This is a genomic window from Brevibacillus agri (assembly GCF_004117055.1).
Classification (GTDB): domain Bacteria; phylum Bacillota; class Bacilli; order Brevibacillales; family Brevibacillaceae; genus Brevibacillus; species Brevibacillus agri.
This window is the reverse complement of the sequence record NZ_CP026363.1, coordinates 2,441,903-2,498,196: the sequence shown is the minus strand read 5'-3', so window position 1 is coordinate 2,498,196 and position 56,294 is coordinate 2,441,903. Positions and strand designations below refer to the sequence as shown.

At 55.6% G+C, this 56,294-nt stretch carries 55 protein-coding genes, 1 other RNA gene, 1 pseudogene and 3 riboswitches (1 of these 60 cut by a window edge); of the genes and pseudogenes, 14 read left to right on the top strand and 43 right to left on the bottom strand.

The genetic code is table 11. The annotated features are described in order from the left end of the window. Positions 1-75 precede the first annotated feature (75 nt). The 3 genes from BA6348_RS12520 to BA6348_RS12510 are packed head-to-tail and all read right to left on the bottom strand — an operon-like array spanning position 76 to position 2,331. Positions 76-798, bottom strand: a complete 723-nt coding sequence (locus BA6348_RS12520; RefSeq protein ID WP_005831025.1) for an amino acid ABC transporter ATP-binding protein — start codon at positions 796-798, stop codon at positions 76-78. After that, positions 791-1,450, bottom strand: a complete 660-nt coding sequence (locus tag BA6348_RS12515; protein ID WP_122952784.1) for an amino acid ABC transporter permease — start codon at positions 1,448-1,450, stop codon at positions 791-793. Before BA6348_RS12515 ends, BA6348_RS12520 begins: the two co-directional genes overlap by 8 nt. A gap of 56 nt (positions 1,451-1,506) precedes the next feature. Further along, a complete protein-coding gene (locus tag BA6348_RS12510) occupies positions 1,507-2,331 on the bottom strand; it encodes a transporter substrate-binding domain-containing protein (protein ID WP_005831027.1) in 825 nt (274 codons plus the stop codon). 329 nt (positions 2,332-2,660) lie between these two features. Here BA6348_RS12510 and BA6348_RS12505 point away from each other — a divergent pair, with 329 nt between their 5' ends. Then, complete coding sequence (locus BA6348_RS12505) at positions 2,661-3,791, top strand: M20 family metallopeptidase (protein ID WP_035316857.1); 1,131 nt, start codon at positions 2,661-2,663, stop codon at positions 3,789-3,791. A 114-nt stretch (positions 3,792-3,905) separates the two neighbouring features. After that, positions 3,906-4,331, top strand: a complete 426-nt coding sequence (locus tag BA6348_RS12500; RefSeq protein WP_005831029.1) for an RDD family protein — start codon at positions 3,906-3,908, stop codon at positions 4,329-4,331. Positions 4,332-4,561: 230 nt separating this feature from the next. Here BA6348_RS12500 and rpe read toward each other — a convergent pair whose 3' ends face one another. From rpe to BA6348_RS12430, 14 genes are all read right to left on the bottom strand, one after another. Further along, positions 4,562-5,209, bottom strand: coding sequence for a ribulose-phosphate 3-epimerase (gene rpe, locus BA6348_RS12495; RefSeq protein ID WP_122952785.1), 648 nt, complete (start codon positions 5,207-5,209; stop codon positions 4,562-4,564). Beyond that, entirely contained in the window at positions 5,203-6,093 is an 891-nt protein-coding gene (gene rsgA, locus BA6348_RS12490; protein ID WP_007779188.1) for a ribosome small subunit-dependent GTPase A, read from the bottom strand. The genes rpe and rsgA overlap by 7 nt, the downstream gene beginning before the upstream one ends. Positions 6,094-6,111: 18 nt before the next feature. Beyond that, positions 6,112-8,094 (bottom strand): Stk1 family PASTA domain-containing Ser/Thr kinase, encoded by a 1,983-nt coding sequence (pknB, locus tag BA6348_RS12485; protein ID WP_122952786.1) that lies wholly within the window; start codon positions 8,092-8,094, stop codon positions 6,112-6,114. Between the two features lie 5 nt (positions 8,095-8,099). Next, a complete protein-coding gene (locus tag BA6348_RS12480; protein WP_005831036.1) occupies positions 8,100-8,855 on the bottom strand; it encodes a Stp1/IreP family PP2C-type Ser/Thr phosphatase in 756 nt (251 codons plus the stop codon). 4 nt (positions 8,856-8,859) lie between these two features. Beyond that, positions 8,860-9,930 carry a dual-specificity RNA methyltransferase RlmN gene (gene rlmN / locus BA6348_RS12475; RefSeq protein WP_005831039.1) on the bottom strand — a complete coding sequence of 357 codons (1,071 nt, stop codon included), beginning with the start codon at positions 9,928-9,930 and terminating at the stop codon, positions 8,860-8,862. Between the two features lie 198 nt (positions 9,931-10,128). Beyond that, a complete protein-coding gene (rsmB, locus tag BA6348_RS12470) occupies positions 10,129-11,475 on the bottom strand; it encodes a 16S rRNA (cytosine(967)-C(5))-methyltransferase RsmB (protein ID WP_122952787.1) in 1,347 nt (448 codons plus the stop codon). Positions 11,476-11,478: 3 nt separating this feature from the next. Further along, positions 11,479-12,429, bottom strand: coding sequence for a methionyl-tRNA formyltransferase (fmt, locus tag BA6348_RS12465; RefSeq protein WP_025844636.1), 951 nt, complete (start codon positions 12,427-12,429; stop codon positions 11,479-11,481). 5 nt (positions 12,430-12,434) lie between these two features. Continuing rightward, positions 12,435-12,911, bottom strand: coding sequence for a peptide deformylase (gene def / locus BA6348_RS12460; protein ID WP_005831045.1), 477 nt, complete (start codon positions 12,909-12,911; stop codon positions 12,435-12,437). A 16-nt stretch (positions 12,912-12,927) separates the two neighbouring features. Further along, the gene (gene priA, locus BA6348_RS12455; protein WP_122952788.1) at positions 12,928-15,363 is read right to left on the bottom strand and encodes a primosomal protein N'; all 2,436 of its coding nucleotides are present in this window, start codon (positions 15,361-15,363) and stop codon (positions 12,928-12,930) included. Continuing rightward, entirely contained in the window at positions 15,360-16,613 is a 1,254-nt protein-coding gene (coaBC, locus tag BA6348_RS12450) for a bifunctional phosphopantothenoylcysteine decarboxylase/phosphopantothenate--cysteine ligase CoaBC (RefSeq protein WP_122952789.1), read from the bottom strand. The genes priA and coaBC overlap by 4 nt, the downstream gene beginning before the upstream one ends. A gap of 70 nt (positions 16,614-16,683) precedes the next feature. Then, positions 16,684-16,890: a DNA-directed RNA polymerase subunit omega gene (gene rpoZ / locus BA6348_RS12445; protein WP_005831051.1), complete on the bottom strand. Its 207-nt coding sequence runs from the start codon at positions 16,888-16,890 to the stop codon at positions 16,684-16,686. Positions 16,891-16,894: 4 nt separating this feature from the next. Then, positions 16,895-17,515, bottom strand: coding sequence for a guanylate kinase (gene gmk, locus BA6348_RS12440; protein WP_007779210.1), 621 nt, complete (start codon positions 17,513-17,515; stop codon positions 16,895-16,897). Between the two features lie 16 nt (positions 17,516-17,531). Continuing rightward, positions 17,532-17,792: an extracellular matrix/biofilm regulator RemA gene (remA, locus tag BA6348_RS12435; protein WP_005831055.1), complete on the bottom strand. Its 261-nt coding sequence runs from the start codon at positions 17,790-17,792 to the stop codon at positions 17,532-17,534. A 24-nt stretch (positions 17,793-17,816) separates the two neighbouring features. Continuing rightward, complete coding sequence (locus tag BA6348_RS12430) at positions 17,817-18,701, bottom strand: YicC/YloC family endoribonuclease (RefSeq protein WP_005831057.1); 885 nt, start codon at positions 18,699-18,701, stop codon at positions 17,817-17,819. 188 nt (positions 18,702-18,889) lie between these two features. Between BA6348_RS12430 and BA6348_RS12425 the strand changes: the two genes are divergently transcribed. Together BA6348_RS12425 and BA6348_RS12420 are read left to right on the top strand one after the other, a co-directional pair. Continuing rightward, positions 18,890-20,638: an Rqc2 family fibronectin-binding protein gene (locus tag BA6348_RS12425; RefSeq protein WP_005831058.1), complete on the top strand. Its 1,749-nt coding sequence runs from the start codon at positions 18,890-18,892 to the stop codon at positions 20,636-20,638. Between the two features lie 390 nt (positions 20,639-21,028). Next, on the top strand, positions 21,029-21,496 hold the full coding sequence (locus tag BA6348_RS12420; protein ID WP_025844644.1) for a hypothetical protein: 468 nt from the start codon (positions 21,029-21,031) through the stop codon (positions 21,494-21,496). A gap of 115 nt (positions 21,497-21,611) precedes the next feature. On the opposite strand, the gene ssrS is transcribed toward BA6348_RS12420, so the two are convergent. Further along, positions 21,612-21,805: non-coding RNA, 6S RNA (ssrS, locus tag BA6348_RS12415), on the bottom strand. Positions 21,806-21,960: 155 nt separating this feature from the next. On the opposite strand from ssrS, the gene BA6348_RS12410 reads away from it, so the two are divergent. Further along, on the top strand, positions 21,961-22,383 hold the full coding sequence (locus BA6348_RS12410) for a Gmad2 immunoglobulin-like domain-containing protein (protein ID WP_025844646.1): 423 nt from the start codon (positions 21,961-21,963) through the stop codon (positions 22,381-22,383). A gap of 13 nt (positions 22,384-22,396) precedes the next feature. Here the strand turns inward: BA6348_RS12410 and BA6348_RS12405 are convergent, their stop codons facing one another. The 4 genes from BA6348_RS12405 to BA6348_RS12385 all read right to left on the bottom strand — a co-directional run bounded on the left by BA6348_RS12405 (position 22,397) and on the right by BA6348_RS12385 (position 26,385). Further along, positions 22,397-23,170, bottom strand: a complete 774-nt coding sequence (locus BA6348_RS12405; protein WP_005829759.1) for an enoyl-CoA hydratase/isomerase family protein — start codon at positions 23,168-23,170, stop codon at positions 22,397-22,399. A gap of 18 nt (positions 23,171-23,188) precedes the next feature. Continuing rightward, a complete protein-coding gene (locus BA6348_RS12400; protein ID WP_122952790.1) occupies positions 23,189-24,364 on the bottom strand; it encodes a CaiB/BaiF CoA transferase family protein in 1,176 nt (391 codons plus the stop codon). Between the two features lie 136 nt (positions 24,365-24,500). After that, a complete protein-coding gene (locus BA6348_RS12395; protein ID WP_005829756.1) occupies positions 24,501-24,851 on the bottom strand; it encodes a DUF4870 domain-containing protein in 351 nt (116 codons plus the stop codon). Positions 24,852-25,440: 589 nt separating this feature from the next. Continuing rightward, positions 25,441-26,385: a GntR family transcriptional regulator gene (locus tag BA6348_RS12385; RefSeq protein ID WP_005829754.1), complete on the bottom strand. Its 945-nt coding sequence runs from the start codon at positions 26,383-26,385 to the stop codon at positions 25,441-25,443. Between the two features lie 137 nt (positions 26,386-26,522). Between BA6348_RS12385 and BA6348_RS12380 the strand changes: the two genes are divergently transcribed. Further along, the gene (locus BA6348_RS12380; protein ID WP_005829753.1) at positions 26,523-26,693 is read left to right on the top strand and encodes a YjzC family protein; all 171 of its coding nucleotides are present in this window, start codon (positions 26,523-26,525) and stop codon (positions 26,691-26,693) included. Positions 26,694-26,748: 55 nt separating this feature from the next. On the opposite strand, the gene BA6348_RS12375 is transcribed toward BA6348_RS12380, so the two are convergent. Next, positions 26,749-26,997, bottom strand: coding sequence for a hypothetical protein (locus tag BA6348_RS12375; protein WP_025844653.1), 249 nt, complete (start codon positions 26,995-26,997; stop codon positions 26,749-26,751). 171 nt (positions 26,998-27,168) lie between these two features. Here BA6348_RS12375 and BA6348_RS12370 point away from each other — a divergent pair, with 171 nt between their 5' ends. Further along, a complete protein-coding gene (locus BA6348_RS12370) occupies positions 27,169-27,711 on the top strand; it encodes a DUF309 domain-containing protein (RefSeq protein ID WP_005829750.1) in 543 nt (180 codons plus the stop codon). A 5-nt stretch (positions 27,712-27,716) separates the two neighbouring features. Here the strand turns inward: BA6348_RS12370 and BA6348_RS12365 are convergent, their stop codons facing one another. Together BA6348_RS12365 and BA6348_RS12360 are read right to left on the bottom strand one after the other, a co-directional pair. Beyond that, a complete protein-coding gene (locus BA6348_RS12365) occupies positions 27,717-28,259 on the bottom strand; it encodes an RNA 2'-phosphotransferase (RefSeq protein WP_005829748.1) in 543 nt (180 codons plus the stop codon). A 28-nt stretch (positions 28,260-28,287) separates the two neighbouring features. After that, on the bottom strand, positions 28,288-28,968 hold the full coding sequence (locus BA6348_RS12360) for a CPBP family intramembrane glutamic endopeptidase (protein ID WP_122952792.1): 681 nt from the start codon (positions 28,966-28,968) through the stop codon (positions 28,288-28,290). 195 nt (positions 28,969-29,163) lie between these two features. Here BA6348_RS12360 and BA6348_RS12355 point away from each other — a divergent pair, with 195 nt between their 5' ends. After that, complete coding sequence (locus BA6348_RS12355) at positions 29,164-30,363, top strand: MFS transporter (protein ID WP_005829744.1); 1,200 nt, start codon at positions 29,164-29,166, stop codon at positions 30,361-30,363. A 113-nt stretch (positions 30,364-30,476) separates the two neighbouring features. Next, positions 30,477-30,959 carry a CcdC family protein gene (locus BA6348_RS12350; RefSeq protein ID WP_005829742.1) on the top strand — a complete coding sequence of 161 codons (483 nt, stop codon included), beginning with the start codon at positions 30,477-30,479 and terminating at the stop codon, positions 30,957-30,959. A 179-nt stretch (positions 30,960-31,138) separates the two neighbouring features. Here the strand turns inward: BA6348_RS12350 and BA6348_RS12345 are convergent, their stop codons facing one another. From BA6348_RS12345 to BA6348_RS12330, 4 genes are all read right to left on the bottom strand, one after another. Further along, positions 31,139-31,975 carry an alpha/beta hydrolase gene (locus BA6348_RS12345; RefSeq protein WP_122952793.1) on the bottom strand — a complete coding sequence of 279 codons (837 nt, stop codon included), beginning with the start codon at positions 31,973-31,975 and terminating at the stop codon, positions 31,139-31,141. A gap of 1 nt (position 31,976) precedes the next feature. Beyond that, a complete protein-coding gene (locus tag BA6348_RS12340; RefSeq protein WP_122952794.1) occupies positions 31,977-33,053 on the bottom strand; it encodes a P-loop NTPase family protein in 1,077 nt (358 codons plus the stop codon). 239 nt (positions 33,054-33,292) lie between these two features. Then, positions 33,293-33,700, bottom strand: a complete 408-nt coding sequence (locus tag BA6348_RS12335; protein ID WP_025844961.1) for an NUDIX hydrolase — start codon at positions 33,698-33,700, stop codon at positions 33,293-33,295. Between the two features lie 42 nt (positions 33,701-33,742). Then, positions 33,743-34,549: a VOC family protein gene (locus BA6348_RS12330; protein WP_007786298.1), complete on the bottom strand. Its 807-nt coding sequence runs from the start codon at positions 34,547-34,549 to the stop codon at positions 33,743-33,745. Positions 34,550-34,626: 77 nt separating this feature from the next. On the opposite strand from BA6348_RS12330, the gene BA6348_RS12325 reads away from it, so the two are divergent. Continuing rightward, the gene (locus BA6348_RS12325; RefSeq protein WP_005829732.1) at positions 34,627-35,766 is read left to right on the top strand and encodes a CapA family protein; all 1,140 of its coding nucleotides are present in this window, start codon (positions 34,627-34,629) and stop codon (positions 35,764-35,766) included. A gap of 153 nt (positions 35,767-35,919) precedes the next feature. Beyond that, the gene (locus BA6348_RS26685) at positions 35,920-36,075 is read left to right on the top strand and encodes a hypothetical protein (RefSeq protein ID WP_007786301.1); all 156 of its coding nucleotides are present in this window, start codon (positions 35,920-35,922) and stop codon (positions 36,073-36,075) included. A gap of 66 nt (positions 36,076-36,141) precedes the next feature. On the opposite strand, the gene BA6348_RS12320 is transcribed toward BA6348_RS26685, so the two are convergent. The 5 genes from BA6348_RS12320 to zwf all read right to left on the bottom strand — a co-directional run bounded on the left by BA6348_RS12320 (position 36,142) and on the right by zwf (position 42,647). Beyond that, the gene (locus BA6348_RS12320) at positions 36,142-37,404 is read right to left on the bottom strand and encodes a homoserine dehydrogenase (protein ID WP_122952795.1); all 1,263 of its coding nucleotides are present in this window, start codon (positions 37,402-37,404) and stop codon (positions 36,142-36,144) included. An 83-nt stretch (positions 37,405-37,487) separates the two neighbouring features. Further along, positions 37,488-37,597, bottom strand: a riboswitch (SAM riboswitch). Between the two features lie 143 nt (positions 37,598-37,740). Further along, a riboswitch (SAM riboswitch) is annotated at positions 37,741-37,848 on the bottom strand. Between the two features lie 465 nt (positions 37,849-38,313). Next, positions 38,314-38,513: riboswitch (cobalamin riboswitch) on the bottom strand. A gap of 104 nt (positions 38,514-38,617) precedes the next feature. Continuing rightward, positions 38,618-39,133: a DinB family protein gene (locus BA6348_RS12315; RefSeq protein ID WP_005829727.1), complete on the bottom strand. Its 516-nt coding sequence runs from the start codon at positions 39,131-39,133 to the stop codon at positions 38,618-38,620. 216 nt (positions 39,134-39,349) lie between these two features. Continuing rightward, on the bottom strand, positions 39,350-39,970 hold the full coding sequence (locus BA6348_RS12310; RefSeq protein WP_005829724.1) for a cyclase family protein: 621 nt from the start codon (positions 39,968-39,970) through the stop codon (positions 39,350-39,352). Beyond that, complete coding sequence (locus BA6348_RS12305) at positions 39,957-41,009, bottom strand: Gfo/Idh/MocA family protein (RefSeq protein ID WP_122952796.1); 1,053 nt, start codon at positions 41,007-41,009, stop codon at positions 39,957-39,959. The genes BA6348_RS12310 and BA6348_RS12305 overlap by 14 nt, the downstream gene beginning before the upstream one ends. A 138-nt stretch (positions 41,010-41,147) precedes the next feature. Beyond that, positions 41,148-42,647: a glucose-6-phosphate dehydrogenase gene (zwf, locus tag BA6348_RS12300; protein ID WP_007786311.1), complete on the bottom strand. Its 1,500-nt coding sequence runs from the start codon at positions 42,645-42,647 to the stop codon at positions 41,148-41,150. A gap of 369 nt (positions 42,648-43,016) precedes the next feature. Between zwf and BA6348_RS12295 the strand changes: the two genes are divergently transcribed. Beyond that, a complete protein-coding gene (locus BA6348_RS12295) occupies positions 43,017-44,219 on the top strand; it encodes a saccharopine dehydrogenase family protein (protein ID WP_007786312.1) in 1,203 nt (400 codons plus the stop codon). A gap of 78 nt (positions 44,220-44,297) precedes the next feature. On the opposite strand, the gene kynB is transcribed toward BA6348_RS12295, so the two are convergent. The 4 genes from kynB to BA6348_RS27345 all read right to left on the bottom strand — a co-directional run bounded on the left by kynB (position 44,298) and on the right by BA6348_RS27345 (position 47,697). Further along, entirely contained in the window at positions 44,298-44,915 is a 618-nt protein-coding gene (gene kynB, locus BA6348_RS12290; RefSeq protein ID WP_122952797.1) for an arylformamidase, read from the bottom strand. 139 nt (positions 44,916-45,054) lie between these two features. Then, on the bottom strand, positions 45,055-46,236 hold the full coding sequence (locus BA6348_RS12285; protein WP_025844976.1) for an ATP-binding protein: 1,182 nt from the start codon (positions 46,234-46,236) through the stop codon (positions 45,055-45,057). A 308-nt stretch (positions 46,237-46,544) separates the two neighbouring features. Next, positions 46,545-47,495: a peptidoglycan-binding domain-containing protein gene (locus BA6348_RS12280; RefSeq protein WP_165328987.1), complete on the bottom strand. Its 951-nt coding sequence runs from the start codon at positions 47,493-47,495 to the stop codon at positions 46,545-46,547. Beyond that, complete coding sequence (locus tag BA6348_RS27345; protein ID WP_165328963.1) at positions 47,377-47,697, bottom strand: peptidoglycan-binding domain-containing protein; 321 nt, start codon at positions 47,695-47,697, stop codon at positions 47,377-47,379. Before BA6348_RS27345 ends, BA6348_RS12280 begins: the two co-directional genes overlap by 119 nt. Positions 47,698-47,887: 190 nt before the next feature. Between BA6348_RS27345 and BA6348_RS12275 the strand changes: the two genes are divergently transcribed. Beyond that, on the top strand, positions 47,888-48,202 hold the full coding sequence (locus BA6348_RS12275) for an ArsR/SmtB family transcription factor (RefSeq protein WP_007784302.1): 315 nt from the start codon (positions 47,888-47,890) through the stop codon (positions 48,200-48,202). Between the two features lie 426 nt (positions 48,203-48,628). Beyond that, positions 48,629-49,714: pseudogene (locus BA6348_RS28000) on the top strand (saccharopine dehydrogenase family protein). A 216-nt stretch (positions 49,715-49,930) separates the two neighbouring features. Here the strand turns inward: BA6348_RS28000 and pyrE are convergent. From pyrE to BA6348_RS12245, 5 genes are all read right to left on the bottom strand, one after another. Further along, complete coding sequence (gene pyrE, locus BA6348_RS12265) at positions 49,931-50,569, bottom strand: orotate phosphoribosyltransferase (protein ID WP_007784299.1); 639 nt, start codon at positions 50,567-50,569, stop codon at positions 49,931-49,933. Positions 50,570-50,600: 31 nt separating this feature from the next. Then, on the bottom strand, positions 50,601-51,338 hold the full coding sequence (gene pyrF / locus BA6348_RS12260; protein ID WP_122952801.1) for an orotidine-5'-phosphate decarboxylase: 738 nt from the start codon (positions 51,336-51,338) through the stop codon (positions 50,601-50,603). A 49-nt stretch (positions 51,339-51,387) separates the two neighbouring features. Next, entirely contained in the window at positions 51,388-54,603 is a 3,216-nt protein-coding gene (gene carB, locus BA6348_RS12255) for a carbamoyl-phosphate synthase large subunit (RefSeq protein WP_005833369.1), read from the bottom strand. Further along, positions 54,587-55,684, bottom strand: a complete 1,098-nt coding sequence (locus tag BA6348_RS12250; RefSeq protein WP_122952802.1) for a carbamoyl phosphate synthase small subunit — start codon at positions 55,682-55,684, stop codon at positions 54,587-54,589. Before BA6348_RS12250 ends, carB begins: the two co-directional genes overlap by 17 nt. Before the next feature lie 64 nt (positions 55,685-55,748). Continuing rightward, positions 55,749-56,294, bottom strand: the final stretch of a protein-coding gene (locus BA6348_RS12245) for a dihydroorotase (RefSeq protein ID WP_005833373.1). It continues 735 nt past the right edge of the window; only the last 546 of its 1,281 coding nucleotides appear in the window; its start codon lies beyond the right edge, outside the window; the stop codon is at positions 55,749-55,751.

Genomic DNA, 56,294 nt, shown 5'->3' with positions numbered 1-56,294 from the left:
CTCTGATTCTAGCCCAAGTCCCAACGCCTGTCAAAGAGAAAAGCCGCAGGCACAAGCTCCCGCGGCTTCCTTTGCTCAACGGACCTTTTCCAGAAACTGCTTGGCCCGTTCGCTTTTCGGATTTTGGAAAAACTCTTTTGGCGGCGCATCCTCCAACAGTCGGCCGTCGTCCAGAAACAGGATGCGGTCGGACACTTCTTCCGCAAAACGCATCTCATGCGTCACGATCGCCATGGTCATCCCGGTGTGGGCCAACCCTTTCATAACCTCCAGCACCTCTTTGACCATCTCCGGATCAAGCGCGGACGTCGGCTCGTCAAACAGCATGATTTGCGGCTCCATGACCAGCGAGCGGGCGATGGCGACGCGCTGCTTCTGCCCGCCGGACAATCGCGACGGGAAGACGTCGGCTTTGTCGGCCAAACCGACACGCGCAAGCAGCTCCCGCGCCTTTTTCTCCGCCTCGCTTTTCGCCATGCCTTTTACCTTGATTGGCGCGTAGGTCAGGTTGTTCAGCACGGTCATGTGCGGGAACAGGTGAAAATGCTGGAACACCATCCCGATCTGCTGGCGGATCGCCATGACGTTTGCCTTTGGGTCGGTAATTTCCTGACCGTTGATCGCGATTTTGCCGCTGGTAGGGACTTCCAGCAGGTTTATGCAGCGCAGCAGCGTCGATTTTCCCGATCCGGACGGCCCGATGATCGCCACGACCTCGCCTTTGCCGATTTCGGTGGAGATGCCTTTCAAGACGTTCAGTTGCCCGAACGACTTCGTAATGTTGTCGATTTTAATCACTGCGTCTCATCCTCCGTTCCACTACGCGCGCTACCCATGTCAGGATCATGACCATGACATAGTACAGGAAGCCGGCGATCAGGTATGGTTCAAAGTAGCGGAAGATGGCCCCTTTTACCACGTTCGCATTTTGCATGATGTCGGACAGACCGATCGTGGAAACGAGCGCCGACTCCTTCAGAAGCGCGATCGTCTCGTTCACGAGCGCAGGCAAAATGTTTTTCACGCCCTGCGGCAAAATGATGTCGAGCATCATGCGGCGATACGGGATGCCGAGCGCCTTGGCCGCTTCCCACTGTCCTTTGTCCACAGCCATAATTCCGCCGCGAATCGTCTCCGAAATGTACGCCCCCGAGTTCAGGGTAAACGTCAGGACGGCTGCTTCCAACTGCGAAATGTTGTAGCCGGTGAGCTGCGGAGTCGCGAAGTAGACGAACGTGAGCTGCAAAATCAGCGGCGTTCCGCGAAAGACGGACGTGTAGGCGACAGCGAGCCAATTCAGCGGCTCGAATTTAGAAATTTTGATGAGTGCGAGGATCGAGCCCCAGATGAAGCCTAAAACGACGGAAATCAATGTAACAAGCAGCGTGCCCTTTATCCCCTGCAAAATGAAAGGGATATAGGGCACGATTTGCGCAAAATCCAAATTCATGCCCTCTCTCACCTCTTGCTACGTTGCGTAGTTGTAAAAAGCTTTGCGTTCAGAGATTATTGAGCGAACCATTTTTGGATCAGCTTGTCCATTTCTCCGTTTTCCTGCATTTTTTTGATAACCTCGTTAAACTTCGCTACGTGTGGAGAGCCTTTTGGAAAAGCGATGGCAGAGCCGTTCGTTTCTTTCGATTCAATCGTGGTGAACTGCAAGCCAGGGTTGCTCTCTACGAAGCTTTTGGCCACGTGGTCCTCGATGATGGCAGCGTCGACGCGGCCGGTTTTTACTTCTTCCACGATCTCGCCCAGCTTGTTCAAGGAAGTCACTTGCAAGCCTTGTACGGTTTTCGCCAGCTCTTGCGCCGCCTCTTCCTGGATAGAGCCAAGCTGTACGGCGATCTTTTTACCCGCGAGCTGATCTGGCTTGGTGATGTTGCTATCCTTCTTGGAGACGATCGTATTTTTCGCTTCATAGTAAATCTCGGAGAAATCCGCATTTTTTTTGCGCTCATCCGTTGGCGTCATGCCCGCCATGACGAAATCGGCACGATTCGTTTGCAGCGCCGGAACCAGTCCGTCGAAGTTCATGTCGGTAATCTGGATTTCATAGCCCAGTTCTTTGCCGATGTATTTGGCGATGTCGATGTCAAACCCGACGATCTCGTCCTTGCCGCTGGTCAGGTCGTGGTATTCATACGGCTTGTAGTCCGCAGACGTCGCCATGATGAGCGTCTTTTTCTCGCCAGCTTGTCCTCCTTGGCCTGCCGGTTGCTCCTGGCCTGCGCCCGCTTGTGGCTGGTTGCCCGTGCCGCAGCCTGCGATCATCGCCGCAGCCAGCAGAGACGATAATGCAAGAGAAAGAATCGATGTCCGTTTTTTCATTGTGTACCCCCGGTTGAAATGATTTACTGCAAAAGCAGCCATGCTTGCCTAGAATATTTTGCACAACAACTTATATTTATGCAGGATAATGACTATTTTAATCAATAACTAAACAATTTCAATCATTTTTTCACCATCTGTTAATTATGCAAAATACAGAATTTTACACACAAATCACTTTCCTCCTTTTATTTGCCGTGCTTCCTGCTCTGCCTAGTATGCCCGACTTCTTAAGGATATCGTGACGGCCCATCGGATTTTTCTCTGGCGAAAAGGGGCGCGAAGCTTTATAGTGCATATGAAAAGCTCGTACATAAAGGAGGAAGACGATGATGACCAACTGGACGTCTTATTTTCGCGAGCAGCTCCCGGAAATCGTGGCCGAGCTGCGCACCTACGTGGAGATGGAAAGCCCGACCCACAACAAGCAGGCGGTCGATCGGCTCGGCCTGCTGATCGCCGAGCGTTTCCGCGAGCTGGGCTGCCGGATCGAGCGTCTGCCGCAGGAAACGTACGGCGACCAACTCCGCATCGAATACGGCGAGGGCGACGAGCAAATTCTCGTGCTGGGACATTTTGACACGGTGAAGGAGATCGGCACGCTTGCGAAGGAGCCGTGGCGGGAGGAAGACGGCCGCCTGTACGGACCGGGCACGTACGACATGAAAGCCGGGATCGTTTTCGCCTACTTCGCCCTGCGCGCGATCATCTCGCACAAGCTCCCGCTCCGCAAAAAGCTGGTCTTTTTCTGGAATACGGACGAGGAGATCGGCAGTGTCTCCTCCGAGCAACTGATTAGACAGGAAGCGGCGCGAAGCAAATACACGCTGGTGCTGGAACCGGCAGCCGGAGACGGTTCCTTGAAAACGAGCCGCAAAGGCGGCGGGGAATTTTTCCTGACCGCAACCGGACGCGCTGCTCATGCTGGCAACGATCACGCCCTTGGGGTGAATGCCATCGAGGAGTTGGCCCATCACGTCCTGGCGATTCAGTCGTTTACAGACTACGCCAAAGGAACGACCCTGTCTGTCGGCACGATCAAGGGAGGCAGCGTCTCCAACGTCGTTCCGGACTGGGCGACGGCGGACATCGACGTCCGCGTTCAAAGCCACGACGAAGCCGAGCGGATTACCCGGCTGATGAACGAGCTCTCCCCTGTGCTCGCTGGCGCAGAGCTAAAACTTGCGGGCGGCATTGCCAAGCCGCCGATGGAGCGGACCGACGGTACCGCGAAGCTGTTTTCGCTTGCCCAGGAGCAAGCGCGCCTGGAAGGCTTCGAGCTGACGGAGTGCGGTGTCGGCGGAACCAGTGACGGCAATTTTGCCGCAGATGCCGGATGTCCGACACTCGACGGACTCGGCCCTGTCGGTGACGGCGCCCACGCCTCCCACGAGCACGTCGTCGTCGATGCCATCCCCGGCCGCATGGCAGTTTTGCTCCGCCTGTTGACCACCCTGTAAAAAAGCTTTTCTCCCGCTTGATCGCCGAGGAATCGCTGGCGTTTTTTCATGAAATACTTTCAACTGACCAAACATATATATTCCCTAGCCTCGGAAAAGAAAGGAAGGGTACGTATGGAAAACGCTGCACCATTGCCAAGCAATCCCGTCGGGTTTTGGCGGCGTCTCGGAGCGTCCCTGCTGGACGGACTGATTATCGGTGTGCCTCTGGCTATCATCAGCTATTGGATTACAGGCCAAACGGAAGGAAATCTCGCGACCAATCTGATCTCCACGCTATACAGCCTGCTCGTTCCGGTATTTTGGTCCGGCTATACGGTAGGCAAAAGAATTGTCGGCGTGCGCATCGCCCGCGTGGACGGCGAGTCTGTCGGGATCGGCACGATGCTGCTGCGCGTGCTCGTCGGCATGATGCTCGTCTATGGCATTACGTTCGGGCTGGGAGCCCTAGTGAGCCTCATCATGGTCTGTGTGCGCAAAGACAAGCGCGCGATTCACGACCTGATCGCCGGTACGTATGTGACTTCTGATCGTCCCTAGCAGATGATTGCCTGTTTTCAGCAGAAAAGCGCCACTAGGATTGCGGAAAATTCCGCGACAGGCGACTGCTTGCCAGCCGAAAACCGGATGCCGGATGCTGTGTTTGCCGCATCGGCAAAAGCCTCGTTGCGGACACGGCGTTTTGCTCGGCCGCTCCATTTTTTTCGCACGCCAAAAAGCCATCTGCGCCGTTTTGTTGCAGATGGCTTTTTCCTGTTCACCGTTTTCGTTTATCCGCGAATCGCTGAAATCGCTTTTGCGCGATCAGGCTGGTTGAACACCGCGCTGCCTGCGACGAGTACAGTTGCTCCCGCCTCTTCGCACAGGCGCGCTGTTTCGGCATTGACGCCGCCGTCGATCTCGATCTCGACATGGTCCAGCCCGCGCTCGTTCAGCAGGTCGCGCAGCGCCTTGATTTTCGGCACGACGTTGTGGATGAATTTTTGCCCGCCAAAACCAGGGTTGACGGTCATCAAAAGCACTATGTCCAGATCAGGCAGCACAGGCTCGATAGTCGCAATCGGAGTGGCCGGATTGAGCACAACGCCAGCCTTCACGCCTTGTTCTTTAATCAGGTAGAGCGTTCTGTGCAGGTGGCGGCACGCTTCCTGATGAACCGTGATCCAGTCCGCACCGCTTTTGGCAAACTGCGGGATGTAGCGGTCCGGCTCTTCAATCATCAGATGCACGTCCAGCGGCAGCTTGGTCACGGGACGGATTGCCTCGACGATCAATGGCCCGATCGTGATGTTCGGCACAAAATGTCCATCCATCACATCCACGTGAATCCAGTCTGCTCCCCCGCGCTCAACATCGAGAATCTCCTCGCCCAGACGGGCAAAATCCGCTGACAGGATAGAAGGTGCGATTTTTACCATGGTTTGTTCCTCCGTTGATATTCTTTCAGCTCTTCGCGGAACTGTTTGTAGTGTTCGTAGCGATCCTCGCTCAGCTCGCCTGCCGCCAGCGCCGCCTGGACGGCACATGACGGCTCGCTTACGTGCAGACAGCCGCGGAATTTGCAATCCGCGCTGAGGGCAGCAAAGTCACGGAACGACTCGGCCAGATCCAGCTCGGTAAAGTCGATGAACTCCAGCGAACTGAAGCCTGGCGTGTCGGCCACATAGCCGCCGCCTGGAAGCGGGATCAGCTCGACGTGACGGGTTGTATGCTTGCCGCGTCCCAGCTTTTGGCTGACATCGCCTGTCTGCAGGCTGACGCCAGGGAACAGCGTGTTAATCAGCGATGATTTTCCCACTCCTGACTGCCCGGCGAAAACGGTAATCCGGTCGTGCAAAATGGAGCGCACTTCCTCTAGGCCGCGCTCGTCTACCGTCGAGGTCGGAATCACCTGATAGCCGATGGCCTCGTATTGGCGCACGATGGCGTCCACTTCTTCCTGCGACACCTGATCGGCTTTGGACAGCACAATGACGGAATCGATCCCGACGTGCTCGGTATGAGCCAAAAACTTGTCCAAAAGCAGCGAGCTAAACATCGGCTTGTACATGGAAAAGACGAGAACAGCCTGATCTACATTGGAAATGGGCGGGCGGACCAGCTCATTGGTCCTTTCGCCCACCTCCATGACATAGCCTTCTTCTTCATTGATCGCATCGTAGACGACCCAGTCGCCCACGAGCGGGTTCACCTTGGCGTCTTTTTTCTTGAACAGCCCTCTTGCACGGCAACTGTAGATGCGCCCCTCATCGGCTACATAGTAAAAGCCGCTCAGCGCTTTCACAATCCGTCCTTCTGGCATTCATGTCCCTCCACTATCCTACGGCAAGCTGTTATACGAGATCGGAATGGTTTGATAATCCCTGAATTCGGTGTCGTTCTGCCTTTTGACTGTTGCTCGGACAACTGCGTCTTTTTGCGGCGAGAGAACGACCGGCACGTCGTATTCTTTGTTTTCCGCGATTGTTTCTTGCTGGAATACTTTTGCTTCGCCGCGCGCGTCTGTCACTTCGATCTTGACTTCCACGGTCTCGCCCGGTACGACTTCCACGTACACCGTCGCTACAGCAGACTTGGCATCCTGCGGATACTGTCCGTTGCTGACGGTCAGCGGTACGGCTACGCCTTTTTGGACCTGCATGCCCGGGTCGTACGGATGCGTACTCAGCACTTCGCCCGCCTTGTCGGTGGTGTACGTTGGCACTTCCTTGATTTCTCCGACACCAAGCCCTTTTTTGAACAGTTCCACTTGGGCCGCTTCCACCGATTTTCCCCGCACATCCGGCATGCGGACAAACGCTTTGCCTTTGCTGATCGTCACCTTCACACTCGTCTTGCCCGGATACACCTTTTCATTCGCTTCCGGCGACTGCTTGATGACGGTTCCCACTTCGGCCTTGTCGTCCTCTTCCTCGACGAACGTGACCATTTCCAGCTTGAAGCCGTTCTTTTTCAACGTTTCCTCCGCTGTTGCCCGCGGCAGCGTGACCAGATTCGGCATGTCGATCTGCTCCTGGCCTTTGCTGACGTACAAGGTGACAACGGCCTTTTCCTTCAGCCTCATCGGCGGTGCCGGGTCCTGACGGATGACCATGCCTTTTTCGATCGTATCGCTTGCTTCTTCTACAATCTGCGGTACGAGATTTTTTTCCTTGATTTTGTCCTCGGCGAGTTCCACTTGGATTCCTTCCACATACGGAACAGGCACCTCAGGAATGGAAGGGAACACGTTCAACAGGAAGTTGAAACCGAAGAACGCGAGCACGAAAAACAGTCCAATGCCACCGACCCAGAAAAGAGCCTTGACCCACCATTTTTTCGGCGGCTTATCATCCTCGTCTTCTTCGGACGGCTCATGGCGGCTGCGCTGTCCGACTCCTGTTCGGCCGCTCGTGTGCCCTTCCATCATCTCCGGTGTAATAATCGGAACGACGCGCGTCATCTCCTCATCCACCGGGAAGGTTAGCTTTTCTTCGTTCAACCGTTCCGGAAACAGGCACGTCTCCAAATCTTCAAGCATTTCCCGCGCGGATGCGTACCTAAGAAACGGATCTTTGACCAGCGCCTTCAAGATGACGTTTTCCACGCTTTGCGGAATGTTCGGGTTTACCTGACGCGGCTCGGGCAACGGCTCCTGCAAATGCTTGAGCGCCACCGATATCGGCGAATCGCCGGAAAACGGCAGCTCCCCGGTCACCATCTCATACAGCACGATCCCGAGCGAGTAAATATCGGACTTTTCTCCCGTAATCCCGCCACGCGCCTGTTCCGGCGAAAAATAATGGACAGAGCCAAGCATGGCGTTCGTATGGGTAATCGTAGCAGAAGTAACGGCGCGCGCGATACCGAAGTCCGTCACCTTCACTCTGCCATTTTTTCCGATCATGATATTGTGCGGCTTGATGTCTCTGTGAATGATCTGGTTTTGATGCGCGTGATCGAGTGCATCGCAAATTTGCTCGGCGATGCGCACTGCCTCCTCTACGGGCAATGCCCCACGCTGGATAATGACTTCCTTGAGCGTGCAGCCTTCTATGTACTCCATCACCATGTAGTGCGTGTCGCCTTCCTGGCCTACATCGTACACCCCGACCACATTGGGGTGAGACAAGCTTGCCACCGCCTGCGCTTCACGCCGAAACCGATTGACAAAGTCTTCGTCCGTACCAAACTGCGAGCGCAGCACTTTGACGGCCACCGGACGATTCAGGATCAAATCCCTGGCTTTGTATACGATCGCCATACCGCCTCCGCCGACGCGGGATTCCAATTGATACCGTCCACCCAGTCGTTGACCTTCCATCTCTCTCACCCCTCTTTCTGACCGACATCAAGCTTTTTTTGGACAGCAACCAGCGTAATGTTGTCTTCCCCACCGGCATCCAGCGCTTCCTGCACCAGACCGTCCACTTTTGCTTGCAGCGATATCTGTTTCTGTAACCAATTTTCCAGAGAGGCATGGCCTACCTTGTTCGTGAGACCATCCGAGCAGATGAGGACGACATCGCCCTCCGACCACTCGAACTGTCCCAAATCAATCAACACATCCGGCTCCGTGCCGAGCGAACGCATAATCACGTTTCGATGCGGATGGACCGATGCTTCTTCCTCGGTGATTTGTCCGCTTTTCAAGAGTTCGTTCACCAGAGAATGGTCCTCTGTCTTCATCACCAGCCCGTCTGCATTGTAAAAATACAGACGGCTGTCGCCAATATGGGCGGTGATAACGGAAGATTCTCCCAACAGCGCCGCCACAACGGTCGTCCCCATTCCGCTGCACTCTGGATGGTTCACAGCGTAATCGTAGACTTCCCTGTTGGCAAGCAGAACGGCATTCATCAGTTGCTCGCGCGCGTCTTCTGCGTCGAGTTGCCCATCCAGGTGGCGCAGTTCTTTTACTATTCGCTCAACAGCAAGGCGGCTGGCAATGTCCCCAGCCTGATGGCCGCCCATACCGTCTGCAACAATGGCCAGCACGCGTCCGTTCAGATCGGCAACACAGGCATAGTAGTCCTCATTGATCTGACGGACGCGGCCAACATGGGATTTCATCGCGATTTCCATGGCTTCACCCCACGGTTTCTTTAGCGTGTTGTGCCCTCAGTTGACCGCAGGCAGCGGCGATATCACTGCCTTGTTCACGTCTGATGGTCACATTGATTCCCTTTTCCTCCAAAATGCGTTTGAACTGAAAAATTTCGTTGCGTGGTGTACGCACGTAATCGCGCTCGGGCACGTAGTTGACCGGAATCAGGTTGACGTGGCAGAGCATGTCTCCGATCAGGTCGGCCAGTTCCTCGGCGTGCTCGGGCTGATCGTTTTTCCCGCCGAACAGACCGTACTCAAAGCTGATCCGGCGACCTGTCTTGTTAATATAATGACGACACGCTTCCATCAGCTTGTCAAGCGGAAAGCCGCGGTTGATCGGCATCAGCTTGCTGCGCAGCTCCGTATTGGGCGCGTGCAGGGAAATCGCCAGGTTCACTTGTCCGCCGCGCTCGGCAAACTCGTAAATTTTCGGCACGATTCCGCTGGTGGAGACGGTAATATGACGGGCGCCGATGTTCAGTCCCCGGTTGTCGTTGATGATCGACAAAAAGGCCATCAGACTCTCGAAGTTTTCAAACGGCTCGCCAATCCCCATCACCACGACGTGGCTGACGCGCTCGCCCTCTGCATCGAGCTTGCGCTGGGCCATCAGCACCTGGGAAACGATCTCGCCCGCATCGAGGTTGCGCTTCAATCCGCCGAGCGTGGAGGCGCAAAACGTGCAGCCGATCCGGCAGCCGACCTGCGTCGTCACACAGATGCTGTTTCCGTAGCTGTGGCGCATGATGACCGTTTCGATGGCGTGACCATCCACGAGTTGGAACAAAAACTTGATCGTTCCGTCCGTCGATTGCTGATGCGTAATTTCTTTCAAAGAATCCAGGCGGAACGTCTCGGCGAGCTTTTGCCGCAGGTCTTTGGAAAGATTGCTCATCTCATCAAAGGAAGTCACACGCTTTACGTACAGCCAGTCAAAAATTTGCTGGGCGCGAAAAGCTTTGTCACCTGCGCTGATGAGCCATTCTTTCAGTTCGTCTTGAGTCAAGCTGTAAATAAGCGGCTTTTCGCCTGTAAATGTCGTGAATGGCATTTCTTTTCCACATCCTCAAAATCATTGCTTGCACAAATCGTCATTCTATCATTGTACCTCGCCTCGCGTCGCGCTTCAAACGGTTTTGGCATCCATTTCAGAAATGCATCCCTTTTCCTAGTGTAAACCAATCTGCAGAAGCGCAAACAAAGGCAAAGGAGTGGCATTTTTCGCAGTTGGCGCGCCACCCCTCTCTTGCTATCTTTTTCGTTTCAGACGCGCGATAAAGAAGCCATCACTCTCAAAATGATGCGGCAAAATCTGCACGCATGCCCCTGTCTCGTCCACATGCGCCCGAGCGGCCTCTGGCAAGTCGTGCGCAAGCGTCTCGTCCAGGACAAACTCCGGGTGCTCCTTGATGAAGCGCTGGACGATCTCCTGGTTTTCTTTTGGCTCAATCGTGCACGTGCTGTACACGAGAACGCCATCTGCCGCAAGCATCGGCGCCAGCGCCTTGAGCAGTTCGTACTGCAACTGGGCAATCGCGCGAACATCCTCTGGCGTTTTGTTCCATTTCAAGTCTGGCTTGCGCCGGATGACGCCGAAGCCCGAGCACGGCGCGTCGAGCAAAATCCGGTCGAACGTCCCCAAGCCTCTGTCTGGCAAATCGAGCGCATCGCTCGTGATCGGCTCGATGATGGAGATGCCGAGCCTCTTTGCCGTTTGCGCAATCAGGTCGCGCTTGTGCGGGTGAAGGTCGCACGCGACGATGTGCCCGCGATTTTCCATCAGCTCCGCGATATGCGTCGTTTTCCCGCCGGGAGCCGCGCAGGCGTCGAGGACGCGCATGCCTGGCTTGGCGGCAAGCGCAGGCGCTACCAGCATGGAACTTTCGTCTTGAATCGTAAAGTAGCCTTCGCGAAACAGGCGCGAGCCGGCCGCGTGCCCACCCTCTACCAAAATCGCTTGCGGGCTGAGCGCCGACTGCCTCGCCGCCGTTTCTTCTGCCGCGAGCTTGTCCAGCAATTCGCTCGCGCTTGTTTTCAGCGAATTGACGCGAATGGAGCTGTGCGGATGACGGTTGTTGGCTTCGCAGATCGCGATCGTCGTCGCTTCGCCGTACACCGCAAGCCATTGCCGAACGAGCCATTCCGGATGGGAATGCTCTACTGCGATCTGCGTGGCGCGGTCGCCTTTTGGCAGACGCTCCCACACATCCGGCTGGCGCAAGATGTTGCGCAGGACGCCGTTGACCATCGAAGCAATCCCTTGGTGACCTCGGCGCTTCGCCATTTCCACCGCCTCGTGAACGGCTGCGCGCTCAGGGATACGGTCCAGAAAGCGGATTTGGTACAGGCTGAGCCGCAGCAGGTTGCGCACCCACGTCTGCAGCTTTTTGTTCCCGACAAAGTGGGACAGGACGTGATCGAGCGTGAGCTTCCGCTGGATCGTGCCGTACACCAGTTCTGTCACCAGCCCCGTATCTGCCGCGCTGAGCTGCGCGCGGTCCAGAACGCCTCGCAACTCCAGATTGCTGTACGATTTGTGTTCCTCGACTCTGTTCAATACATCTAGCGCAATATCACGCGCTCCCTTTTTTGCCACGGGCTATTCTCCTACCTTCGTGCCGATTTCGATGCTGCTGCCCGCTCCGCGCAAAAAGTCGAGAGCGCTCATCCGTTTTTTGCCTTCCGGCTGCAATTCGGTTATTTTGACCGCCCCGCTGCCGCACGCGACGACCAGGCCGTCTTCCTCGCGGGCGATAATCGTTCCCGGCGCTTTTTTGCTGCCAGCTTCGGGCATTTTTTCCACCCACCACAGCTTCCACACTTTGCCTTCGTATGTCGTGAAGGCGACAGGCCATGGGTTCAGGCCGCGCACCTGGTTGTAGATTTGCGCGGCGGATTTCGTCCAGTCAATTTTTTCGTCAGCCCGCTTGATATTCGGCGCAAATGTCGCAGCCGAGTGATCTTGCGCTTCCGGCTGAATCTCCCCTGCCAGCAGCCGAGGCACCGTCTCAAGCAAAAGCCGGGAGCCAGCGACCGCCAGCTTGTCATGCAAAAGTCCGACCGTGTCGCGTTCCTCGATCGGCACGACGACTTTGGACAGCATGTCCCCTGCGTCCAGCGCCTCTACCATGTACATGATCGTCACGCCCGATTCGGCTTCCCCGTCGACGATTGCTTTGTGGATCGGCGCACCGCCGCGATATTTCGGCAAAAGCGAGGCGTGCACATTGATGCAGCCAAACGGCGGCGCATCCAAGAGCCGCTTGGGCAAAATTTGCCCGTAAGCCGCTGTCACGATCAGGTCGGGAGACAGCGCCAGCACTTCTTCCAGCGCTTCTTCTGCCTTGATTTTTTCCGGCTGCAAAACAGCAAGTCCATGACGCAAAGCCGCCTCCTTGACGGGGGGCGGCGTCAACACTTGCTTGCGTCCTACGGGACGATCCGGTTGTGTCACGACTCCAATCACGTTATAGCCTGCTTCGATGAGCGCGTCGAGGCTCGAAACCGCGAAGTCAGGCGTACCCATAAACAGGATGCGAGCATCTTTCAAATCGGTTATTCCCCTTCCTCTTCCGGGTTCACCTGATAGACCTTGTCGGCTACGTCGATGAACAGCACGCCATTCAGGTGATCGATTTCATGCTGGGCGCAGCGGGACAACAGGTCTTCGGCCTCCAGCTCGATTTCGTTGCCAAAGCGATCCTGTCCGCGCAGCTTGATCCATTGGTGGCGGCGAACATCTCCGCGCAGCCCCGGGATGCTCAGGCAGCCTTCCGGATAGTCAAACTGCTCGCCTTTGTGGTCGACGATTTCCGGGTTGACGATTTCGATCAGCCCGTCGCCGCAATCCATGACAATCACGCGCTTGGAGATGCCTACCTGCGGTGCAGCCAAGCCTACGCCCTCTGCATCGTACATCGTGTCAGCCATATCGTCCAACAGCTTGTGCAGGTTGGAGTTGAACTTGGTCACCTTCATTGCCTTTTCACGCAAAATCGGATCTGGATGTTTTACAATTGTGCGAATTGCCATGTGAATCATATCCTCCCTAAAGCAGCACGTACGGATCGACGTCAATCGTCATCAATACTTTCTGCTGTTTGTTCCACTCTTCAAATGCCGCCGTCGCCTGGGCAAGCAGGTCAGACAGTTGCGGTTCATCCCGATATTTTAGCATGATCTGAAAGCGAAATCTATCCTTCACGCGCGCAATAGGCGATGCGACTGGCCCGAGCACGATTGTCGTCTGGGCGAGCCGCGGCCGCAAAAAGTCCGCCATCGTATGCGCGCCGCGAATGACGACAGGCACATCTTCGTGGCTGAACGTGATGAGCACCAGCCGGAAATACGGCGGATACCCTGTGCGCCTGCGTTGCAGCATTTCATCCCGGTAGAATGCCGGATAGTCGTGCCGCGTGGCGTGAACGATGCTGTAGTGCTCGGGCGTGTACGTCTGGATGACGACATCTCCCGCCAGCTCATGCCGCCCCGCGCGTCCTCCGACCTGCGTGAGCAGTTGGAACGTCTTTTCCGCCGCGCGAAAATCAGGCAAATGCAGCGAGCTGTCCGCTGCGATAATGCCCGCCAGCGTCACTCGCGGAAAATCGAGCCCTTTGGCGATCATTTGCGTCCCGAGCAGCACGTCGCCCTGCCCGTTGCGGAATTTGTTCAGCAACTCTTCATGCGCGCCTTTGCGCGACGTCGTATCCACGTCCATCCGGATCACGCGGATGCCGGGAAACAGCTTCGCCAGCTCCGCCTCCACCTTTTGCGTCCCCGTGCCGAAAAAGCGGATATGCTCGCTCTGGCATTCCGGGCAGTGCGCAGGCTGGGCGATCGTGTAGCCGCAGTAATGGCAGCGCGCCGTATGGTTCGTTTTATGGTAGGTCAACGAAATGTCGCAATGAATGCAGCGCATCGTATAGCCGCACGAACGGCACATGACAAACGTGGAAAAGCCGCGCCGATTCAGGAAAATGACCATCTGCTCGCCTTTTTGCAGCCGATCGGCAATCATTTCGTGCAGCTTGCGGCTGAACATGGAGCGATTTTCCGCATGCAGCTCCTCGCGCATATCGACGACGTGCACCTGCGGCATCGGGCGATTGCCTACCCGTTCGGGCATTTCCAGCAACTCGTATCTGCCGCGCGTAGCCAAGGCGTACGTCTCCAAGGCGGGCGTCGCGCTCCCCATCAGCAGGACGGCGTCGTTTCTTTTCGCTCGCCAGAGGGCGACTTCCCGCGCGTGATATCGCGGCGTCTCTTCTTGCTTGTAGGAGCTTTCATGCTCTTCGTCGATCACGATCAAGCCGACATTGCGAAAAGGAGCGAAAATAGCCGAGCGCGCCCCGACTACGACTTTTACCTGGTTGCGAATAATTTTGCGCCACTCGTCGTAGCGCTCTCCCTGCGACAAGGCGCTGTGCAGGACGGCGACATCGGCGCCAAACCGCGCCTTGAACCGCTCCACCATTTGCGGCGTCAAAGAAATTTCCGGCACGAGAAAAATCGCCTCGCGCCCTTTTGCCAGCGTCTGTTCGATCGCTTCCAGATACACTTCTGTCTTGCCGCTGCCTGTTACGCCATGCAGCAAGTACGAGGCGTACGTGCCCATTTTTATAGATTGCAAAATTGGTGCCAAAACTTGTTGCTGAAGCGGGGTAAAGTCAGGCTTCGGCTTGTCGGAAAAGCGGCGATTGGCATACGGATCGCGGTACACTTCCACCTGCTCGATGGCGACGAATCCTTTTTTTTCCAGACTCTTCAGCGACGCACGGCTGATTCCGTACTCCGCCTGCAGCATCTGGGTGGACAAAGACTGGCCTTCATGCATCTGGAACAGTTCGAGCGCCCTTTTCATCTGCTCTGCCCGCGCTGGCAAGGACCGGATTGCTTCTGCCAGCTCAGGCCCGCTCAACAGGCTGCGCACAAACGATTGCTGCTTGCGCGTAATCCGGTCGGTGACCTGGTATTCCGTCGCCAACAAGCCGCTCGATATCCAGCCCGGCACGAGCAAGTACTCGTCGGGAAACTGCTTCTTCACCTCTGCGAGCGGCATTTGCCGTTTGCGCGCCAGTTCCCACAATAGCCCCGAGTTGCCGCACGCTTCTGCCTCCAGCGCTTCTGTCGCGACCAGCCATTTTTCCGACTTGCCTTTCAAGACGGCCGGAATCATCGCCTGGACGGCTGTCACCCACGGGCACAAGTATTGGTGGGACATCCACTCGCCAAGCTCCAGCAACTCTGGCGTGAGCGGAGGCGTATCGTCCAGCACCTGCTCGACGTCCTTCAAGCGCGCCGACGCGATTTCCCCCTCCGCCTGCTCCACGATCCCGATCACGTAGCCTTGCAGCTTGCGCGGGCCAAACGGGACGATGACCCTGCTGCCCACGCGGATCAACGGGCTTAGCCAGGACGGTACCTTGTAGTCAAACGGGCGATTCGTTCGATTGACCGGTACGTCCACAATCACCTGGGCGATCATGACAGTTCAGACAGCGGCTTTTGCTGCAGCTTCAACAGCACGGCATCAAACAGCTTGTCGGCCACAGCCCGCTTGCTCAGTTTTTCCAGCGCCAATTGCTCGCCGTCCCGCGTCAAAAGAGTGACGATGTTCGTATCGCTGCCCATCCCTGCGCCTTCCAGGAGGACGTTGTTGGCTACGATCATATCGAGGTTTTTGCGTTCCAGCTTCGACTGCGCATGCAGCAGCACATCTTGCGTCTCGGCAGCAAACCCGACGACAAACTGCTTCGTTTTGCGCTCGCCGATTGTTTTTAAAATATCAGGCGCTTTGTCCAGCTCCAGCACGAAGGGGCCGTCGCCTTTTTTCATTTTATGCGCCTGCACTGTTTTCGGCCGATAGTCGGACACAGCAGCCGACTTCACGACGATATCGCTCTGTGGCAAATGCTCCATGACGGCGTCGAACATCTCCTGTACTGATTCGACGGCGACGAACGCGACGCCCTCTGGCCGCGGCAGCGCGGTCGGGCCGCTAATCAACGTCACGCGCGCCCCTCTGTCACGCGCTGCCTCCGCAATAGCGTAGCCCATTTTGCCCGATGCGTGGTTGGTGATATAGCGAACCGGATCAATTTTTTCCCGCGTCGGTCCGGCTGTGACGAGTACGTGCTTGTCCAGCAAGTCTTGCTTCGCTGCTGCTTGCGTGTCTCGTGCAGCTTGTTGCCTAAACCAGCTCTGCACCGCTTCGACGATTTCCTCCGGCTCGGCCAGACGCCCTTTGCCAACCCAGCCACATGCGAGCAGCCCGACCCCCGGCTCCACAAACCGATAGCCAAACGACGCCAGCTTTTCCATATTGGCCGCAACCGCCGGATGCTCGTACATGTTCACGTTCATCGCAGGCGCGATCATCACCGGAGCTTTCGTCGCAAGCAACGTCGTCGTCAGCATGTCGTCCGCGATGCCGTTTGCGATTTTGCCGATGACATTGGCCGTCGCGGGAGCAATCAGCACAAGATCGGCCTTGTCCGCCAGGTCGATGTGACTGATGACGTGCGGGTCTGGCTCCGAAAATGTATCCGTGTAGACAGGCTGATGAGACAATGCCTGGAACGTCACTGGCTGAACGAAATTCATCGCATTTTCCGTCAGGATGACATGCACCTGTGCGCCGGCCTGCGTCAGCTTGCTTGTGAGCGCAGCCGCCTTGTAGGCCGCAATCCCGCCACAGACGCCGAGCACAATTCGTTTTTCTGCGAGCGAATCCATCTGTAACTCCCCTTTCTTCCCTATCCGAAAAAAACAACCTGCATACAGGTTGTTTTTTCAAAGCAAGCTCTTATTTACGTCCGTCCAAAAACTCGTGCACCAGCTCGTCGGAGATAAACTCTTCCAGCGCGACGCCTACAAACTTTTTGGATTTTGGTTTGACTACCTGCATTTCGCTGTTTTCACGCAATTGGCGGGCGCGCTTGGAAGCTACGGTCACCAGGATGTACTTGCTTTCCGCTTTTGCGGTCAATTCGTCGATAGATGGATACAACATAAAACTATTCAACCTCCTTCAACCATTTGCGATATTTGTGAACCTGACGATCTTTTTTCAGGTGCTCGGCTGTAATAATCGCCTGAATGCGATCGCAGGCTGATTCGATCACATCGTTGACCACTACGTAATCGTAATGATCCATCAGCTCGATTTCGGCTCGGGCGACTTCCATCCGCTTGCGGATCACATCCTCCGTCTCCGTTCCCCGTCCCACGATCCGGTTTTCCAGCTCGTTCAGATCAGGCGGGGCCAGGAACAGGAACGTCCCTTGCGGAAATCGCTGTTTTACTTGCAGCGCGCCCTGGACTTCGATCTCCAGGATCACGTCGCGCCCTTCGTTCAGCATTTCATCCACAAACTGGCGGGGCGTGCCGTAGAAGTTTCCTACGTATTCTGCCCATTCCAGAAGAGCGTCCTGCTCAATCATTTGCTGGAACTCTTCCTTTGTCTTGAAAAAGTAATTAACTCCTTCCACCTCGCCCGGGCGCGGAGAACGTGTGGTAGCCGATACGGAATACACCAGCTCGGGCATTCTTTCCCGAAGTGCCTTGCATACCGTGCCTTTCCCCACTCCCGCAGGTCCGGAGAGAATCAAAAGGAGACCGCGATCAACCATGCTCATTGTTTACACTCCTACTTTATTCGTCCGATTCGTCGTCCTTCGTCGAGAGGCGCTGCGCCACTGTTTCCGGCTGTACCGCTGACAAGATGACGTGATCGCTATCTGTAATAATCACAGCACGCGTCCGGCGTCCATAGGTAGCGTCCACGAGCATGTTGCGATCGCGCGCTTCCTGAATGATCCGTTTGATCGGAGCAGATTCCGGACTTACAATGGAAATAATGCGGTTGGCATTCACAATATTGCCAAATCCGATATTGATTAGCTTGATTGCCATAACGGCCCAGCCCATCCTTTCATGCTACTCGACGTTCTGTACTTGCTCTCTCATTTTCTCCAGTTCCGTCTTGATTTCCACAGCGAGGTGGGAAATGGGCAAATAATTCGCCTTGGAAGCGATAGTATTGGCTTCCCGGTTCATTTCCTGGAGCAAAAAATCCAGCTTTCGCCCGATCGCTTCGCTTGCTTCCAACTGTTTGGCAAACTGGAGACAATGGCTTTCCAGGCGGGTAATCTCCTCACTGATATCGCTCTTGTCAGCGAAAAAAGCAACCTCCTGAGCCACGCGCGCAAGGTCCAATTCAAAAGGAGCCTGGCTGGCCCATTCGTTCAATCGCTGGCGAAGACGGGTCTGGTACTCCTCGATTCCCACAGGAGCCAATTGCTGAAGCTCTTTGACCCACGCTTCAATCTGTTCGAGCCGTCCGGATAAATCAGCGTACAGTTGCTTGCCCTCCGCCTCTTTCATGGAGAGCAAATCGATCGCTGCAGCCTTGACCTGATCCAGCAGCCATTCGGCCGCTTCGTCGCTGTCTTCTGTCATTTCTTTTGTATGTAACACGCCAGGGAAGAGCAAAAGCTCCTTGACGCCAAGCGGCTCCTGCAACGAAAAGCGCTCAGCCATCGTGCGCGACAGCGAGACGAGCTGCCCGGCCACCTGCCAGTCGATCTCGACAGCGGAAGCCGTCTGACTTTTCCCGTCCATCGCAATGGTCACATCGACACGACCTCTGCGGACGTACCGGCTCACCAGCTTGCGCACCTGGTCCTCCAGCATGCTCCAAGCTTTTGGCAGGCGTACCTGTATCTCGGAATACCGATGATTGACGGCGCGAATCTCCACCGTCAACCGCACAGCGCCCCTGCTATCCTCTTTCCGTCCATAACCTGTCATGCTCCGAACCATCGTTTTCACTTCCACAGACGCAAAATCGTTAATTTATTATAGGAGACAACTCTTGGCAGTGTCAACCGAAGCCGCAGGGCGACAACAAGATTCCTCCCTCCCCCGCTTTGTGCTACACTGTGACTGGCAACCATTTCTGGCATCTTTTTTTACGTTCCAGGCATTTTTAACGATTGAGGTGAGTGATTGTGGCATTTGATGGCGTAGTAACCCGTGCCGTCGCGCGGGAGTTACATAAATGTGTCGGCGGTCGCATCTCCAAGATTCACCAGCCGCACCACAGCGATATTGTCATGCAAGTACGCACGCCGGGAGAAACAGTCAAGCTCTTGCTGTCTGCCAATCCGACGTACCCCCGGATTCACCTTACGACCGAAGAGTTTACGAATCCGCTGGAAGCTCCGATGTTTTGCATGCTGCTGCGCAAGCATTGTGAAGGCGGGCTGATCGAATCGATCGAACAGATCGGCATGGAGCGGATCATCCACATGGATATCCGTACCCGCGACGAGCTGGGAGACACGGCGCTCCGCCGCATTATCATGGAAATCATGGGCAAGCACAGCAACATTATTCTCGTCGATCCGGCAACGGGAACGATTCTCGACAGTGCCATGCACGTGACGCTGGCGATCAGCCAATACAGGCAAGTCACCCCTGGACGTCCGTACGTCTCCCCGCCGAGCCAGGACAAACACGATCCGCTCACCGTCACCGAGCAGGCGTTCATTTCCTCCATCGATTGGAACAGCGGGCGGCTGGACAAGCAAATCGTCGACCGCTACATGGGCATCAGCCCGCTTTTGGCAAAAGAAATCGTCCACCGGGCAAAGCTGGCCAATCGCGACACGCTGTGGCAAGCTTTTTCCTCGGTCATGGAAGCGGTCAAGGCGCACAACTACGCGCCTGCGATTGTGGAACGCCCCGACAAAGCGTATTTTCACGTCGTCGAGCTGACGCACCTGACCGATGGCGGCGATGGCACCGCCACGCCGTATCCTTCCGTGCAAGCCTGCCTGCAGGCATTTTACGAGGGCAAAGCTCTGCGCGATACGGTCAAGCAACGCGCCCACGACCTGATTCGCTTCGTCACCGCCGAGCGCAACAAAAACGAAAAGAAGATCGAGAAACTGGAGCAAACGCTACAGGAGGCGCACGACGCCGATTTGTTCCGTCTGTACGGCGAGCTGATTACCGCCAACATGCATCAGATGAAGCGCGGCGACACCGAACTGGTCACCGTCAACTGGTACGACGAGGCTGGCAGCACCATCACCATCCCGCTGGACCCGTTGAAGACTCCTTCGGAAAATTTGCAGGCCTATTACAAACGGTACAACAAAGCGAAAAACAGCCTGCAAATCGTCAGCGAGCAGATCGAGCAAGCCAAAGCGGAAATTCTTTACCTGGACGGCCTTTTGGTCCAACTCGGCCACGCCAGCCTGAAGGAAGCGGAAGAAATTCGCGAAGAGCTGGTCGAGCAAGGCTACATGCGCGACCGGAAAAAGCGCGGACCGCGCAAGAAAAAGGATACGCGCCCCGAGCTGGAACGGTACGTCTCGTCAGACGGCACCGAAATTTTGGTCGGAAAAAACAACAAGCAAAACGAGTTTTTGACAAACAAGCTGGCTTTTGCGCATGAAACGTGGCTGCATACAAAAGACATTCCCGGCTCCCACGTCGTCATCCGCGCCCGCGAGTTTTCCGATCAAACCTTGCTCGAAGCCGCCAACCTGGCCGCCTATTTCAGCCGCGCCAAAGAAGGCAGCCAGATTCCTGTCGACTACACCTTGATTCGGCACGTCAAAAAGCCGAGCGGCGCCAAGCCAGGCTACGTCATTTACGAGCAGCAGCGCACGTTGTACGTCACCCCGGATGAAGCGCTCGTTCGCCGCCTGAAAGCGAACGCTTCCCCCACGCATAGCGAAACTCCCTAAGCTCATACTAAGAGCATGGATGGGTGTCCTCGTTTTTGAATCAGCCTGCCTACGCTAACGAAAACGGACGCATTGTTTCGCCGGGCGTTGGCGGTCGAAAACGTCACCTCCAGTTGCATCAAAGGCAAGCATGACCCGCTTGCTTGCCTTTCGTGCTGCTTGCTGCTCCTTATCCTGCTTCGCCCCGCAACCATAGTTTGCTTGCACGACTGACTGTTTTGGTTCGTGTTCGCCTTTTTGGTCCGCGCCGTGTCCTGCCTGGCCAGCCTTACTGATGATCGAGCTTGGTGTTTACGGCATTTGCCATCGCAGTGGTGAAGGGCTTGTTGCACGCTCCTTTGGCAAGAAACAGGATTCCAGCCCATTTTCAATTTTGGAAGGAGGATCAGGATGAACGTCATCGGCATCATCCAGACTGATCTAAACGAGTTCAGCGTATTGTTTGAGCAGCAAAACGGCGGACAAGGCGGACAAAGCAGCGGTGGACAGAACGGCGGCGGGCAGCAATCGAGTGGCGGCGGGCAAGATTTTCAGGACAGCGACTCCATGTTCCTCAGTTTTCTTGACGAGCAGCCAACCTCCGGCGAAGGAAGCGGGCAGAGCAGCCAAGGCGGACAGGGGCAAGGACAGCAAAGCGGTCCACAAGAATTGACCGTCCGTATCAAAGGGATTCCGGAAGGTCAAAAAGCGAACTTTTTGCAAATGTACCAAATTCTGCAGGACGCCCAAGATTCGCAATCGCTGGAGCAAAGCCTGACGATCATAAACAACGACCAGCAGGACGGCCAGGATTCGGGGCGCAGACAAAGCCAGGGCCAGGGACACGGTTCCGGCAAGCAAAACAAAACGACCCATTGAGACGAACAACGTCCTGCACGTCGTCTCGCTCCGCACCCCAAACATAGAAAAACCACCTGGAAGTCTCCAAGTGGTTTTTTCATGCTATCGGCCAATCTTTGCTTTTGCATGCTGCCAAGTCCCCGCTCTGCCGTTGACCTCATGTTTCTATAACCTGCGCTCACACAGGTGGGTGACCCTTCTGCCCTTCAGCCTTCCCATGCATCCCCAAAAGGGAGGTGGGCCTGACATCCAACGCAAATTTCCGTCTCCCGAAAAACACGTATAAGGTTAGAAACATTTACGGTCTTACGTACATCGCAGGATCTTGATATCCCTACTTTACCACACAATTCACTCTCGCTCAACGGATATTCTTCCCTTCCCCGTTCCCATTGTTGAGGCGAGCGACTTTTCCAGCATAAAACAGTTGCTGGCACGCCATCTTAAAAACGTAGCATCACTCTGGAAAAGGAAGGGATCGCATGCGTTTTCCCCAAAAACTGATGATCGTGTCACTTCTCGCGGTCGGCTCCGTCTGTGTGCCAGCCGCTGCACTTCCGTTGCCTAGCAGCGCCACGGAACAGCCTGCCGGCGAGCAAGGCGGCAAGTACGAGAACGAAGCGTTTCGCAACATCGCCGTAACGAAAACAGGACCCGGCCAATACGCCGTAAAAGGCGAAGCCCGCGTGTTCGAAGCTACCGTGCGCTTTGTCGTGACAGACGAAGGCAACACGCTGGCCGACAGCTTTGTCACAGCCAGCCAAGGGGCACCCGAATGGGGCACGTTCGCCATCAACCTGAGTCTCGACGCCGCCAAGCTGAAAGCCCCTGTCCTTACCTTGTTCGAGGAAAGCGCGGAATCCGGCCAGCGCATTCACGAGCTGAACATCCCTTTGCCGAAGTAGCGCTGTAGCGTTTTTACGTCCGTTTCATTTTGGCACGTACCAGCGATTGAAACGCAGGATGGGCGATCAAGGACGGCTGCTGCTGCTTTTCCCAGGCGAGCGCGTACTCCAGCCCGTTAAACTGGCACCGTCCCAGCCCTTCTTTCGTAACGGCATACGCCTGTCGCGGCAAGCGCCGCACGGCAGCCACCAGCGCTTCCACCTCCTGCTCGATGAGCGCTGGCTCAACCGCACGATAGATCAAGCCAATCTGCTCGGCTGTTTGCCCGGAAACTTTTTCCCCGAGCAGAGCCAGCCGTTTCGCCCATGCCGTTCCTACCAGTTGCGGCAGCAAATACGTGCCGCCAAAGTCGGTAGTCAGTCCGATCTGGACAAACGGCTCCTGCAGCACGGCATCTGTCGTGGCAATGACAAAATCGGCATGCAGCGCCAGATTGAGCCCCGCTCCGACCGCCACCCCTTCCACGACGGCAATTACCGGCTTCGGCATCTGGTGCAGCCGCGCAATAAAATCGTTAATGACCGCAAGCGCCTCATCCGCTTCGTCTTTTTCGCTCAGCGCCGTCAGCACGGTCAAATCAGCGCCGGAGCAAAAATTGCCGCCTGCTCCTCTGAGAATGAGCACTTCCACCTCCGGATCATCCGCCGCCTCCGCAATCGACGTTTGCAACAGCGCAAACATCTCGACCGTCATCGCGTTCAGCACGCGCGGCCGATTGAGCGTGATCGTGCAGACGCCCTCTTCTTTTTTCACCAAAAGCGGGGTTGCTTGGACTTCTTGCTCCATAGTTGTCTCTTCTCCTTTCTATACGGACGACTCCGGGATGACGCCTTGCCGCTTGAGCTTGCGCAAGCCTTCATCCGTTATGTTCAGCTTTCGCCTGAGCAACTCTGCCGTGCAGTCGGCATGCCACGAAGGAGCTTTGCGGTCGGAAGCGCCAGGGCGAGAGCTTTTCGCTGCGCCGGTCGGCTCCCGCTTGTCCAGAAAAGGAAGCGTGTAGGCAATTTCCCGCTCGGACACATAGCGAATATTCGACCAGTTTTCCATTTCCTCCACCGCCGTCAGACAGCAATCCACCTCGCTCCCCAGCTCGTTCCACTCCGCCTGTGTGCGGGATAAAAACAAGGCTTTCAGCTCCTCCCATACCTCGGGGTGCTCCGCGATCGTCCCGCGGTGATACGCCTCCCAGTCAGCCCGGCCCACCGCCCGGCAAAAGCTCAGCCAGTAGCGCTCCTCCACAGCGGCGAGCGCCACGTACTGCCCGTCGGCGGTTTCAAACACCTGATGCGCCAACAGCCCCTTATTGCTCTGATTCGTACTCGCGGTAGCCTGGCAAGCCGTAAAAATCGCCTGCAGCCCTACCCACGCCGCGAGCAAGTCGGCGGCGGCCACGTCCAGATAGGCGCCGCGCCCGGTTCGTGCCCGCTGCACCAGCGCCGCGCAAATTTGCTCGCTTGCGTACAGACCCAGGGCGTAATCGGAGAGAGGAATGTCTGCCAGGACTGGCTTGCCAGAAGCATCGCGCAGCAGGGAGAGAAAGCCGCTGACCGCCTGAACGTTGAGATCGTGCCCGCCGAGCTGATGCATCTCCCCGCTCTGGCCGTACCCGGTGACCGAGCAGTAGATGACAGCCGGATGAGCGGCCCACAGGCGATCGTAGTCAAGCCCGAGGTGGCGCATGACACCTGGACGGTAGCTTTCCACCACGACGTCAGCCTGTCTGGCGAGAGCAAACGCGAGCGCCTTTCCTTCATCTGTCCGCAGGTTAAGCGAAATGCTCTTGTGATTGCGATGCGAACGCAAGGAAAACGCTCCCGTTTCTCTGGCCGCAGACGGGCTGGGAAAAACCGCCGAGGCGTGCTCGTCTTCGCGAAACGCCTCCACCTCGATGACTTCCGCTCCCAGGTCAGCGAGTCGCATGGTGCAGATCGGCCCAGGCAGATGACGAGAAAAATCGACAACCGTAACGCCAGTCAGCATGACTTCCCACTCCCTTCGCCCCGATTCTTTGTCCTCCCTAGTTTTTCGCGATGAATGACCATTCACCCTGCCTGTTGCGGGAAAATTACGAAAAAAAAGCCGTTCCCAAAGGAGCGGCTGCTCGATGGCGAATCACTCATTTGATAAATCGCAACGTCAGCGGATAGCGGTACGTTTTCCCTTCGTTGGCCCGAACGGCGGCAATCACGACGAAGACGATCCAGAAAAAGAACAGGGCGGTCAATAAAATCACGCCGATGAAGACAATGAGCAGGATGCTGGAAATGGCTGCGTAGATCGTGACCGAGATGCTGAAATTGAGCGCTTCCTTTCCGTGCTCCTCAAAAAAGGGGCCCTCTTCGCGTTTGAACAACCAGACCAAAAGCGGCCCCAGCACATTGCCAAATGGGATCAGAAAGCCGATCAGCGCGGACAAATGTGCGATCATGGCCCACATTCGCTCGTCTTTTCCGACCAGATGGTTCATTTGCATTCCCCCATTCCCTTCGCTACTGTAGTGTACGATGCCAGCACCGCAAACTTGCGAAAAAATTCGAAAACTTGGCTGCGCCGAACCATTGACGCAGTCATAGTTGCCCTTATACTGGATAGCACGAAAAAAGCGCCGTAAAAGGCGCTTTTTTTCGATGAATTAATATTTGCTGTCGTGGCCACCCCAAGAGGACCCGTAACCGCCGTGTCCGCAGCTCTCGCCGTGATGGTGATGGTGACCGCAGCTTCCACGACCAGTTTTACATTCCGTTCTGTAGTAAGGCTTGTAGTAGCAATGTTTTTTGTAGTATTTCCTCTTGCAGCACTTCTTGTAGTAGCACTTGCAATGAGACTTTCTGCATCCGCAACCCATGAACCTCACCCCCTCCTGTTCGTTACATCTACAAAGTATGTAGGTGAAGGTGCATCGGCATGGTATACTTGTCTATTCTTGCGGCAAAATCAGCGGATGTCTTGCCTGAAAACAGCACAACCGGCAGACAGGCTGCCGGCGGCTTTTGTACATATCAGGAAGGAAAAAGCTCTGCAAACCGCCAGAAAATAAGGGCATAACAGGCAAAAAATCATTGCGTCACGATCTTGCGCAGTTCATTGATTCCGTGGTGATCGGGAATTTCCTGGTATTCCTTTACTTTTGGCAGCGTCAGCAAATGCGGTCTGACCATATAGCCGGGCTTCGATATGTAGACGACATCACAATTCGTAATCAGGTCGAACACGTCGGGATGATTCGCTTCGATCGTCCGAATATCCAGATGCGTGATGCCTGCGTTGTACAAGTCATTTATCATTCCTGCCGCACCGCGGATCGTCGCACAGACCAGCCCGACTTTTGTATGGCGGGGATACGCCTCCATGGCCGGAATGACCGTAGTCGGATCGGGTATAAAATCGAGGCTGACGACAGGCGGAGCCTCTCGCGGCAAACGGTGCTTCATGCGCAAATTAACGGAAGGGTGAGTGACGATCGCCTTGTATTGCTGCAAAAAGCTCGGGTCCTGTTCGACTCGCTGGGCAAAATCATCGAAGGTCCGCCCCTCCAGCATGACACTGGGGAGATGGTATTGCACCAGGCGCAAATACTCGGCAAGCTCCAGCTCTGTGAAACGCAAAAACAGGACAGGAAACTGGTTGATCTCCAGCATGACACACGAGAGGACACGGGTAAATTCATCCATGGAATAGCCCATGGCCTTTACTTTGTGCAGCGTCTCTTTGGCCAGCAAAGCGAGATGCGCGGGATTGCGGGTCAGTAGAGGATCGTTAACAATATTGCTGACGATGGTCCCGCGCCCTTGACGCGAATCGACCATCCCTTCCTGCTGCAAGCGGAGATAAACGCTGCGAACCGTGTTGTAATTGACCTTCAGTTGTGCCGCTAGCTCCCTGACCGTCGGCAACTGCTCATTCGGCGGAATTTCTCCGCTGCGAATCGAGGAAGCAATTTGTTGGTAGAGCTGTTCGTGGTACGACACATTCGAATCCTTTTGCAGGGTCAGGCGTAGCATGAATTCACCTCTTCATCCATCGTTGAAACCATCGTATATGAATTTTGAATCGAACGTCAATAGAGGCAGCCAGCATGAACATCCCCGCGACGGCCATACTAAGGCAGATCACACATTGCGAGAAAGAAGGTGTCCCTATGGGAGAACAAAGCCGTTTTCGTGAAGGCGACAAGTCGCCAAAAAACGCAGTGTACATGGAAATCGGGGAAACCGGCGCCAGCGTACAGGACCCGATGATTATCGAGCTGGACAAAGGCGAAAAGTTTCCCGCGACCCGCAACAAAAACCGGGTCTGGACCCAAAAGTAGGGGCAAATACAGCAAGAAAACCAACCTGGCCGCAAAGAGCTAGGTTGGTTTCTTCTTAATCCTCGTCTTCGTCGTCTTCGCTGTCTTCCTCGTCCTCTTCGTCACCGCTCACATACACGATGGTAACGCCAAGGCTCTCCAAAAGGGCAAGAACTTCCCTGTTCAGCTCCTGGTCCATCAGCAGCCCCAGGCTTTCCACCAGTTCAAGCTCCTCCAGTTCGCCTTGCTCGGCATCCTCAATCAGCTCTATGATTTCGGTCATTCGCTTTTTTTCCAAGACAGCCATCAGTTCATCTCTTGTCATATCGTGTTTCCCACCTCGATTTCTCTACTCTATGCTTTATAATAGTACATAAACAAACCGTTGAAAACATAACGGTCACGACCTTGTGGTTGGCGGCAAACAGCCACAGCCGCTTGCCCGCAAAGCGTCGAGGCGTTTTTTCTTACAAAAAAGAGCGAGGTGAAGTCCATCATGTATCCTGAGCCGTATCTGGACTACCTGGTTCAGTTTCATGTCGAACGCGACTATTTCGAGTGTCACGAGATTTTGGAAGAATATTGGAAAAGCGCTCCACCCGCGGAGCGCCAGTCTGTCTGGGTCGGCTTGATTCAAATTGCCGTCGGGCTGTACCACCACCGACGCGGCAACGTAAACGGCGCCCGCAAAATGCTCACAAGTGCCCACGCGCTGGTGAAACAGCATCACGCGGAGCTGGAGCGCCTCGGCTTGGACAGCACGGCCCTGGAGCGCCTCTTGGCAGTCCGCCTGGAAGAGATTGAACAAGGCTTGCCTTACCGCAGCATCACCTTGCCGATGCGGGCAGCCGAGCTGATTGCCGCGTACAAAGCGGCCTGTGCCAAGCAAAATCAGCCGGAGTATCGCGACAGCGACATGAATGATCCGTTTTTGCTAAACAAGCACACGTTGCGCGACCGCAGCGACGTCCTCGCAGAACGAGAGCGCCAGCTACAGCTCCGCCAAGGCAAACAGAACGATCCCGATTCCGCAACCTGATGCGCTCACTCCGCGACAAAAGCCGCTGGAATCGCCTCACTGAACCAAAATGCTCCGCTCCCTTGGAAAAATCGGATGCCGGTTGCCCGCGCCCGAGCCGCCTGAACGGTCAGCAAACAGAGCGTGTCCTCCGGCATCCCGATGTCTTCTGCCCGAAAAGCAAGCTGGACGTGCTCGCTTGCGATCGGCAAAAGTCCCCCGGCGAGCGCTTGCTGCACCAGCTTTGCGTGCGTGCCGTAATACAGGCGCGCCGGAGGTTCCACCTCTGTGAGCCGGGTTGCCGTCTGGCTCGGCGCAAAGCCGTACGTGGCACGAATCAACTCGCCCCCATCCCACTCGATCTGCCGCTCCGGGTCATTTTCCACCACCTGCCACAAATCGGCACGCCGGAGGTTCGCCCACCCTTTGATCGCGCGCAAATAAGCGAGCAGTGGTCCCGTTGGCGTGAAGCCGTATGTATCGAAGTAAAGCTGGACGTGCTCGTTTTTTTGCCGCAGGATGCTGAGCAGACGCTTGCGCAGCGTAACTTCCTCGTGCAGCGCCAGCATGGCGATCTCCCCCTTCGTCTGTTTTACGCTAATAAATCCAGAAAACAACAGCCAGCGCCAACCCCAAATCCGCCAGCAAATGACTGAACCAGGTCGGGTAGATGGACGGAAACAGCCCTTTCATCCACCCCCAGATGACGCCCGCGCCATACACCGCGGTCGTAAGCAGCAAGCCTTGCCACACGCCGAACAAGGCCGTCGTGATAATCAGGTGGTACAACGTGTAAAAAAAACTCGTGAGCAACACGGAGACGACACGGGAGAGCGAGCGCAGCATTCGCTGCAGGACAAAGCCTCGCCAGAACAATTCCTCCAAAAGCGAGTTGACGACCACCAGATACAGCGCAAACAAACCGATCCAGTTGCGGTTCACCCCCCATGACTCCAGCCCGGCCCGCACGATGTCCGGCCTGCCCTCCGCCTGCAAAATCAGCCACAGTCCTGTCAGGATTCCTGTAAAAAACAGCAGCCCCAGCCCAATCCCGAAAAGCGCCCCTCGTTTTTCAAAGAGGCCCCACGCCAAGCGCCAATACTCTTGCAAGCTTTTTTCCCACCAGCCATGCAACAGCGGGATTGCTACACAGACCGCCAAATGAAACGAAACAAACGTGACAAACAAGCTGTGCCGCTCTACCAGCCCGTAAAAAATGGCGAGCGTGGCAGCAAACCCATACCCGATCAGGAGAAGCAGCGTACGTTTTCGCGCCATTTACGATAAGCTCCTTTGTTGCGTAATCGCCGCCCATTGTTCCTGTAATGTGCCCGTTATTGCCAGGAAGCATACATCTATTGACAATAAATATACAAATATTTGGGCAGATGCTATACTGAGTGGTACCGTTTTGAAAAAAATCGATCGGTTCATTTTTTTGTCAAAAACTAAAAAAGATTTGGAGTGGCTCTCATGTTGTGGCGTAACCGAACCTTTCTCCTGCTGATGACAGGAGAGATCGTCGCTGGGGCAGGCATGTGGATTTCCATTATTGCCAATTTGTCGTTCATGCAGAGCCTGATCCCTTCCGAAACCGTGAAGGGGCTGATTTTGATGACCGGCCTGATCGCAAGCATCTTGCTTGCTCCGAAAGCAGGCGTCGTCATCGACATGTACGACAAAGGAAAAATCATGCTCTGTGCCAGCCTGGCTCGAACCTTGAGTCCTGTGTTTATGTTTCCCGCACTCGCGTACGATTCGATTTTGTGGATGATTGTCTCGCTGCTCGTCATGCAAGTGTCGGCGGCGTTTTACTTCCCGACCGTGCAAGCCTCCCTGCCTGCCATCTTGACCAAGGATGAACTGCTGAAAGCGAACAGCGCCTACTTGAACATTTCCACGCTGTCGCGCATCGGCGGAACGGCCCTCGGGGGAATCCTCGTCGTCTCCATGGAGCTGTCCATGCTGTACGTCTGCTCGATGATTGCGTATGCGATTCTCGCCGTCGTCACGCTGTTCCTGCGCATTCCTCCTGTCGCCTCGCGCAACCTGAAGGAAAAAGTGGAGTTTCGCGAAGTGCTGACGATTGCCCGTAAAGACCCGGCGCTGTTTGTCGGGCTTATCAACAACGGGTTGATTACGCTGTTTTTGGGCGGCATCAATTTGTTGATTCTCAACCTCAGCGAACTCCAGCAGGCGCCTCAGCTCATGGGCTGGATTTACGCCGTAGAAGGAACGAGCATCCTAATCGGCGGCCTGCTTGCCAAACGGTGGATCGGCGGCAAAAACTTGGTCGCAGCCTCGACGCTCATGCTGTTTTTCTTTGCCCTCTCGCAATTCGGGATGTCGTTTGCCGATCATAAGGCGATGGTGCTGTCCTCTTTTTCCCTGTTCGGCTTTGTCGTCGCCTTCTTTTTCCCGGTGATCGCGACGATCTTTCAGAAGCGGCTGCCCGCCCACCAGCAAGGACGGTTTTTCTCGTTCAAAAGCATGCTGGATCGCACCTGTTTCCTGCTCGCGCTCGGGATTACCGGAATCGGTCTCGATTTGCTCGGGATCAGCGGCTACTTGCTGTTCATCGGCTCGCTGACGCTCTTGTCCGGCATCCTGACGTTCGTCTACAGCAAAAAGCACAAGCTGGACGTCCGTCAAAGCGACGAGGCGGCCGCCTAGCAAAAGCGCCGTTTGCCTGTCTCCTGCTTTTCCATGCGCCTCCATTTGGTGTACACTAGACTAGAAAAAACAACGTTGAAAATATGTGGCAAGTCTTTGGAGGCGTTTTTTCCATGCAGATATTATCTTCCCCTACATTCGGCCTTCTGGTTCCGCTCCTGATGGCGACTGCACTCATCTTTGTGCGTATGCGCAGGCAAAAAAAGCCTGTGTCGGCAAAGAGCATTATCTTGCCGCCTTTCTTCATGGCGACGGGCTTTGCGATGTTTTTCTTTCCGGAGGCGGCGCTCCCGCCGATGTACGATGTAGCGGCTTTTGTCACGGGGTTGTTTTTCTCGATTCCGTTGATTATGACTTCGCGTTTCGAAGTGATCGGCCAAGACGTCTACCTCAAGCGCTCCCGAGCCTTTTTCTTCATCCTGGTCGGTCTGTTAATCATCCGGGTGATTATCAAGCTGGTGATAAACGACAGCTTCACCTCGATTCAGACGGGCGGACTGTTTTTCCTGCTTGCTTTCGGCATGCTCGTCCCGTGGCGAATCGCGATGCTGTACATGTACCGCCAATTGACGAAAAAGACGTTTGGCACGCAATGAGGCGTAGGAAAAACGAAAAAGCAACCGGCTTCCTCTTTTGGGGGAGGAGGCGGTTGCTATTTTGGTATGAAAATGGTTTTGACGCCATGCGCGATGAAAGAGATGACACCGTTAGCGTGCTACACTCTGGTCATGATCGATGTGTAACGTTAAGCCCGGGTGTAAGCGAACCGTTGTTTTTAGCTACCGCTGTTTGCTTCCAGCAAATGATTTTGGAAAAAAGCTACCGTGTGGTTAATGATCTGCTTGCTCCGCAGATCGTCATCCCAGAGATCGAAAGCATGGCGACCATCGGGATGGAGGTAGTAATCGAGAGAAACATTTTGCTTGGAGGCGGTCAAAACGAAGTCATCAATCGTCGTGTTCAAGTCCGCCCGATCTGCCCCTGCTTTCGCTACCAGAAGCGGCGGAAGGTTTGCAGGGGCTTCCTCCAGAGCAGCCCGTGCGGATGCAGCCCGCAAAGTTTGCTCATCCAGATCAGGAAGCATAGCCCGCGCGCTCCACAAATCCATAATCGCGTACAATGCGGCGACACAGCGAATGTCACCCGCCTTATTCCGCAGCGCAGTCGGAAGTCCGACAGGGCCACCGGCGGAGCACACCCAGATCCCGAGTCGCTCGCGCGCGATGCCAAGCTGCTCTCCGCTCTCGCGAATGTACGCCAAAGCGTCCTCCACATCCCGGACAGCCTCATCAAGCTTGGAAAACCGCTCCGTGGAACGATGGGTAAACGTGACAGCGATCAGGCCACTCGCAGCAAGAAGCTGTCCCCACGATACGTATTGTCCGCTGTCCTTGATCGTTTGCAAAAAATGCCACGGTCCGTCTCCGTGGATGAGTATGACAGCAGGCATCCCTTTGGAGCACTCACTCCCTTTTGGATAGTACACGTCCATTTTCAGATCGCCGCGATCGGATGTCTTGTACACGACATCCTTTTTTACCTCTACAAGAGAAGTCTTCTCGTCGCTTGGCCTCATTACGATTCTTTTGGCAAACAGCTCGTTTTGCTCCACGTTACCCCATCTCCCCCGTAGGCACTGTATCGGGCAAGCCACCGATGTAAAAAAGCAGTTGCGGGTCAAGCCCATCCGTTTTTCCTTCTACAATACGCGACACATGTTCCAATGAATCAGCGGCGTTGACCCACACTCCCGCAAGCTTGGTCACTGGCTCTGCGATGTAAAAAGGCTGCGTCAAGTACAGCTCCAGTCTCCTGCCCCGCACGAATGTCTCCGTTTCCTCCGGGGGAACGGCAGCCTGTTCGCTCGCTTCCAGCCATTGTGCCAGCTCGCGGTATCTGCGCAACAGTTTCTTGGCTTTTTGCTGGACTGTAAAATGACGGTTTTCGACATGCGCGTCTTCCAGCAAAGTCGCGGTAGAGGCTACGGGATCAATCGCCGGATAGTAGCGCTTGCTTGACAAGACAAGATCAAATTGCCAAAGCGTATCCAACGGACCATAGGGGACAATCTCTTCCGTGGCCACGCCGCTCACATCAATCAGAAATACGGTCAAGTCTGTTACTCGCGCTTCGGCCAGCATGCCCCGCAACTTGCCAAGCTCCCCAAATAACACGTAAGACCGGTCAGCGGCCAGTACGGCTGTACCGTGTTCTTCTGCTTGCAAAATGGCTTGAAAGCACTCTTCGCAGCTATCACATACGGCTGCCGCTTCTGAAATGACCTCTTCCATGCCCACGACATCCCGAGCCGGGCGCCAGAAAACAGGGGTAAAGCCTGTCTGCTTCAGGCGCAAAAACAACTCCGTCAGCACGACCAGTTGTCCCATCCCTGGCTTTGCCACCAACCCGACCGTCCCCCCGCGAACGACAGGGGCGAAAACGTCGATCACCTTGATTCCCGTCTCCAGCATTTTCGTTTGCCCGCCGCGAATAATCAAATCGTCAAGACGACAGCCTGCCAGCTCAGCCAGACTCACCAACGTGCGAACCTCTGCCCGGCCGACAGGAATTTTGCCCGTACACAAATTGGACACCGTAGCTGGCCGCAAGCCTGCCTCTTTAGCGGCTGCAGTCAGGTTGGGAACCTTGCGTCTGAGCAAGGCGACATTAAGAGTCAAGTTATCCGTCATGCGATCCCTCCTTACCATTCAATTACTTCAATTACTTCAATTACTTCAAAGCGTAACATTTATTACTCTAAAAAGAAACAAAATATTTCCTGACAACTCTGACTACGTTATTATGTTGCACGTATATTGGCTACACAAAAAAGCCGTCCGCTTTCGGACAGCTTCTTTCACTCGTTCCTGCGCCGAGTCGTGGATTCGTCTCTGCACGCCCACGCCGCTTTCCCAAGCTGCGTGTTCTTTCAAAACTCCACGTAAAACGGGTGCTTTTCCTCCTGCAAGCACAGCTCAATTCGCTGCCGGAAGTTGCTCCACGTAACCTTTGTTAGCGCCTCTTCAATCGGGAAAAACCCGGCTTCCAGACACTCGGGCGTCGCGATCAGCTTCCCGCCAATCGGCCTCGCTAAAAACAGCACATTGCAGATCGACTTGCTCACGTTTTGAAACACGCCGCAAAACTTCGTAATTTCGATGTCCAAGCCGCACTCTTCCTTCGTCTCCCGGATGGCTGCCGCCCGGATGGACTCGCCTTCCTCCACTTTTCCGCCAGGCATCTCCCAGCCGCGCCTCGGGCCTTTTATCAGCAGCACTTCCTTGCGCTCGTTGACAATGATCGCTGCAGCAGACAGTGAATGCTTAGGTACAGTCAAAGGCTTGCCTCCTTTTTTCCGGTTTCTTGCTTTTGCTGTCCGTCAAGTGAGATAAATCCCGCCGCAAATGTCGTGCGGAAGCGGCAATGCATTCGCCGCGCCGATTTTCGCGAAAAAAGGACGCTCTCCGCTCGCCGCTAACGCCTGCTGCGCCGCTCCAGGCTGCGTCGGTTCACACAGGACGATGCTTCCGCCGGGCAGCGCAAGCGACAAGCAACGCGCACCCAGTCGCTCATCCGTGAAAACTTCCCCGCCCTGCAAGCCGAACCACCGCGTCCAGTCCGCAGCAGCCGCGTCCAAATTCGCGACAGCGAAGCCGACAGCCAGAAGCTCGGCTGCTCCGTTCGGATGCGGAGCGATGATCCCGCGCTGCGTCAAATCTGCCTGGCGCTCCTCGTCTGTCTCCTGCCACTCAATCAAAAACGGCAGCTTTCGCGCAGTCTGCGGGTCTTCGGCAAACAGCATGCGCCAGCGCAATGTTTTTCCGTCGTCTCTTGTGCGGCTGCCGTCTACTGGCCCTGTCAGCTTCAGCCCAAGCGCGCGAAATCGCTCCACCCACCGATCCATTTCGCTGGTGCGCAAGGCGATTTGTCCAAGCCCTTCGCCAAGCTCGTGCTCCGCGACCAACTGCGCGATGAGCGGATTGTCGGATCGTCCGGCAACCGCCGCATCCTCGACCGCCAAAAACTCCACATACGACAAGCCAAAATAGCTGAGACTGTTCCATGTCCCCCAATGGGTGTGCCTGCCTCCCGTTACAGCGTGAAATCCGGCTTCGCGAAACAGCCGCGCTGCTTCTGCGGGCGGACGATGGACAAAATGAACCAGATGGTCAAAGGATAATTGCATCTTTTTTCGCCTCTTTTCGTAATTACCTTTATCATAGCAAAATTTAGCAGCTTTTCGTTAGCGAAGAAAGGAGAAGCATGAACGAGACGAATCACAGCCGGAGACGCTCCCGGCGAAGACAGACAAAACCAAAGTGGCTTCGGGCAGGGAAAAATACGCTGCTTTTCAGCTTGCTCGCCGTCCTCGGGGCAGGCGCTTATCTCGGCTTCACTGCGCTCGGCAAGCACGAGGCTCCCAAAGCCACTCCCGCACCAGAGCCGGTCGCTGCCCCGGAGCCGACTGTCCGGCTCAGCTTTGTCGGGGACGTCATGATGGCAGGAAATGTGGAAAACGTTTTGCTAGAAAAAGGCTACGACTACCCGTTCACGCATGTGCGCTCGCTTTTTTTGCAGGATGACTACACCATCGCCAACCTGGAGACGCCGCTTACGACGAGAGGGACTCCCGCCGACAACAAAGCGTACGTCTACAAGTCGTCCCCTTTGGCTGCGCCCGCCATGCAGGCCGCCGGAATCGACGCGGTCAATCTGGCGAACAACCACTCGATGGATCAGGGCGTAGACGGCTTGCTCGATACGTTCGCCGCGCTGGAGGAACACCGGATCGCCTATGTCGGGGGCGGAGTCGATGCCACCCGCGCCTTCGCGCCTGTTTTTGTGGAGAAAAACGGCATCAGGCTCGCCGTGCTCGGATTCAGCCGGGTCATACCGGAAGTGAGCTGGTTCGCGCAAAAAAACGGGCCGGGACTGGCGGGAACCTACGACCCCGCCTTGGCCGTCCAAGCCATCGAGCAGGCGAAAGCACAGGCTGATCTCGTCGTCGTGATCGCCCATTGGGGCAAAGAGCGCGAAGACTTTCCCGTCGATCATCAAAAAGAACTCGCCAAGGCGTACATCGACGCAGGCGCTGACCTGATCGTCGGCGGCCATCCGCACGTGCTGCAAGGCTTTGAGCAGTATCGCGGCAAATGGATCGCCTACAGCCTGGGCAACTTCATTTTCACGCGCTCGACCGAGCCGAAAACGTGGGAAACGATGGTGCTGCAAGCAAGCTGTACGAAAAACGCCGCCTGCGACCTGACAATGCTTCCGTTCCACGCCGAACTGGGACAAGCCGTGCCGATGAACGCCACAGATGGAGCCGCTTTGCGCAAGCGAATCGAATCGCTCTCGGAAAACGTCCAGATTGACGCAGAGGGCCGCGTGCGGGGAAGTTAGCATGGCATAGTATAACCCCCGTCCTATTCGCCACTTCAGCCGGAAGCCGCTCATGAAAAAACGGGCGCATCCCTGTTCTTTTGGCTGAAACCTCTCCAAGCCTTATTCGTAAACCATAGCAAGACCGCTTTTACGAGCAAAAGGAGGGAGAGCATGACAGGAGCCATCATTACCGTAGCAGCCATTGGCGTTTTTCTGCTCTCGGGCTATTTCATGACCAAATGGGAAAAAGCCGTCTTCCCGGGAAACCAGCAAAACGGCTCCGCCCCTGATCCCCCCAAGCATTCGGACAAAAACGGCAGGCAGTAGGACGCCATCCATCTGGCATTCGTCCTTGCTGCCTGCCCGTTTTTTCTTTTGCGCCGCTTTTTCGGGTTATGCCGTTTCCAGCAGCGGGAAGCAGCGGACGGACAGGCCAAAATCGCTTTTCAGCACTTCCTCGTGCTCTTCGCGAATCCCTGTTACGATCAACCCCGCGCGCAATACTCCGCCCAGATCGAATTGGACTTTCAGCTTCGTCACCGTCACGCCCGCCTCGCGCAAGAAATGCAGGACGCGATCAGGCGTCGCAGCGAGACATGAGCCTTCGAGATAACACAGCACGCGCTCGTCCTGCCATTGACTCGGCTGCGCTTCGGCCGTTTTTTCCTTCCAGGCCGGATGCGGGGTAAACGGCTGCGTCAACAAATAAGCCAAATCCTCGACAACGGCGCTTGCCGTCGGCAGCTCGCCTGCGCCTCTGCCCGTAAACAGCAGATCGCCTACGATGTTTCCGGAAAGCTGAACAGCGTTGAAAGCATCCTGAATTTGCGCCAGCGGATGAGCGACAGGCAGCATGGTCGGCTGAACCGAGAGCCGGATTCCTTGCTCTGTTTTGTGCGCCTGGGCAATCAGCTTGATCCGGTAGCCCAGCTCGTTTGCGATACGGATGTGACCAGGAGACAAATCGGCAATCCCTTTGCGCACGACATTTGCAAGCGGCAGCGATTCTCCGTACACAAGCTGCGCGAGAATGTACAGTTTGTACATCGCGTCGAATCCTTCCACGTCAGAGCGCGGATCGGCTTCCGCATACCCCAGCTCCTGCGCTTGCTTCAACACTTCCTGATAGGGGAGCTGCTCCGCTTCCATTTTCGTCAGGATGAAGTTCGTCGTACCGTTGAGAATGCCGCGCACTCCTTGAATATCGTTCGTGCGCAAAAACTGTCGCAGCACGCTCAAAATCGGGATGCCGCCTGCCACGCTCGCCTCATAGGCCAGATGGACCTGATGCCGGTTTGCCAGATCGACCAACTCTGTGCCGCGTTTGGCAAGCAGCTCCTTGTTCGCCGTCACCACGTGGCAGCCTTTTTCGATCAAGGCACGGACGTAGTCATACGTCGGCTCGACGCCCCCCATCACCTCGACGACAATGTCCACATCGCTTTTCAACACGTCCTCAAAATCCGTGGTCAAAAGCGCGGGATCTACCTGAACGGCCCGTTCTTTTTCCGAATCGCGGACCAATGCTTTGACAATTTCGATTCGCTTGCCCAATCTCGCAGCCATCTTCTCCTGCTGCGAACGAATCGTCTTGATGACGCCGCCCCCTACTGTTCCCAATCCAAGCAGCCCTACCTTGACTACACCTGCGCTCATTTCTACCACCTCATAGCAATATTTTCGTAAAAAGAAAAAACCTTCCCGCTAAGAAGAAGGTTTTGGCATCAACGAAATCCTTCTCCTTATCTCCCAGGACGCTTCCGCCCTGCAGGAATTGGCACCTTGTCACAAGCTGTGTGACGGTTGCCGGGCTTCATCGGGCCAGTCCCTCCGCCTCTCTGGATAAAGAAAACTATGAATTTTTGCTCTTTCTCGTCGAGAAAGCGGCCAAGCGAAAAGCTTATTGGAAAAGAAAGCCTTTGTTGAGCGGAAACATCAAAAAACCTTCTTCGCTAAGAAGAAGGTTCGTCATAACTGCTACGATGTACCCGCTTCTTATCTTTCGGAACGAAAACGCCCCGCAGGAATTGGCACCTTGTCGCACTACGCAACGGTTGCCGGGCTTCATCGGGCCAGACCCTCCACCTCTCTGGATAAGAACTTTGTTTGCTGTTGAGCCTATTCTAAGAAATTCCAAAGCATTCGTCAACAAAATTCTTTTTCGTTTTTAACCAGGCTAGATGCGGTCAGAAACGGTTCAGATACGGCCAAAAACGGGACAACCGTTCCGAATGTACGGTCGCCTTCACCTGGCAAAAACGCTTTCGACTTCCTCCGTACTGCAGCAAACGCAACGGACCAGCCCTTCCTCGCTTTCCCCCGACAGCTCTCGTTCTTCGACATAACCGCACCATTGACAGATGAAAAGCTGAACCATGCTGCTCCCTCCTTTGAGTTGCTCACGGTCAATCAGCGCCGATTTCCTCTCCCCAAAACAAAAGACGCATTTTCTACTGATCGAAACGAGATCCGATCGTTAGAAAATGCGCAGGCAAGCAATAGACATCCTTGTCCGTTTGCCAGTATGGCGAGTCCTCTAACACCTCCCTATCTCCCGTAGGTCCATCAGTGTTGTTGAAACAGGCAGGTCTCCTGACTTCGGGATCATCGTCTGGCGCTGCCTTCCCTGTCCAGCGGCTGGACAAGTGGCCTGTGTGCGCGAAACTCCCCTCTTACAGTGGCGGGACCGTGTCGGATTTGCACCGAGCTTCCCTATTATCCTTAGCAGCGAATCGCCGCAAGGAACCTGTTCCCCCGTATGCAATTTTGCAAATCGTTACTACCATTCTATTCTACTTTTCCTGAAAATGGTAGAATAAACAAGCGAAAGGGACGAATCAAATCAACGCGGTTCGCTTTTGCATACCGTCTACAGTGAATACCTTTCCCGCAATATGCGACAGTGATGGGCCTCATGCCCGGCAATGACATAGGCCAAAGTGCGTGCGGACAGTTTGTTGCCGTTGGCCGTCCCTGTTCGCGTCCACGCCTCCTCTGCCACTCCCCGCAACAGAGCGCGCGTCGACTGCCGAACAGCCTGATATTCTTCGAGCAAATCGGCCAGGTCGCGTTTCTGAAAAAAAGCTTGCGCAACATACGCATTTTCGTCAAATCCGACGAGCGGTGTCTGATCTCCCCGGGCAATTCGCAGCAAGCGGTAGCTCATAATCCGCTCCGTATCGATCAGATGCCCCAACACTTCTTTTACGGTCCATTTGCCCGGCGCGTAGCGATACTCCGCTTGCGCCTCGGTAAGCCCGGCATACATCTCGACGGTCTGCGCCAGTTGCTTCGCCAGTACGGCTGTCAACTCGCCTTCTGGCACTTGCTCGACATAGTAGGCAAAATACTCCCCGTATTCCTCGCGATTTGGTCGACTTGGCATGCTTTTCGCCTCCTTTGATTTTGGGAACGGTCATTCCTTTGCTGTCTGGCCTTTTCTTAGAGCATCCGGTTTTCAGATGCTCTGTGGTAACATCACGGCCGTTTTAAAGGGATAGCAAGCCAGACCCTCTGTCGCGCAAAGCAGTTGGGCATACGTATCCGTGCCCGAACCCGTACCCGAACCCGCAGCTCCCCCCTGCGAACGCTTTATTTACCTTCATCCCTGCCAGCCCTCAAACAACAGCACCCTTGCCGGAGCAGCGTCTGTGCCGACCAGCTTTAACGGGGCAGCAACCATGAAGTATTTTCCTGCGGGCACCTCGCGAAGCCGCAAGCCCTCAATCACGATCACGCCTGCGCCAAACAACGTTTTGTGGGTTGGGTGTCCTTCCTGGCTGCGCTCAATCCCCAATGCATCCGTGCCGACACCGCGCACGCCTTTTTCCGCCAAATACGCTGCGCCGTCTTGTGCCAAATAGACGAACTCGAACGAAAAAGCATCCTCCCACGAATTTTTCGTTTGAAACAGGACAAACTCTCCCGACGCAATGTCGTAACCTTCCAGCTCGGCTCGCCCGATCTTGTCTTCCACATGCGTCAGGTCGAGTACGCGGCAGTTTCCTACCAGCTTTTCCAGCGAAATGCTTTCAAACGTCTCCCCGTCCTTCACCATGTGCAGCGGCGCGTCCACATGTGTGCCAGAATGCACATCCATGTCGATTCTCGACTCGGTCACGTAGCCGTTTGTTGCAGACAAAATCTTCGGCTGCTTTTCCGGCTTGTTTTTGTACACCGTCATCCCTTCAAAAATAGGTGCGGTCACATCAAACATTTTCATCGCGTTTCGCCTCCCTGTTTTGTTCGTTCTTCCCTGTCTCCGGATGCTTGCTTCCGCGCCGCAAATCGGCCGGGAAGACGACGCCGATTTGCCTTCTCGCTTCGTCCATGACTTCCATCGTCAATCGGGAGGCTGCATGTGAATTGGTCGCCGACTCTCTGGCGCCCGCCGAAGCCAGCCGGATAAACTCCCTGATTTCGTAGTGCATCGCCTTCGGCGTCTGGGGCCTGGTCACATCCTCGATCCTGCCGTCTCGGTAGCGAATCTCGATGCGCGTCAGGTGATTGATTTTATCGATCACCATCGTGGCGTCCTCCCCCTGGATTTCCGCTGGCTGATAGGAGGTGGTAATCTTGGAAAAGCTGAGGATGGCGTCCATCTCTTCGTACTTCAAAAGAATGCTGCCTTCTCCGTCTACCCCTGACGCCAGCACAACTCCTTCTGCCTTGACCTGCTCCGGCTTGCCAAACAGAACGATTGCCGGATAGAGACAGTAAATCCCGATATCCATCAAGGCTCCGCTGGAGTAAGCCGGGTCAAAAGCCCGCAGCACCTCGCCCGCGCGATACGCATCGTAACGGGAGGAATACTGGCAATTGCTGGCGATGAAGCGGCGAATTTTCCCCAGCTTGGGCAAATGGTCCTGAATCGTAAAAAAGTTCGGCACGAGGGTCGATTTGACCGCTTCCATGAGCAGAACATCATGCTTTTTCGCCGCCGCAAGCATCGCCTCTACTTCGTCCGCATTCGAGGCGAGCGGCTTTTCGCACAAGACGTGCAGCCCCAAGCTCATGCACAGGATGGCCTGCTCGGCATGAAAGCAATTGGGGCTGGCAATGTAGACGGCGTCGATTTGTCCGCTCGCCGCCATCTCTGCGGGATTCGTGTAGAAAAAAGGAGCCGCGAACTTGGCCGCAAATTCCTTGGCGCGCTCGAGCGTTCGCGAGCAAACAGCTTGCAGGGAAAAGCCCTCTACCGTATGGCCTGCCTGGATGAGCTCTTCTGTAATCCAGTTGGTACCGATTACGCCAAATCGCATGAATCGCTTCCCCCTTGTTTTTGGGCTGATTGGCCGAAAGTCGTGGGATTTGCAGGCAGTTTTTCGCTGGCTGGTCGAAGGGGCCGGGTTGGGCACGTAGCCTTTTCGCTCGTGCGCCCGACACTCCCTCTGCACACACTACCGATGCACTGGCTCCAGCTCACGTTCTTCTACATGATCTAGCCACCAGGAAAATCCTTCTTCCCGAAGCAAATCACGCGCGGCCTCCGGACCGTGTGAACCTGCCTCATACGAGACGAGCGGAACGAGATTGCGTTCGAAGGCGGCAAGGATCGGCTCCACCCATTTCCACGACAGCCGCACTTCGTTCCAGTGGGCGAAGTAAGTGGAATCGCCGCGCAGCGCATCGAACAGCAGTCGTTCGTACGCCTCTGGCACGTCCTGGTGGCCTGCGCTGAAGTCAACCGTGACAGGCTCAATTTTTCCGCTATTGGCCGGATTCTTACTATTCAACTGCAAGGCGATTCCTTCTTCGGGATGGACGTTGATGATGAGCAGGTTGGGCAATGTCTTTTCTTGCTGCTCCCGGTACAGCCGCTCCAAAGGGTTTTTGAATTCGATGACGATGCGGGTCGCTTTTTCCTTCAGCCGCTTTCCTGTGCGAATGTAAAAAGGCACGCCTCTCCAAAACGGGTCGTCGATCCAAACGCGCGCTGCGATATACGTTTCCGTCATGGACGCAGGCGATACCCCCGGCTCGTCCCGGTAGCCAACAACAGGCGTCTCCCCGATTTGCCCGGCACTGTACTGGGCGCGCACGACGTTTTGCGCCACCTCTTCTATTTTCAGCGGCCGCACTGCCTCCATCACCTTGCGCTTTTGTGCCCGAATATCGGTTGCCGTAATCCGCTTGGGGATGTGCATGGCGACCATCATCAGCATTTGCAGCATGTGGTTTTGCACCATGTCGCGGAGTGCTCCGGCCTGCTCGTAAAAGCCTGCCCTTTCTTCCACTCCGACCGTCTCGCTGGCTGTAATCTGCACGTTTGCGATGTGCCGATTGTTCCACAGCGCGGCAAACACAGGGTTGGCGAACTCCAGCGCCTCCAGATTTTGCACCATGGCCTTGCCCAAATAATGATCGATGCGGTAAATTTCTTCTTCGGTAAAAGCTTTCGTCAGCTTCTGATTCAAGTCTTCGGCCGATTGCAGGTCGCGCCCAAACGGCTTTTCGATAATCAGGCGCTTCCAGCCCTGTGGAGAGCCGAGTCCGCTCTCCTGGATGTTGGCCGCAATCACTTCAAAATACTCGGGCGCCACCGACAAATAAAACATCCGGTTTTGCGGGAGGTTGAACTCCTTTTCCCGCTGCTCCACCCGCTCAAGCAACGACGCGTATCCCGCAGCATCCGTCACATCGACTGCCACATACGAGAACGCCGCCAAAAATGGTGCAAGCACCGCCTGGTCGATCTCGTGGCGACGGGAAAACTCCCGGATGGACTGCTCTACACTTTGGATAAACGCCGTATCAGACCATGCTCTCCTGCCCACTCCGACAATGGAAAAGGCAGCAGGCAGCTTTTTATCGACATATAAATTAAACAACGCCGGAAAAATTTTGCGTTTCGCCAAATCTCCTGTAGCACCAAAAAGGACAAAGCTCATCGGTTCCATATGCGTTTCCTTCCTTCCGTACGCTTGCCATGCTGAATGCATCGTAGGTACACACCGTTATTATTAGAGAAAACGGCCACTTTATCAAGCAAAACACCTGCAAAGAATTGTTTTTGATCGCACGCTGTCGCGCATGGGACGTGAGGAACGGTTCATATACATGTACTATCCACCTTGCTATCTTGCATGGCAGGTGAACATCCCAGCACCTAAAAAGGAGGTTTCCCATGATGCTTTGCTTGCGTCCCCGCGAGCCCATTGATGATGTAATGGCGGGAGTGAATCGCCCCTCGTCTGTTTCGTTATTTTTGCAAAAATGGCTGTTCCGAATGCGAAGATAGCAGATTTGTCACCAGGGAGGAGGACTCTATGCGAGTCGCAATCTTAGGAGTAGGCGGAGTCGGACAAGTAAGCGCGTGTGAGCTTATCAAATCCCGGTTTGTAACCAAGCTGGTGCTGGCTGACATCTCCATCGGCCCTGCGGCAGAGCTGGCTCAGGAGTTGCGCCGGGAGACGGATGTCGATATCCAGGTAAAACGCGTGGATGCCCGTGACGTATCCAGCGTACGATCCATTTTGGGCGACATTGACCTTTTATTGCATATTGGCTTGCCAGAAAACAACCTCGCTGTCATGGAGGCTTGTCTGCACACAAGAACGCACTATATTGACACAGCTTCCTGCGGTCCGCAATGGCTGCAAAAGCAGCTTTCCTGGAACGACCGTTTTCGGAAAGCGGGAATTTTGGGGATTATGGGACTTGGCTGCGATCCCGGTTTTTCCAACATCGCTGCGCGTTACGCCGTCGATGCGCTCGATGAAGTGGACGCGATCTTGATTCGGGACGGAGATAATTCTGTCGTCGATTACGACGGCTTTTGCTCGTATTTCAGCCCGCAGACAGCCATTCAGGAATGCCTCGCGAAGCCGAACTACTGGACCGCCTCCAAAGGCGAGCAGTACTTTCCTACCCCTTTTGCCAACAAGGAAGAATTTGAATTTCCAGAGCCGATCGGCTGGCTGGACTGCTACAACGTGGAGCATGAAGAAGCAACCACGCTCGGCGAGACGATTGGGCGAGCAAAAGGCTGCAAATACGTCGACTTCAAGTACGCCCTGCACCCGGAGTTTGTCAATACGTTGAAAGTATTGCGCTATTTGGGGCTGGACAGCGACGAGGAAATTGAAGTAAAAGGGGTGCGCGTCGCCCCGCGCGACGTCGTCGTCACGACCATGCCGAAGCCCGTTGACCTCGCCGGAAAAATTCACGGCTATTCGAGTGTCGGCGCGCTCGTCAAAGGCAGAAAGGATAACAAGCGAAAAGAAGTTTACGTCTACACGATCGCCAATCATGACGAGGTTTTCCAAAAAACCGAGTTTCAGGCAACGATCTGGCAAACCGGCATCCCGCCTGTCGTTGCCGTAGACATGATGGCAGAGGGGCTGCTTACCATAACAGGCTGCATCCCGCCCGAGCTGATCGACCCGATCCCGTTTTTGGAGCGGCTGAAGGCGCGCGGCATGAACTGGGATGTCATCGAGAAAACTTCCCCTCTTTTGCAAATCACGTAGGGCGTAAGTTGAGATAAAGGCACAGAAGAACCGTGCATGCCCCTTCCCGGTATGGACGGTTTTTCGTCTGTCTTCGCTTTAGCGGCGGAGGATGGCGCGGACCGGGCTGCCATCGGCATCGGCCAGGGCGAGCGGCAGGGCAATCAGCTCGTAGTCGCCAGGCTCGATCGCGTCCAGCAAAAGTCCTTCCAAAATATAGATGCCATTCTGGTGCAAGCCGTGATGAGCGGGCAGCTCCTTGCTGGCCAGCGGGTCGACAGAAGGCACATCCACGCCGAGCAGCCGGATGCCTCTCTCGGCCAAATACGGCGGCAAATCAGGGCGAAGGTAGCATATCTCTGCGGGAAACTGCTCGGGGTCGGACCACGACAACGTTTTCAGCAGCAAACGCGTCACGCCTGACAGATCGACTCCCGCCAAATCGTCAGCGCCAATGCTCGCGCGTCCCGACACATCTACGACTCGCGCCGCTCCCACATACAGATCGAGCGGCAATTCAAGCGTCTTTTTGCCCGCATCGTCAAAATGAAAAGGAGCATCTACATGTGTCCCCGTATGGATGCTCATCACGAGCTTTCCTACATTGACAGAGCCGCTCTCTGCCTTCGGCCAGTTTACGGTATAACGATAAGCGGTATCACCTGGCCAGGTCGGCGTAGCTGCCGTTAGCGGGCGAGATATGTCGTACAGCTTCATGTCGATTCCTCCCATTATTTGCTGGATCTGCTCGATTACCCTCAGATTATAGAAAGACAGACGTTGCGTCAATATTCTTTCTATTCCGCAAAAAAGGAGCACCGCCTCACTCGCTTTTCGTGAATGCGGTCCTCCTTGTTTAAATGCGCCGATGCATAGCGAGATATTGTTCCACAGCCGCATAATCGCCATCTGTGTTGATCGTTGGCAACTGCTCCTTGATTGTCCTGAGCCACTCGATTGTCGTCGGTCGAGTAGCCGCGATCGACTCGCGCAGGTCGCTCATTTGGATCGGTCTTTCGATGCCTTTTGTCCAGACGTCATGCAAAACTTGCTCGGTCGCAAGCTCCACCACGTATTCAATATCCGCTCCCGAATAAAACTCGGTCCATCCCGCCAGTTGCGAGTAATCAAGCGGCTCAGCGGGGCGGCCTTTCAACTTCAGGCGAAAAATATCTTCTCGCGCGGCCCGGTCAGGTGGCCCGACAAAAAGCAGGTGCGCAAAGCCGCTTTCCCGCATCCAAGCGGGGTCGATTTCCCATGGCACATTTGTCGCTCCCAAAATGAGCAGCCTGCTCCCCAGCTCTGCTAGCTGCGAAAGCCACTTTTCAACAGGCTGGGGGCTGCTATAGTTGGAAAAAACGCCCGGCTGGCAATGCGTCCCATCCAGCTCGTCCCAAAAAGCGAGAAGCGTCGATTCTCTTGAAGCAGCAGGCCATAAGAGAGAAGACGCAGCGGAACCAGCCCTGTCCAATACAGCCTCTCCTCTCTGTGTTGCAGGCAATCGCAGAAAGTGAGCGCCGTACTCCCCGGCCGTCGCTTTGGCGAGCAACGACTTGCCGCACCCTGGTGGGCCGTAAAGCAGCACGCCCTTTTGCCGGACAAATTCAGCCTGCCGCTCCAACTGCCCGGTGGGAGCGAAAAGCGTATCGTGAATCGCCGCTTTGATAGGATGCAAGCCGCCAACCGAGTGATAGCGGATCGTGCTATCGAATCGCTCCGCGTGTTTCGCAGTTTCACGCCCATCGCTCGTCTCCATCCCCTGATTCCGCACAGCGGGCGTCGAACCGTATGTAGAGGGTTGCCAAAACTCGCTCCCTTTTTCCGCTGGAAAAAACGTGGATTCTCCTTGCAGCTTATGCAATTCTGCCGCAATTTTGCCTGTTATCTTCTCGTTTCCATACGTGAGAGCTTTCGTAAAAGCCTGCAATGCTGCCGTGCGATCCCCCTGCTCCGCATGCTCCAACCCCAACAGAAGCCATCCATGGGCATTTTCCTCGTCCTCGCTCAGCATGCTTTTTATGATCTCTATTTTCGCCATGTACTTCATCCTCTGCCATCATTTACTTCGTTTTTATGTATGTGCAGCTTGCGTTGGCATGACTTTCATGCTAGGTAAAAAGCCTTTCATCCTATCCAAAAAAAGGAGCGTAGACGTCTTTATTATAATGCAAACGTCCTGCAATCAGAATATGGAAAGTCGGAAATGAGCAGAGGCCGAAAGAAACGGACGGCTGTTTCTTTGGAACTGTTTTTCGAAAGATTTGGGTCGCTGGAATTGGCGGAAAGCAAAAAAAAACGCTTCGTCTCTGCGAGAGAAACGAAGCGTTTTTGGTTGACAAGTCAGGCTTAGTCCTTTCCGGTTCCTTCATTGTCCCCGGTATCTTTGCCGTTGTCTTTGCCAGTTCCATTACCGGAGCCGTTTCCGTTACCGCCTCCATTGCCATTTCCTTTGCCGCCTTCTCCAGTGCCGCCACCGTTGCCGTTACCTTTGCCACCTTCTCCGGTGCCGCCGCCGTTGCCATTTCCTTTGCCACCTTCTCCGGTGCCGCCGCCGTTGCCATTTCCTTTGCCGCCTTCCTCTTCTTCAGCTTCACCGCCGATGCCTTTGCCGCGGCCTTCTCCTTCGCCAGTTTCGCCGCCAATGCCTTTACCGCGGCCTTCGCCCTCACCAGCTCCGCCGCCGTAGCCTTTGCCGCGACCTTCTCCTTCGCCGACTCCGCCACCTTGGCCTGCTCCGCCGCCTTCACCAGCACCACCGCCGAAACCGCCACCTTGGCCTGCTCCGCCACCTTGGCCCGCTCCGCCACCTTGGCCCGCTCCGCCGCCTTGGCCCGCTCCGCCACCTTGGCCCGCTCCGCCACCTTGGCCCGCTCCGCCGCCTTGGCTCGCTCCGCCGCCTTGGCCCGCTCCGCCGCCTTGGCCCGCTCCGCCACCTTGACCCGCTCCGCCACCTTGGCCCGCTCCGCCACCTTGACCTGCTCCGCCACCGATGCCTTTGCCGCCGCCTTGACCTGCTCCGCCACCGATGCCTTTGCCGCCGCCTTGACCTGCTCCGCCACCGATGCCTTTGCCGCCGCCTTGGCCTGCTCCGCCACCGATGCCTTTGCCGCCGCCTTGGCCTGCTCCGCCACCGATGCCTTTGCCGCCGCTTCCGCGATGCGGATTTGAGACTACGCGGTCATAGGCGTAAACCATCCGTTGCATGGTGCGCTTGTCCACAGAACCTGTTGCGGGCAAGCCGTGCTTTTTCTGAAAATGCTTGACACCACTCACCGTGACATTCGTCGTAGTATCCATTGATTTGACCCGAATAGCTACCTAATGATTTCAACATCCCTTGGATCACATAGACGTCTGGTCCTTGGGCCCCTTTTCCTACTGCCAGCCCCGTGTTCGGGATGAAAAAGAGCAGCGCCAGCGCCAAAACGCATAAACTGAATACTTTTCTGATTTTCCCCTTTGTTTCTCGGGAGGCTGTACTCCCATACCATTGCTTCATGACCAAAGCACCTTCCTTCAATTTTTTGTACCCCCCTTACTATTACCTGTTTTTCTTTACAATTACATCTATCCCAGGAGAGGGACAGAGCGATTTTCCTTTGAAAAATCAGCTTTTTTTCGTGTTGCAAAAAAAAGGAAGAAGCTTTATACTACGTTCAAATGATTAAGTTTATTAACGGAGTGTGGCTATGAGTCATCCAACCTGTAACGAAAAGGCCATTCAAATTTTCATGCAATTGAGCCCTTATTTCCAAGGGCTAGGAGATCCGGTTCGCCAGCAAATTGTCGCTCTGCTGATTGACAAGGAGAGTTTGAACGTCTCTCAAATCGCCGAGCATATCCCCATGTCCAGACCGACAGTTTCCCATCATTTGAAAATTTTGCGGCAGGCTGGATTGCTTCAGGCTAAGAAGAAAGGGACAGAGATTTACTACCGTCTGGAAATTGCGGAGGCGATCAGCCTGTTTAAGCAGCTCGTCCAATTTGTGGAGGAAGAATGTTAGCAGAGCGATTGGGTGAGACAGGCGTTTGATTTTTGCGGCTGGTCGTGATTCGTTGAAATCTACAACCCATGGAGGAACCAGGAGAAATAAGCGAGGTCTTTTGGACTCAGACCGAGCCTGCGGGAAAAAAACGCGCTTTCAAGCGTCCACCTTGAACGACTCCCCAGAATCCCCGGCTTTGGATGCGGTTTTCTCTTTCCCCACAGGCGGGCAGTCTCCACTTCCTTGTTGGAGGCACAAGCACCTTGAACGTTTTCTCCCGGTTCCTCCCTCCACTGCGGCACCGATCCAAGCGCCTTTCACAGCGACTATAGCGACGATACGGGTAGCCATCGAAACAAACACCCAGGGACAAAGCGTCCCTTTTCTTAACTCCTTTATGTTAACAAACTTAAATAAATGAACATTTCATCCAAGGAGATTATCATGCGTGAGACAACGGAGAAAAAAGTATTGATTGTAGGCGGATTCGGGACTGTCGGCAGCCAAATCGCCAAAATTTTGCACGGCCAAAACCAGGAGCTACTGTTGCTGCTGGGCGGCAGAAATCCGGGAAAACCGCTTCCTTTTGCTTCCCCGCGACTGCATTCGCTGCTCGTGGACACGACAGCGCAAGATCCGCTTGCCCACGCCCCCGAAGATTTGGCGTTGATAGTCAACGCGGTCAACGATCCGGACGACGCCCTGTTGCTTGCTGCCGTCTCGCGCCGGATTCCGCTTGTGGACATTACGCGCTGGACCGAGCGATTCACGCGCGCAATCGACCGGCTGGCCAGCAGCGAGCTTCAATCTCCGGTTGTTCCGCCTCTGGCTGGATGGGGGGCACGCCAGCTCTGTTCGGCAAACTGCATTCCGCTGACCTGCAAGAGGTGACGATCGACATTTTTGCGCTGTACGCTACCAAGGATAAGGCCGGGTCGGATTCTGCTGCTTACATGAACCGTTTGACCATTCCGTTCAATATCTACACGAAAGGCGCGGCGAGAACGGTCGTGCCCATGTCGGAGCCGCTTGCCGTTACGTTCCCGAACGGCTTTCGCACGAACTGCTATCGGCTGGACACTCCCGATCACCTGACGCTCGTGCAGACGCCGCCTGTCACCTCCGCCAGCTTCCGCATCGCTTTCGATCAGAAATGGTCGACGGCGGCGCTAGTTTCGCTCGTGCGCAGCGGCTTATGGAAGCTGCTTGGGCAAAAGGTGCGGCAAAGCATCCTGTACAATCCGGGCCAGGGCGCGGCTCACGAAGTCGTCGTGCAAATCGAGGGACGCGATCAGCGCGGCGTTCGCATACGTCGCCAGGTAGAGATCAGCGATCCAAATGGCCAGACCCATCTGACGGCGACAGGCCCGGCCATCCAGGCCCAGCGCATACTGGCAGGCGAGGGGCAAAGCCGCTACACCCGGCATCTTTTTTCCGGAAAACTTGGCCGCATCGCAAGCCGATGAGCCGTGGATCACTGCTTATTACGAAGCGGAAGGAGTGCAAATCCGGTTGAAACGTTTGAGCTGATCCGCACTCACAATCCGCTTGCCGAAAAAAGCAAGCAGCGGCGGACTTTCAAGACCAGAGGCCAGCGAGCAAAGCACGAATGCCTGTCAGCCAATGCAAAGACGCTTCTCTCTCCATTCCTGCGCCGCAACAGTGCGAAAAAAAGCAGGAAAAAAAAGAGTGGAGCAGTTTTCTCAACTGTCTCCACTCTTCACAAACTTTTGGCCCATAAGCGTATTATTCAAAAAACGTCCGCGGGGATTTGCGCCATTCGCCCAGCACGGTTTCCTGCTCGGCTGTAATCACGCCTTGCTCTTTCGCTGCCTCAAGCAGTGCGGTGTAATGGGAAATCGTCGTGCAAGGAATGCCTGCCTCGGCAAACAAGGCTTCCGCATCGGGGAACTGGTAGCTGAAAATCGCCACGACTCCGAGCACCTCGCCGCCCTCTGCCTGAACCGCTTGCGCTGCTTTCAGGGAACTGCCGCCTGTGGAAATCAAGTCTTCAATGACCACTACTTTTTGCCCTGCAGACAGCGCACCCTCGATCTGGTTTTGTCTGCCGTGGCCTTTGGCCTTGTCACGCACGTAAATCATCGGCAGGTCGAGCAGCTCAGCGACCCAGGCCGCGTGCGGAATGCCCGCTGTAGCCGTTCCCGCCACGACTTGCGCGTCCGGATAGCGCTCCTTGATAAGCGCGGCAAACGCACCCGCAATCGCCCGGCGCACATGCGGATAAGACATCGTGATCCGGTTGTCGCAATAAATCGGGGATTTGATCCCGGAAGTCCAGGTAAAAGGCTGTTCCGGGCGCAGGTGAACCGCTCCGATTTCCAAAAGGTGCGCCGCAATCTGTTTAGCCGTTGTCGTTGTCGTCATTTCTCTCCATCCCTTCCCGCGTGAATGCTTGTTACGAACGATCTGCCTCGACCGCTGCCACGATGCTTTGCCATACGCCTGCCGGATCGCTTGCCCCGGTGATGGCGCGTCCGATCACGAGATAGTCGCTGCCCAGGCGGAAAGCCTGTTCCGGAGTCGTAATCCGCGTCTGGTCGCCCTGGTCTGTCCCCAGCGGGCGAATGCCAGGTGTCACGGTGACAAACGAGTCGCCCGCCGCCTTTTTAATCATCGGCACTTCAAGCGGCGAAGCGACAACCCCGTCCAGTCCTGCCTGCTTGGTCATCATCGCGTAGTGTACCACTACGTCTTCCACCGAACCTGGAATCGCCAGCTCGTGGTTCATCGTTTGCACGCCTGTAGAGGTCAGCATCGTCACTCCGATCAGGAGAGGACGAGCAGCGCCAGCCGCTGTCCCCTGCTCCAGTCCTTCCCTCGCCGCTGCCATCATCGTCACGCCACCAGCCGCATGGACGTTGACCATGTCCGCTCCGAGACGGGCAAGGCTTTTCATCGCGCCTTTGGCTGTGTTCGGGATGTCGTGCACCTTCAAGTCGACGAACACCTTCAACCCTTTTTCTTTCAGGTACGTAACGATGGCAGGTCCTTCGGCATAGGCCAGCTCCATCCCCACTTTTACGTAGCGGATATGCCCTTGCAATAGCTCCAGGCATTTTTTCACTTCATCCATCGTGGAAAAGTCGAGCGCAACAATCATACGCTCCCGCACATCTGTCAGTTGTTGTTGCACACTGCTCTCCCCTTTTTCTCCCTGCCGCCATGGCTTGGGTCCGTTTCGTTTATACAGTCACCGCTGCGACTTTGGCACCTGCGCGTTGGGCAGGCATCGCTTCTGTCGAGAAGGTGATCGTTTCCAGTACGTGCAGCAGGGCCGCAGCCGTATCCAGCGACGTCAGGCAAACCGCGCCGTTCTCCACTGCTTCGCGGCGAATGCGGAAGCCGTCGCGCTGTGGCGTTTTGCCTTTTGTCAGCGTGTTGAGCACGATGTTGGCCTCGCCTGTATGGATCACGTCGAGCAAATTCGGCGTACCCTCGGACAGTTTGTTAACACGCGTCACAGGCAGGCCCGCCTGTTCCAGATAATCCGCTGTGCCCGCTGTCGCCATCAGCTTGAAGCCGAGGTGACGGAAGCGTTTCACGATTGCGAGCGCCTCTTCCTTGTCTTTGTCGGCGACCGTTACGAGCAAGGTGCCTTGCGTCGGGATGTTCATGCCTGCGGCGACCAAGCCTTTGTACAGCGCTTTGGCCAGGGTGCTTTCGCGTCCCATTACTTCCCCGGTGGACTTCATTTCCGGTCCGAGCGTAATATCCACACGGCGCAGCTTCGCAAAGGAGAACACCGGAACTTTTACCGATACGACAGACTCTTCCGGATGGTAGCCAGGCGTGAAGCCTTGGTCGACAATCGAGTGACCGAGAATCGCTTTGGTCGCGATGTTCGCCATCGGGATGCCTGTCACTTTGGACAGGAATGGCACTGTACGGGACGAGCGCGGGTTAACCTCGATCACATACGGACGATCTTTGTAGATGACAAACTGGATGTTGAGCAGCCCTTTGATTTGCAGCGCCCGCGCCAGCTTCGTCGTCATCTCGATCAGCTCGTCTTTGATCGCCTGGGACAGCGATTGCGGCGGATAGACCGCGATGGAGTCGCCGGAGTGCACCCCTGCGCGCTCGATGTGCTCCATGATGCCCGGGATCAGGACGTTTTCCCCGTCGCAGATCGCATCGACTTCGGCCTCTACCCCGACCATGTAGCGGTCGACCAGTACCGGATGATCCGGGTTGACCTTCACTGCTTTTTCCATGTACTCCAAAAGCTCAGACTGATTGTAGACGATCTCCATTGCGCGTCCGCCGAGCACGTAGGATGGGCGAACGAGTACCGGGAAGCCGAGCGCTTCCGCTGCTACCACTGCTTGCTCCACGGAGGTTACGGTCTTGCCTGGCGGTTGTGCGATGTCGAGGCTGCGCAGGAGCGCTTCGAACTTCTCGCGGTTTTCCGCTGCGTCGATGTTTTCCAGGCTCGTTCCGAGAATGTTGATACCGCGTTCCGCCAGCTTGTCAGCCAGGTTGATGGCGGTTTGGCCGCCGAACTGGACGATTACGCCTTCCGGTTTTTCCACATCGAGAATGTTCATCACGTCTTCGATGTACAGCGGCTCGAAGTACAGCCGGTCCGAAGTGTTGAAGTCTGTCGATACCGTTTCCGGGTTGTTGTTGATAATGACGGCTTCGTAGCCTGCTTCGCGCAAAGCCCAGACAGCGTGCACGGTCGCATAGTCAAATTCGATCCCTTGGCCGATGCGGATCGGGCCGGAGCCGAGCACGACCACGCGCTTTTTGCCTGTTTCGATGCGCTCGTCCTCTACTTCGTAGCTGGAGTAGTAGTACGGCGTTTGCGCCTCAAATTCGGCTGCGCACGTATCGACCATTTTGTACACAGGAACATAGCCTTTTTCCTTGCGCAGCGCGCGGACTGCTTCTTCCGTTTCGCCGCACAGTTCGGCGATTTTGCGGTCTGTGAAGCCCATCCGTTTTGCTTCGAACAGCTTCTCAGCCGTCAGACCTTTTGCCAGCTCCTGTTCAAAAGCAACCATTTTATGGAACTTGTGCAGGAAGAACAGGTCGATCTTCGTCAGGCTGTGCAGCTCCTCGATGGTCCAGCCGCGGCGCAGCGCCTCTGCCACGAGGAACAGTCGCTCGTCATCCGCATGCACCAGACGGGTCTTCAGTTCCTCTTCGCTGATTTCCTCTGCTCCTTTGATCTCGATGTGGTACGTGCCGATCTCCAGGGAACGGATCGCTTTCATGATCGATTCTTCAAACGTGCGTCCGATCGCCATGACTTCGCCTGTCGCTTTCATTTGCGTACCGAGCTTGCGGTTGGCAGACTGGAACTTGTCAAACGGCCAGCGCGGAATTTTGCTCACGATGTAGTCGAGCGTCGGCTCGAAGCAGGCGTACGTTTGCCCAGTTACCGGGTTTTTCAGCTCATCCAGTGTGTAGCCGATCGCGATTTTCGCCGCCATTTTCGCGATCGGGTAACCTGTCGCCTTGGAAGCGAGCGCAGAAGAACGGCTCACGCGCGGGTTTACCTCGATGACGTAATATTGGAAGCTATGCGGGTCGAGCGCGTACTGCACGTTGCAGCCGCCTTCGATGCCGAGTGCGCGGATGATGTTCAAGGCAGACGAGCGCAGCATTTGATACTCGCGGTCGGCAAGCGTCTGGCTCGGCGCGACGACGATGGAGTCACCCGTGTGCACGCCGACCGGGTCGATGTTTTCCATGTTGCAGACGACGATGCAGTTGTCGTTGGCATCGCGCATGACTTCGTACTCGATTTCCTTCATGCCAGCAATGCTTCGCTCGATCAGGCATTGCGTAATCGGCGAGTATTTCAGGCCGCTCGCGACAATTTCGCGGAGGCTTTCTTCGTCTTCACAAATGCCGCCGCCCGTTCCGCCCAAGGTGTAGGCTGGCCGCACGATGATCGGGTAGCCGATCTCGTTGGCAAAATCAACGGCTTCCTCTACCGTGCTGACGATGACCGATTCCGGCACAGGCTCGCCCAACTCCTTCATGAGGGCGCGGAACAGCTCGCGGTCTTCCGCTTGCTTGATCGATTCCAGCTTCGTGCCGAGCAGCTTCACGTTTTCCTGCTCCAAAATGCCCGCTTCGGCAAGCGCGACAGCCATATTCAAGCCCGTTTGGCCGCCGAGCGTAGGCAAAAGTCCGTCCGGCTTTTCCTGGCGGATGACGCGTGCTACAAATTCAGGCGTGATCGGCTCGATGTACACTTTGTCCGCCATGTTTGTATCGGTCATGATCGTCGCCGGGTTGGAGTTAATCAGGACAACCTCCATCCCCTCTTCTTTCAGCGCTTCGCAAGCCTGTGTGCCTGCGTAGTCAAACTCGGCAGCCTGCCCGATGACGATAGGACCAGACCCGATCACGAGGATTTTTTTCAGGTTAGCGTGTTTTGGCATAGTTTTTTTCCTCCTTAGCGGTTTCCAGCATCGCAAGAAACTGGTTGAACAGGTAGCCGGAGTCGTATGGGCCTGGAGCCGCTTCCGGGTGGTACTGGACGGAGAAGGCGTTCTTCGCTCTGTTACGCAGCCCTTCGACTGTTCCGTCATTGAGGGCGATATGCGTAATTTCCAGCTCGGTTCCTGCGAGCGAATCTTCTTTTACGGCGTAGCTGTGGTTCTGGGATGTAATGTATGTGCGCCCGGTCGGCAGCTCTTTTACCGGATGGTTGCCGCCGCGGTGTCCGAATTTCATTTTCATCGTGTCAGCGCCAGAGGCGAGTGCGAACAACTGATGGCCGAGGCAGATGCCGAACAGCGGGTATTCCCCAAGAATGCCGCGAATCATTTCGATCGCTTGCGGCACGTCTTTCGGGTCGCCAGGGCCGTTGGACAACAGGATGCCGTCTGGCTGGATGCGGCGAATTTCTTCCGCCGTCACGTTGTACGGCACGACCACCACATCACAGTTGCGCTTGGTCAGCTCGCGCAAGATGCCGTGTTTGGAGCCGAAGTCTACCAGCACGACGCGATGGCCTGTACCTGGGCAACTGAAGACGCTTTTCGTAGAGACGCGCGATACTTGATCGGTCATCAAGGCAGTGTTGTTCAGGGCTGCGAGCAGTTCGGCCAGCGGGGCTTCGCTCGTCGTAATCATGCCCTTCATCGTGCCGTGGTAGCGGATTTTTCGCGTCAGCATCCGCGTGTCAACGCCTGCAATCCCCGGGATGTCGTATGTTTTCAGCAGCTCATCCAGCGTGTTCGTATTCCGCCAGTTGCTCGGCATATCGCAATGCTCGCGGACGACGAAGCCGTGAATGTACGGACGAACAGCTTCGAAGTCGTCGCGGTTGATCCCGTAGTTGCCGATCAGCGGGTACGTCATGGTCACGATCTGTCCGCAGTAGGACGGGTCAGACAAAACCTCCTGGTAGCCCGTCAGTCCTGTGTTGAACACCACTTCCCCGTAGGATTCCTTCGTCGCTCCGAACGCCGTTCCGATAAATTCCGTTCCGTCTTCCAAAATCAATCTTGCACGCATCTATGCTCCTCCTTCATTTTCGTGGTAAAGCCGCCTTCTCCGTGGGGCACTGGCGTGTGTGGCTCTACGCCTCTTGATGTACGATCTTGCCGTCTACCAGCGTGAGGATCGGCCATCCTTTGCACGGCCATCCGGCAAACGGTGTATTGGTCCCTTTGCTCGCAAAGGTGGTCGGATCAATCGTTTTTTCTGTCGCAAGGTCGATGACGGTCACGTCTGCTACCGCTCCGACTTCCAGGCGTCCGTACGGCAGCCCGAAAGCTTTCGCTGGCTGCACCGTCAGCAGCTCGACCAGTCTTTGCAAAGTCAGCTCGCCTGTTTGCACGAGGTGCGTATAGAGCAGCGGGAAGGCTGTCTCCAGACCGACGATGCCGAATGGCGCGCGGGCCATGCCGTTCGCTTTTTCTTCCTGGGTGTGTGGCGCATGGTCTGTGGCGATCATGTCGATCGTGCCGTCTTTGAGTCCGGCGATCAGCGCCGCGCGATCCTCGCGGGAGCGAAGCGGCGGGTTCATTTTCCAGTTGGTGTCGAGGCTGTCCGGGATGTCCTCGTCGCACAAAAGCAGGTGGTGCGGCGTCACTTCGCACGTCACGTTGACGCCGGCGCGTTT

Coding starts and splice junctions, on each gene's coding strand:
- BA6348_RS12515 (WP_122952784.1), bottom strand. CDS start 1,450: ATGAATTTGGATTTTGCGCAAATCGTGCCCTATATCCCTTTCATTTTG.
- BA6348_RS12510 (WP_005831027.1), bottom strand. CDS start 2,331: ATGAAAAAACGGACATCGATTCTTTCTCTTGCATTATCGTCTCTGCTG.
- BA6348_RS12505 (WP_035316857.1), top strand. CDS start 2,661: ATGATGACCAACTGGACGTCTTATTTTCGCGAGCAGCTCCCGGAAATC.
- BA6348_RS12500 (WP_005831029.1), top strand. CDS start 3,906: ATGGAAAACGCTGCACCATTGCCAAGCAATCCCGTCGGGTTTTGGCGG.
- rpe (WP_122952785.1), bottom strand. CDS start 5,209: ATGGTAAAAATCGCACCTTCTATCCTGTCAGCGGATTTTGCCCGTCTG.
- rsgA (WP_007779188.1), bottom strand. CDS start 6,093: ATGCCAGAAGGACGGATTGTGAAAGCGCTGAGCGGCTTTTACTATGTA.
- pknB (WP_122952786.1), bottom strand. CDS start 8,094: ATGGAAGGTCAACGACTGGGTGGACGGTATCAATTGGAATCCCGCGTC.
- BA6348_RS12480 (WP_005831036.1), bottom strand. CDS start 8,855: ATGGAAATCGCGATGAAATCCCATGTTGGCCGCGTCCGTCAGATCAAT.
- rlmN (WP_005831039.1), bottom strand. CDS start 9,930: ATGCCATTCACGACATTTACAGGCGAAAAGCCGCTTATTTACAGCTTG.
- def (WP_005831045.1), bottom strand. CDS start 12,911: ATGGCAATTCGCACAATTGTAAAACATCCAGATCCGATTTTGCGTGAA.
- priA (WP_122952788.1), bottom strand. CDS start 15,363: ATGATCGCCCAGGTGATTGTGGACGTACCGGTCAATCGAACGAATCGC.
- coaBC (WP_122952789.1), bottom strand. CDS start 16,613: ATGGATTCGCTCGCAGAAAAACGAATTGTGCTCGGCGTCTGTGGCGGG.
- rpoZ (WP_005831051.1), bottom strand. CDS start 16,890: ATGTTGTATCCATCTATCGACGAATTGACCGCAAAAGCGGAAAGCAAG.
- gmk (WP_007779210.1), bottom strand. CDS start 17,515: ATGAGCATGGTTGATCGCGGTCTCCTTTTGATTCTCTCCGGACCTGCG.
- remA (WP_005831055.1), bottom strand. CDS start 17,792: ATGGCAATCAAGCTAATCAATATCGGATTTGGCAATATTGTGAATGCC.
- BA6348_RS12430 (WP_005831057.1), bottom strand. CDS start 18,701: ATGGTTCGGAGCATGACAGGTTATGGACGGAAAGAGGATAGCAGGGGC.
- BA6348_RS12420 (WP_025844644.1), top strand. CDS start 21,029: ATGAACGTCATCGGCATCATCCAGACTGATCTAAACGAGTTCAGCGTA.
- BA6348_RS12410 (WP_025844646.1), top strand. CDS start 21,961: ATGCGTTTTCCCCAAAAACTGATGATCGTGTCACTTCTCGCGGTCGGC.
- BA6348_RS12405 (WP_005829759.1), bottom strand. CDS start 23,170: ATGGAGCAAGAAGTCCAAGCAACCCCGCTTTTGGTGAAAAAAGAAGAG.
- BA6348_RS12400 (WP_122952790.1), bottom strand. CDS start 24,364: ATGCTGACTGGCGTTACGGTTGTCGATTTTTCTCGTCATCTGCCTGGG.
- BA6348_RS12395 (WP_005829756.1), bottom strand. CDS start 24,851: ATGAACCATCTGGTCGGAAAAGACGAGCGAATGTGGGCCATGATCGCA.
- BA6348_RS12385 (WP_005829754.1), bottom strand. CDS start 26,385: ATGCTACGCCTGACCCTGCAAAAGGATTCGAATGTGTCGTACCACGAA.
- BA6348_RS12380 (WP_005829753.1), top strand. CDS start 26,523: ATGGGAGAACAAAGCCGTTTTCGTGAAGGCGACAAGTCGCCAAAAAAC.
- BA6348_RS12375 (WP_025844653.1), bottom strand. CDS start 26,997: ATGACAAGAGATGAACTGATGGCTGTCTTGGAAAAAAAGCGAATGACC.
- BA6348_RS12370 (WP_005829750.1), top strand. CDS start 27,169: ATGTATCCTGAGCCGTATCTGGACTACCTGGTTCAGTTTCATGTCGAA.
- BA6348_RS12365 (WP_005829748.1), bottom strand. CDS start 28,259: ATGCTGGCGCTGCACGAGGAAGTTACGCTGCGCAAGCGTCTGCTCAGC.
- BA6348_RS12360 (WP_122952792.1), bottom strand. CDS start 28,968: ATGGCGCGAAAACGTACGCTGCTTCTCCTGATCGGGTATGGGTTTGCT.
- BA6348_RS12355 (WP_005829744.1), top strand. CDS start 29,164: ATGTTGTGGCGTAACCGAACCTTTCTCCTGCTGATGACAGGAGAGATC.
- BA6348_RS12350 (WP_005829742.1), top strand. CDS start 30,477: ATGCAGATATTATCTTCCCCTACATTCGGCCTTCTGGTTCCGCTCCTG.
- BA6348_RS12340 (WP_122952794.1), bottom strand. CDS start 33,053: ATGACGGATAACTTGACTCTTAATGTCGCCTTGCTCAGACGCAAGGTT.
- BA6348_RS12330 (WP_007786298.1), bottom strand. CDS start 34,549: ATGCAATTATCCTTTGACCATCTGGTTCATTTTGTCCATCGTCCGCCC.
- BA6348_RS12325 (WP_005829732.1), top strand. CDS start 34,627: ATGAACGAGACGAATCACAGCCGGAGACGCTCCCGGCGAAGACAGACA.
- BA6348_RS26685 (WP_007786301.1), top strand. CDS start 35,920: ATGACAGGAGCCATCATTACCGTAGCAGCCATTGGCGTTTTTCTGCTC.
- BA6348_RS12320 (WP_122952795.1), bottom strand. CDS start 37,404: ATGAGCGCAGGTGTAGTCAAGGTAGGGCTGCTTGGATTGGGAACAGTA.
- BA6348_RS12315 (WP_005829727.1), bottom strand. CDS start 39,133: ATGCCAAGTCGACCAAATCGCGAGGAATACGGGGAGTATTTTGCCTAC.
- BA6348_RS12310 (WP_005829724.1), bottom strand. CDS start 39,970: ATGAAAATGTTTGATGTGACCGCACCTATTTTTGAAGGGATGACGGTG.
- BA6348_RS12305 (WP_122952796.1), bottom strand. CDS start 41,009: ATGCGATTTGGCGTAATCGGTACCAACTGGATTACAGAAGAGCTCATC.
- zwf (WP_007786311.1), bottom strand. CDS start 42,647: ATGGAACCGATGAGCTTTGTCCTTTTTGGTGCTACAGGAGATTTGGCG.
- BA6348_RS12295 (WP_007786312.1), top strand. CDS start 43,017: ATGCGAGTCGCAATCTTAGGAGTAGGCGGAGTCGGACAAGTAAGCGCG.
- kynB (WP_122952797.1), bottom strand. CDS start 44,915: ATGAAGCTGTACGACATATCTCGCCCGCTAACGGCAGCTACGCCGACC.
- BA6348_RS12285 (WP_025844976.1), bottom strand. CDS start 46,236: ATGGCGAAAATAGAGATCATAAAAAGCATGCTGAGCGAGGACGAGGAA.
- BA6348_RS12280 (WP_165328987.1), bottom strand. CDS start 47,495: ATGGATACTACGACGAATGTCACGGTGAGTGGTGTCAAGCATTTTCAG.
- BA6348_RS27345 (WP_165328963.1), bottom strand. CDS start 47,697: ATGAAGCAATGGTATGGGAGTACAGCCTCCCGAGAAACAAAGGGGAAA.
- BA6348_RS12275 (WP_007784302.1), top strand. CDS start 47,888: ATGAGTCATCCAACCTGTAACGAAAAGGCCATTCAAATTTTCATGCAA.
- pyrE (WP_007784299.1), bottom strand. CDS start 50,569: ATGACGACAACGACAACGGCTAAACAGATTGCGGCGCACCTTTTGGAA.
- carB (WP_005833369.1), bottom strand. CDS start 54,603: ATGCCAAAACACGCTAACCTGAAAAAAATCCTCGTGATCGGGTCTGGT.
- BA6348_RS12250 (WP_122952802.1), bottom strand. CDS start 55,684: ATGCGTGCAAGATTGATTTTGGAAGACGGAACGGAATTTATCGGAACG.